General features: G+C 39.3%; 50 protein-coding genes (1 of these 50 running past the window's edge). 22 read left to right on the top strand and 28 right to left on the bottom strand.

The window, feature by feature from the left end; genetic code table 11:
* The 10 genes from AC1M83_RS10955 to tviB all read right to left on the bottom strand — a co-directional run.
* Positions 1-367: the 5' portion of a sugar transferase gene (locus AC1M83_RS10955; RefSeq protein ID WP_481590671.1), read on the bottom strand. Its footprint begins 236 nt before the window's first position; only the first 367 of its 603 coding nucleotides appear in the window; its start codon is at positions 365-367; its stop codon lies off the left edge, out of view.
* A gap of 16 nt (positions 368-383) precedes the next feature.
* Positions 384-926 (bottom strand): serine O-acetyltransferase, encoded by a 543-nt coding sequence (locus tag AC1M83_RS10950; protein WP_104498391.1) that lies wholly within the window; start codon positions 924-926, stop codon positions 384-386.
* The gene (locus AC1M83_RS10945; protein WP_481590670.1) at positions 920-2,086 is read right to left on the bottom strand and encodes a glycosyltransferase family 4 protein; all 1,167 of its coding nucleotides are present in this window, start codon (positions 2,084-2,086) and stop codon (positions 920-922) included. Before AC1M83_RS10945 ends, AC1M83_RS10950 begins: the two co-directional genes overlap by 7 nt.
* Positions 2,083-3,177, bottom strand: a complete 1,095-nt coding sequence (locus tag AC1M83_RS10940; RefSeq protein ID WP_481590669.1) for a glycosyltransferase — start codon at positions 3,175-3,177, stop codon at positions 2,083-2,085. The genes AC1M83_RS10945 and AC1M83_RS10940 overlap by 4 nt, the downstream gene beginning before the upstream one ends.
* Entirely contained in the window at positions 3,174-4,292 is a 1,119-nt protein-coding gene (locus AC1M83_RS10935) for a glycosyltransferase (protein WP_481590668.1), read from the bottom strand. The genes AC1M83_RS10940 and AC1M83_RS10935 overlap by 4 nt, the downstream gene beginning before the upstream one ends.
* 29 nt (positions 4,293-4,321) lie before the next feature.
* Positions 4,322-4,867 (bottom strand): acyltransferase, encoded by a 546-nt coding sequence (locus tag AC1M83_RS10930; RefSeq protein WP_481590667.1) that lies wholly within the window; start codon positions 4,865-4,867, stop codon positions 4,322-4,324.
* 102 nt (positions 4,868-4,969) lie between these two features.
* Positions 4,970-5,563, bottom strand: coding sequence for an acyltransferase (locus AC1M83_RS10925; protein WP_481590666.1), 594 nt, complete (start codon positions 5,561-5,563; stop codon positions 4,970-4,972).
* Positions 5,563-6,735: a lipopolysaccharide biosynthesis protein gene (locus AC1M83_RS10920; protein ID WP_481590665.1), complete on the bottom strand. Its 1,173-nt coding sequence runs from the start codon at positions 6,733-6,735 to the stop codon at positions 5,563-5,565. The genes AC1M83_RS10925 and AC1M83_RS10920 overlap by 1 nt, the downstream gene beginning before the upstream one ends.
* Positions 6,736-6,745: 10 nt before the next feature.
* Entirely contained in the window at positions 6,746-7,768 is a 1,023-nt protein-coding gene (locus AC1M83_RS10915) for an NAD-dependent epimerase/dehydratase family protein (protein ID WP_481590664.1), read from the bottom strand.
* A gap of 15 nt (positions 7,769-7,783) precedes the next feature.
* On the bottom strand, positions 7,784-9,061 hold the full coding sequence (gene tviB / locus AC1M83_RS10910) for a Vi polysaccharide biosynthesis UDP-N-acetylglucosamine C-6 dehydrogenase TviB (RefSeq protein ID WP_481590663.1): 1,278 nt from the start codon (positions 9,059-9,061) through the stop codon (positions 7,784-7,786).
* Between the two features lie 240 nt (positions 9,062-9,301).
* Between tviB and AC1M83_RS10905 the strand changes: the two genes are divergently transcribed.
* From AC1M83_RS10905 to bamJ (AC1M83_RS10885), 5 genes are all read left to right on the top strand, one after another.
* Entirely contained in the window at positions 9,302-10,405 is a 1,104-nt protein-coding gene (locus tag AC1M83_RS10905; protein WP_481590662.1) for a polysaccharide biosynthesis/export family protein, read from the top strand.
* The gene (locus AC1M83_RS10900; protein ID WP_481590661.1) at positions 10,405-10,833 is read left to right on the top strand and encodes a low molecular weight protein-tyrosine-phosphatase; all 429 of its coding nucleotides are present in this window, start codon (positions 10,405-10,407) and stop codon (positions 10,831-10,833) included. Before AC1M83_RS10905 ends, AC1M83_RS10900 begins: the two co-directional genes overlap by 1 nt.
* Positions 10,834-10,850: 17 nt before the next feature.
* Complete coding sequence (locus AC1M83_RS10895; RefSeq protein WP_481590660.1) at positions 10,851-13,043, top strand: polysaccharide biosynthesis tyrosine autokinase; 2,193 nt, start codon at positions 10,851-10,853, stop codon at positions 13,041-13,043.
* Positions 13,044-13,225: 182 nt separating this feature from the next.
* Positions 13,226-13,933 (top strand): BamJ family beta-barrel-assembly machinery protein, encoded by a 708-nt coding sequence (gene bamJ, locus AC1M83_RS10890; protein ID WP_035267750.1) that lies wholly within the window; start codon positions 13,226-13,228, stop codon positions 13,931-13,933.
* Positions 13,934-13,980: 47 nt separating this feature from the next.
* Complete coding sequence (bamJ, locus tag AC1M83_RS10885; RefSeq protein WP_481590659.1) at positions 13,981-14,670, top strand: BamJ family beta-barrel-assembly machinery protein; 690 nt, start codon at positions 13,981-13,983, stop codon at positions 14,668-14,670.
* 74 nt (positions 14,671-14,744) lie between these two features.
* Here the strand turns inward: bamJ (AC1M83_RS10885) and murJ are convergent, their stop codons facing one another.
* Complete coding sequence (gene murJ, locus AC1M83_RS10880) at positions 14,745-16,298, bottom strand: murein biosynthesis integral membrane protein MurJ (RefSeq protein WP_481590711.1); 1,554 nt, start codon at positions 16,296-16,298, stop codon at positions 14,745-14,747.
* A 68-nt stretch (positions 16,299-16,366) separates the two neighbouring features.
* A complete protein-coding gene (gene ampD, locus AC1M83_RS10875) occupies positions 16,367-16,936 on the bottom strand; it encodes a 1,6-anhydro-N-acetylmuramyl-L-alanine amidase AmpD (RefSeq protein WP_481590658.1) in 570 nt (189 codons plus the stop codon).
* Between the two features lie 145 nt (positions 16,937-17,081).
* On the opposite strand from ampD, the gene nadC reads away from it, so the two are divergent.
* Together nadC and AC1M83_RS10865 are read left to right on the top strand one after the other, a co-directional pair.
* On the top strand, positions 17,082-17,927 hold the full coding sequence (gene nadC, locus AC1M83_RS10870; RefSeq protein WP_481590657.1) for a carboxylating nicotinate-nucleotide diphosphorylase: 846 nt from the start codon (positions 17,082-17,084) through the stop codon (positions 17,925-17,927).
* Between the two features lie 434 nt (positions 17,928-18,361).
* Positions 18,362-20,692: a DUF6351 family protein gene (locus AC1M83_RS10865; protein ID WP_481590656.1), complete on the top strand. Its 2,331-nt coding sequence runs from the start codon at positions 18,362-18,364 to the stop codon at positions 20,690-20,692.
* Between the two features lie 61 nt (positions 20,693-20,753).
* On the opposite strand, the gene AC1M83_RS10860 is transcribed toward AC1M83_RS10865, so the two are convergent.
* Positions 20,754-22,985, bottom strand: coding sequence for a phosphocholine-specific phospholipase C (locus AC1M83_RS10860; RefSeq protein ID WP_481590655.1), 2,232 nt, complete (start codon positions 22,983-22,985; stop codon positions 20,754-20,756).
* A gap of 308 nt (positions 22,986-23,293) precedes the next feature.
* Entirely contained in the window at positions 23,294-24,010 is a 717-nt protein-coding gene (gene rph, locus AC1M83_RS10855; protein WP_035270511.1) for a ribonuclease PH, read from the bottom strand.
* A 271-nt stretch (positions 24,011-24,281) separates the two neighbouring features.
* Here rph and AC1M83_RS10850 point away from each other — a divergent pair, with 271 nt between their 5' ends.
* The 6 genes from AC1M83_RS10850 (at position 24,282) to AC1M83_RS10825 (ending at position 27,869) form a co-directional block, all read left to right on the top strand.
* Positions 24,282-24,731, top strand: a complete 450-nt coding sequence (locus AC1M83_RS10850) for a PAAR domain-containing protein (RefSeq protein WP_481590654.1) — start codon at positions 24,282-24,284, stop codon at positions 24,729-24,731.
* Positions 24,724-25,251, top strand: coding sequence for a PAAR domain-containing protein (locus AC1M83_RS10845; RefSeq protein WP_481590653.1), 528 nt, complete (start codon positions 24,724-24,726; stop codon positions 25,249-25,251). Before AC1M83_RS10850 ends, AC1M83_RS10845 begins: the two co-directional genes overlap by 8 nt.
* Positions 25,241-25,939 (top strand): zinc protease, encoded by a 699-nt coding sequence (locus tag AC1M83_RS10840; RefSeq protein ID WP_481590652.1) that lies wholly within the window; start codon positions 25,241-25,243, stop codon positions 25,937-25,939. The genes AC1M83_RS10845 and AC1M83_RS10840 overlap by 11 nt, the downstream gene beginning before the upstream one ends.
* Entirely contained in the window at positions 25,936-26,424 is a 489-nt protein-coding gene (locus AC1M83_RS10835; RefSeq protein ID WP_179999982.1) for an NF045616 family extracytoplasmic (lipo)protein, read from the top strand. Before AC1M83_RS10840 ends, AC1M83_RS10835 begins: the two co-directional genes overlap by 4 nt.
* Positions 26,425-26,759: 335 nt before the next feature.
* Positions 26,760-27,107, top strand: a complete 348-nt coding sequence (locus tag AC1M83_RS10830; protein WP_481589398.1) for a hypothetical protein — start codon at positions 26,760-26,762, stop codon at positions 27,105-27,107.
* A gap of 258 nt (positions 27,108-27,365) precedes the next feature.
* Positions 27,366-27,869, top strand: a complete 504-nt coding sequence (locus tag AC1M83_RS10825) for a hypothetical protein (protein ID WP_180000349.1) — start codon at positions 27,366-27,368, stop codon at positions 27,867-27,869.
* A gap of 170 nt (positions 27,870-28,039) precedes the next feature.
* Here the strand turns inward: AC1M83_RS10825 and AC1M83_RS10820 are convergent, their stop codons facing one another.
* Both AC1M83_RS10820 and AC1M83_RS10815 read right to left on the bottom strand, forming a co-directional pair.
* Entirely contained in the window at positions 28,040-29,182 is a 1,143-nt protein-coding gene (locus tag AC1M83_RS10820; protein WP_481587749.1) for a fatty acid desaturase family protein, read from the bottom strand.
* 33 nt (positions 29,183-29,215) lie between these two features.
* On the bottom strand, positions 29,216-30,238 hold the full coding sequence (locus AC1M83_RS10815) for a flavin reductase family protein (protein WP_481590651.1): 1,023 nt from the start codon (positions 30,236-30,238) through the stop codon (positions 29,216-29,218).
* Positions 30,239-30,414: 176 nt separating this feature from the next.
* Between AC1M83_RS10815 and AC1M83_RS10810 the strand changes: the two genes are divergently transcribed.
* The gene (locus AC1M83_RS10810) at positions 30,415-31,059 is read left to right on the top strand and encodes a TetR family transcriptional regulator (RefSeq protein ID WP_481590650.1); all 645 of its coding nucleotides are present in this window, start codon (positions 30,415-30,417) and stop codon (positions 31,057-31,059) included.
* A gap of 28 nt (positions 31,060-31,087) precedes the next feature.
* On the opposite strand, the gene AC1M83_RS10805 is transcribed toward AC1M83_RS10810, so the two are convergent.
* Positions 31,088-31,705: a thiol:disulfide interchange protein DsbA/DsbL gene (locus tag AC1M83_RS10805; protein ID WP_180000355.1), complete on the bottom strand. Its 618-nt coding sequence runs from the start codon at positions 31,703-31,705 to the stop codon at positions 31,088-31,090.
* A gap of 182 nt (positions 31,706-31,887) precedes the next feature.
* Here AC1M83_RS10805 and ubiG point away from each other — a divergent pair, with 182 nt between their 5' ends.
* From ubiG to AC1M83_RS10790, 3 genes are read left to right on the top strand one after another with little or no spacing between them, the layout of a single operon-like run.
* Positions 31,888-32,604, top strand: a complete 717-nt coding sequence (gene ubiG / locus AC1M83_RS10800) for a bifunctional 2-polyprenyl-6-hydroxyphenol methylase/3-demethylubiquinol 3-O-methyltransferase UbiG (RefSeq protein WP_481590649.1) — start codon at positions 31,888-31,890, stop codon at positions 32,602-32,604.
* Positions 32,601-33,287 carry an HAD family hydrolase gene (locus AC1M83_RS10795; protein ID WP_035268813.1) on the top strand — a complete coding sequence of 229 codons (687 nt, stop codon included), beginning with the start codon at positions 32,601-32,603 and terminating at the stop codon, positions 33,285-33,287. The genes ubiG and AC1M83_RS10795 overlap by 4 nt, the downstream gene beginning before the upstream one ends.
* 24 nt (positions 33,288-33,311) lie before the next feature.
* Positions 33,312-34,058 (top strand): YciK family oxidoreductase, encoded by a 747-nt coding sequence (locus AC1M83_RS10790; RefSeq protein ID WP_035268812.1) that lies wholly within the window; start codon positions 33,312-33,314, stop codon positions 34,056-34,058.
* Positions 34,059-34,305: 247 nt separating this feature from the next.
* On the opposite strand, the gene dnaJ is transcribed toward AC1M83_RS10790, so the two are convergent.
* The 4 genes from dnaJ to AC1M83_RS10770 all read right to left on the bottom strand — a co-directional run bounded on the left by dnaJ (position 34,306) and on the right by AC1M83_RS10770 (position 40,275).
* On the bottom strand, positions 34,306-35,421 hold the full coding sequence (gene dnaJ, locus AC1M83_RS10785; RefSeq protein ID WP_035268804.1) for a molecular chaperone DnaJ: 1,116 nt from the start codon (positions 35,419-35,421) through the stop codon (positions 34,306-34,308).
* A 94-nt stretch (positions 35,422-35,515) separates the two neighbouring features.
* Positions 35,516-35,893, bottom strand: a complete 378-nt coding sequence (locus AC1M83_RS10780; protein WP_035268802.1) for a hypothetical protein — start codon at positions 35,891-35,893, stop codon at positions 35,516-35,518.
* Between the two features lie 135 nt (positions 35,894-36,028).
* Positions 36,029-39,163 carry an efflux RND transporter permease subunit gene (locus tag AC1M83_RS10775; RefSeq protein ID WP_481590648.1) on the bottom strand — a complete coding sequence of 1,045 codons (3,135 nt, stop codon included), beginning with the start codon at positions 39,161-39,163 and terminating at the stop codon, positions 36,029-36,031.
* Positions 39,160-40,275 carry an efflux RND transporter periplasmic adaptor subunit gene (locus AC1M83_RS10770; RefSeq protein WP_481590647.1) on the bottom strand — a complete coding sequence of 372 codons (1,116 nt, stop codon included), beginning with the start codon at positions 40,273-40,275 and terminating at the stop codon, positions 39,160-39,162. Before AC1M83_RS10770 ends, AC1M83_RS10775 begins: the two co-directional genes overlap by 4 nt.
* Before the next feature lie 142 nt (positions 40,276-40,417).
* Between AC1M83_RS10770 and AC1M83_RS10765 the strand changes: the two genes are divergently transcribed.
* From AC1M83_RS10765 to AC1M83_RS10755, 3 genes are all read left to right on the top strand, one after another.
* Positions 40,418-41,035: a TetR/AcrR family transcriptional regulator gene (locus tag AC1M83_RS10765; protein ID WP_035268797.1), complete on the top strand. Its 618-nt coding sequence runs from the start codon at positions 40,418-40,420 to the stop codon at positions 41,033-41,035.
* 116 nt (positions 41,036-41,151) lie between these two features.
* On the top strand, positions 41,152-43,842 hold the full coding sequence (gene ppc, locus AC1M83_RS10760; RefSeq protein ID WP_481589405.1) for a phosphoenolpyruvate carboxylase: 2,691 nt from the start codon (positions 41,152-41,154) through the stop codon (positions 43,840-43,842).
* A gap of 303 nt (positions 43,843-44,145) precedes the next feature.
* Positions 44,146-45,441 (top strand): solute carrier family 23 protein, encoded by a 1,296-nt coding sequence (locus AC1M83_RS10755; protein WP_481590646.1) that lies wholly within the window; start codon positions 44,146-44,148, stop codon positions 45,439-45,441.
* 69 nt (positions 45,442-45,510) lie between these two features.
* Here AC1M83_RS10755 and AC1M83_RS10750 read toward each other — a convergent pair whose 3' ends face one another.
* The 4 genes from AC1M83_RS10750 to ilvD all read right to left on the bottom strand — a co-directional run bounded on the left by AC1M83_RS10750 (position 45,511) and on the right by ilvD (position 51,063).
* On the bottom strand, positions 45,511-47,202 hold the full coding sequence (locus tag AC1M83_RS10750; protein ID WP_481589406.1) for a putative bifunctional diguanylate cyclase/phosphodiesterase: 1,692 nt from the start codon (positions 47,200-47,202) through the stop codon (positions 45,511-45,513).
* A 170-nt stretch (positions 47,203-47,372) separates the two neighbouring features.
* Entirely contained in the window at positions 47,373-47,660 is a 288-nt protein-coding gene (locus AC1M83_RS10745) for a chorismate mutase (RefSeq protein WP_035270424.1), read from the bottom strand.
* Positions 47,653-48,975: a hypothetical protein gene (locus AC1M83_RS10740; protein ID WP_180028931.1), complete on the bottom strand. Its 1,323-nt coding sequence runs from the start codon at positions 48,973-48,975 to the stop codon at positions 47,653-47,655. Before AC1M83_RS10740 ends, AC1M83_RS10745 begins: the two co-directional genes overlap by 8 nt.
* A gap of 258 nt (positions 48,976-49,233) precedes the next feature.
* The gene (gene ilvD / locus AC1M83_RS10735) at positions 49,234-51,063 is read right to left on the bottom strand and encodes a dihydroxy-acid dehydratase (RefSeq protein WP_081403313.1); all 1,830 of its coding nucleotides are present in this window, start codon (positions 51,061-51,063) and stop codon (positions 49,234-49,236) included.
* Positions 51,064-51,444: 381 nt separating this feature from the next.
* On the opposite strand from ilvD, the gene fmt reads away from it, so the two are divergent.
* Both fmt and rsmB read left to right on the top strand, forming a co-directional pair.
* Positions 51,445-52,407, top strand: coding sequence for a methionyl-tRNA formyltransferase (gene fmt / locus AC1M83_RS10730; RefSeq protein ID WP_481590645.1), 963 nt, complete (start codon positions 51,445-51,447; stop codon positions 52,405-52,407).
* Positions 52,404-53,699: a 16S rRNA (cytosine(967)-C(5))-methyltransferase RsmB gene (gene rsmB, locus AC1M83_RS10725; RefSeq protein WP_481590644.1), complete on the top strand. Its 1,296-nt coding sequence runs from the start codon at positions 52,404-52,406 to the stop codon at positions 53,697-53,699. The genes fmt and rsmB overlap by 4 nt, the downstream gene beginning before the upstream one ends.
* A 93-nt stretch (positions 53,700-53,792) precedes the next feature.
* Here the strand turns inward: rsmB and AC1M83_RS10720 are convergent, their stop codons facing one another.
* The 3 genes from AC1M83_RS10720 to AC1M83_RS10710 all read right to left on the bottom strand — a co-directional run bounded on the left by AC1M83_RS10720 (position 53,793) and on the right by AC1M83_RS10710 (position 57,212).
* Entirely contained in the window at positions 53,793-53,903 is a 111-nt protein-coding gene (locus AC1M83_RS10720) for a methionine/alanine import family NSS transporter small subunit (RefSeq protein ID WP_081403317.1), read from the bottom strand.
* 1 nt (position 53,904) lies between these two features.
* Positions 53,905-55,389, bottom strand: a complete 1,485-nt coding sequence (locus AC1M83_RS10715; RefSeq protein WP_481590643.1) for a sodium-dependent transporter — start codon at positions 55,387-55,389, stop codon at positions 53,905-53,907.
* A 371-nt stretch (positions 55,390-55,760) separates the two neighbouring features.
* Positions 55,761-57,212, bottom strand: a complete 1,452-nt coding sequence (locus AC1M83_RS10710) for an aldehyde dehydrogenase family protein (RefSeq protein ID WP_481590642.1) — start codon at positions 57,210-57,212, stop codon at positions 55,761-55,763.
* Between the last annotated feature and the right edge of the window lie 459 nt (positions 57,213-57,671).

Below are 57,671 nucleotides of genomic sequence, written 5' to 3'. Positions count from 1 at the left end.
CTTGTTCTTCATTATATAAAGGTAAATATTCCATGAGTAAGGGACGTGGACCCACGATACTCATGTCGCCTTTAATCACGTTCCACAGTTCAGGCATTTCATCGAGACTGGTTGCACGCAGCATTTTACCAAATGGTGTGAGACGCTCACTGTCGGGTAATGGATTGCCCTCCGTATCCAGTGCATCTTTCATGGTGCGGAACTTAATCATCTCGAACGGTTTACCATGTAAACCCGGACGCACCTGACGAAATAACACTGGTGAACCTAAATTCTTTTTCACCTTACGTGCCACAATAAAATACACCGGTGACAGCAGAATTAAAGCCGTGGAAGCAATGGTGATATCAATAATACGTTTTAACATTGAATTCCTCTGCCCCTTAGTCAAGATCTGTCCAACGTCTATTTACAGATTGACCTGCATTATTCATGTGAATCACTTTGGCATAATTTCCTACAGCCGTAGCATTTTCAGGAATATCTTTCGTCACCACACTACCCGCGCCAATCGTTGAATTATCACCAATCGTAATTGATTCCACGATACAAACATGAGGTCCAATATAAACATTATTACCAATTTTGGCTGCTCGACGACCACCATTGGCACCAATCGTTGTGAATTGAGATAAATTGACGTTATGCCCAAGCTCTGCAGTGGGATTAATAACTAAAGGTCCACCATGTCCAATATATAAGCCATAGCCAATTTTAGTCGTGGTATGAATATCGATCCCATATTGCTTTCTTTTATAATAATAAATGGGATAAGCAAGTTTTGCTAAAAACGTTTTTGAACTGGCAATACGTAACCAAAATGAAAAATTAAAGCCGCGATTAAATAGGTAGTTTTTAATAAACAATTTAAAACTGACTTTTCCCGTATAACGATATAAATCGCTTTTGATGTATTTAATCAACATGCGCCAGACTCTAAATTGATATCGATGATTCCCATTGCAGCAAGCATATGTTTATTCACCTGATGCACATCATATTTATTGACAGCAATTTCACGGGAACGTTGTCCCATAAACTCAATGAGTTTTGGATCTTCAATAAAATATTGCATGCTCTGCACCAAATCATCGACTGACTTTACCCCGACCAAATAACCGTTTACACCGTTTGACACTGTTTCACGGCAACCCGGTGCATCGGTGGTAATGATCGCACGACCCATCGCCATAGCTTCTAATACGGTACGCGGCGTGCCTTCACGATACGATGGCAAGACATAGACTGAGCTTTCTGCAATTGCAGGACGGACATCACTGAGTTTACCCCAATATTTCAGGCGACCATCAGCCATCCATTCATCCAGTTCAGCTTGCGAGATCGCAGATGGATTATCGTCAATCCAACCAACCAAATGAAATTCCGCTTCAGGATACTTTTCTTTGATGATGCGTGCCGATTCAGCATATTCACGCACGCCTTTATCACCCAATAAACGAGCAATCAGTAAGAATGAGGCTTTGACCTGACCTTGCTGATTTTTTGGTAATGGCATGACATCAAAATCTTGTACATTGACGCCTGAACCATTCACTACCGCAGTCGGTTTATTGGCTTCAAGTAAGTGTATGTCTTGGAACAGTTTTAAATCATCAGGATTTTGAAAAAACACTTTGTCGCTATGTTTTAAGGCTTGGGCATATAAGCCATGTACCATTTTTTGGAACAGACTGCGCTTGCCTGATTCCACATTTTGAAAGGCATAGCCAAGACCTGTAATCAACGCAAAACGATGCTGTACTTTGGCAAGCCATGACGCAAGCGTGCCATAAATCACCGGTTTAATGGTATACGACAGCACATAATCAGGCTGAATATGACGAATCTGTTGATACAGGTTTTTCAACAGTTTTAAGTCCGCTAGTGGATTGGTACCCGTGCGTTGCATCGGAATTTCATGTAAGTGATAGCCAAGTGCTTGTAACTTTTTCTGTTCTTCGGGAAAGCTTGCAAAATCAGGTGCCATGATGTGAATTTCATAGCCTTGGGAAGCAATGGCTTCCAATAATTTGCCACGAAAATTCAGTACTGACGGCAAAAAACTACTGATCATTAAAAATTTCATGCCTGTTGGCTCCACACCTGCATATATTGACGGCTGACGGTTGCAATACTGAAATTCTGCTCGACCCGTTCACGCGTTGCTTGTTTTAAGCCTTGTTTTTCTGCCTCGGTTTTTTGTGCATACGCCAAAATCGCATCTGCCAAGGCTTGGGCATTTCTTGGTGGCACAATACTGCCTAAATCCTGCACAATGTATTTGGCATCACCCACATCTGTACTGATACACGGTAAACCCGATGCCATCGCTTCGACTAAGACATTCGGAAAACCTTCCGTAATTGAGGTCATCAGAAATGCATCAATGGATTGATAAAAAGCCGGCATATCTGAAATTTGATCAAGCAAATGGACTTTTTGATGATCTAACTGATATTGCTCAAATAAGGCTTTAACGTCTGGGTTTTCTAAACTGGCGCCTGAACCTGCAATTTTAAAAATAATGTTTTCATTTTTAAGTAAACCCATGGTTTCAAACAAATATGGATAGCCTTTGGCATGTCTATACGTGCCTGCAAAACCGATCATGATCGGTTGATGCAACTGCGCATTCGGCTGAAATTTATCAAGAAATACACCATTGGCAATTACATGTTGATTGGCATTTTTAAAGCCATAATCGCTATGTTGCTGTTTAGATGAATGCGCACAGTAAATAATGGCGTTAGGTTGTTTCGATAAAACTTTACTTAAAGCGAGTGCGATTTTGGTGCTGATCGATTCATCTTTTGGAGATGCCAATGAATGATGAATGCCCCACACCACATTTGGTTTTTGGGCTAAACCGATGACACTGAGACTGGTCAACGCATTGGCATGGTACATCCAACATTGCACTGTTTTTGGTTGTAATTTTTTCAGTAAACCACGCAGTTTTTGAATCGTGCCCAAGGTATTTAGGCCATTCCACTGCAGTGCATAATATGACTGACAACGATCAAGCGTGCTTTGATAGACCTCGGAGGTTTTCATCAAAGCAATAATGACATGCTGATACTGATCTTCAGTATATTGAATCAAACGTGCCAAGATCATCTCAGCACCACCGACGCCTGCAAAGTTGGTGATGACATGCACCATTAAGGGTTTAGTCATGCCTTTGACCCCAACAAATCTCGGTACTGATGCACCACGGTATCTTTATGGAATTGCAAACAATGTTGCTTAAAGTCTTCAGCATCAAACTCGACATAATCATGATACAGCGCTTGATGCATAGCATGACTTAAAGCTTTTTGATCATCACATGGTACCAGTAGACCAAACTGACCGTCTGCCAAAATTTCACGTGGACCACTTGGACAATCCGTACTGACCACTTTGACGTTGGAGGCCAATGCCTGAATCAACACACCCGGTAAACCTTCCCAATTCGAGCTTAAAACAAACAGTGAAGCATATTTAAAATAGGCATATGGATTTGGATCAAATCCTGGTAAATCTACCACGTCGGTTAAATTCAGTTCCTTAATTAAGGCTTCAAATTCAGCACGTAACTCGCCTTCACCTAAAATAATGAGACGAGTTTCAGGATGGATTTGATGTAACTCATGGAAAGCGCGAATCAGCAATCCAAAATTCTTGGCTTCGGTTAAACGACCAACCGCCAACACCACTTGATGACCTTGGCTAAAGAATCGATGTTGTACCGGTGCTTTGAGTTTTTGCAAATAACTACTATCAATCACAGGGTTATAAATGGTGCTGAGATTATCTTCAGCATAATGATAGTACTGCTTAAAATCGTCCAATACACCATTCGATACACAGATCACTTGATCCGCACTGCAATAGGTCCAATTCACCAAACGGTTAAATACAAACTTTTTCAGCCCTGTCAGCTTCATATTTTTTGAGGGTGTCGACACTTCACGTAAAATCAGTTTACTCTGACTTTTCGCCAAACGTTTTGCAATGGCACAGACGATATTGCTATGACTTTGCGTGGCAATCACCGCATCATAAGGTATGGCTTTTAAGAGTTGTTTTAAAGGTTGAATGGCACGAAACACACGCCCGCAATTGAGGTCAATCAGCTGAATTTTAGAGTCGACTTCAGGCAATAATTTGGCTTTTTCTCCACTTAAATCACAGACCACTACATCCACATCGCGCCCCTGCTGTACCAAGTTATTTGCCAGTTGGATCACGGTACGCTCTGCACCGCCACCGCCTAACGTTGGCAAGAAAAACATGACTTTACTCAGCATATAACAACCTAAAATGTGGGGAGAATGAGTTAAGAAGATTTTTGCTGTTGCAATTGCATGGCACGTTCAACACGCTCGCAGTAATCCGTGATGCCGACTAGATCACTATCACTGGCACAGGTGCTTTGAATTTTGGTTTGATAATCGGCAAAGTTTGAGACCACTTTGGCTGGCACACCAATCGCCACACTATTGTCAGGAATATCTTTGGTGACCACTGAACCTGCGCCAATCACTACATTCGAACCAATAGTTACGCCCGGCATAATAATGCTATTGACCCCAATAAATACATGCGAGCCAACTTGAATTGGCGCAAAGCGTTGATAGCGTTTACCTTGTTCATCTTTGACCAAACAAGTACTGCCATCATGAGTAATAAATTTCACGCCTGAAGTGACCGTGACATGATCCCCTATAGAGACTAAAAACGGTTCTGAGCCCCAACTTTTAATATAAATTCGGCAGTTTTCACCGATTTTCACACCCTTTTTACGTGCATATGCCACACTGCCTTTAGCCATAAAATAAGCCAAATCAAACAATTGTCGAAGAGCAGAAACAATAAATGCCATATACATGACCTATGTCAGGTTCTAAAAGGAGGAAAATCATTAGATATTTTACGCTGAAAATGCGCTTGAAGATATGCGTGTGAAAGTCACGTGAACCTTGTTTTAAAGCGCTTTGATTTTTTTGACAGGACTACCGACATAAACCCCAGCATCATCAAGCGGTTTAGACACCAAACTACAGGCACCAATCACACTATTGCTTGGAATATTCACGCCATCCAACACGGTCACGCGTGCACCCAGCCAAATGTTTTCACCAAGGCTCACACCGAGTTTGGTAATCGCATCTTTGACCAAAACATCAGGCTCACCAAACTTATGATTACTCGCAATAATAATGCTTTGTGTGCCAATTCGGGTGTTGTCACCAATGGTTACACCACCACAGCCATTGATATAGGACTTAGAATTAATGCTGACATCTTTGCCAATCATGACTTTGCCACCAAAGCATTTGATGTAGCAGTTTTCACCAATAAAACTATTGTCGGCAATCTCAAGCACTGCACCATTTTCAACAATGAGGCTGACATGATCGCCAATATAGACATTGTTGCCGATCTTGACCTGTCCACTAATATCCACGGTACAGCCTTTGCCGAAATAGCGAAACTTAGTGCCAAAAGCCACATTATAAAATTGCTGACGACATTGTGCAGTGAACCAATTCATCAGTTTTAACAGTTTAAAAAACATCAGTTTTTGTTTCTCCACACCACATATAAAATGGCAAAGTTATAGATGATCAGTGCCACAGGCACCGCCAACAGCATATAAATTCTATCGTCAAATAAAATATATAAACCTGCAAATAATGCAAACTTAATGATCAGTTCCACGATTTGCAGTTTAAACAACACTTGGCTGTTACGTTTGGCAATCAAAAAAGCCGAGCTAGGTGGATTACAGAAAATTGCCCAATAGCCCAAAGCTAAAATTTGGAAATAGCTTGAAATGCCAACCCACTCACTGCCAAAAATCCATAAATACAGTGATTCAGGCAAGATAAAGAAAGTGGCAAATAAAGGCAGAGAAACCAAGCTTAACAGCACACTTGCCTTCAAGACATTTTGATTTGAATCTGTGGTTTTAAACTTACGAATAAAGAATTGACGTAGGGTTTGTGAAATCAGATTGATCGGTACACGCAAAGTCCGCTCGACAATGGCATAGAAACCCATCGCCTGCACACCGACAAAATGCGACAACACATAGTAGGGTAAATTATGCGAGAAACTATTTAACAACGCATGTGGCGTATTAGCATATATAAAATCTTTGTAATGTTTAAATGCCTGCCAACTGACTTGATACAGTTGATACTTCAGCAAATAAACCAACACCGCCACAATCATGAGAATCGAGCTGATGTTATAACTGTTCACCAAACTGATCTGCATGACAAGCGGTAAAGACAGTTGCACCACCACCACAATCGCGCTGCGGAAAATATTTAAACCTGCACAAAAATATTCTTTATGCGCGGAAAATTGATAGTTATATAGGCTTTGAATCAAGGTATTGGCAAGCACACCTGTCGCCACCGCACACCCCATTTCAATATTTAAAATAAAGCTTATGACAATACCACTGACAAGCGCAGTGATAGTTGAGAATACAGCCCCTTCAAAAATCAGGCTTTTTTTATCCTGCTCCTCAGCAACCAATAAAGCTTGATCTAGACGTAAATTCGCCACCGTCGATAAAACACTGACAATGGCTAAAGCAATGCCGTATGCACCAAAATCCGCAACAGAATATAGGCGCGTTAAAACAGGAAGTGCGATAAATGTCATTATCGCACCTGCCAATAAACTTAAGGTGATCAGCCCAATCGACTGATACTTTGCGAATAGTTTCGCAATCATCTGCTCAAGATCATTTCAAGTTATTGACGTACCAACGCATCGCCAGTTGAATGCCTTCGGCAATTTTAAATTCAGGTGCATAGCCCAAATATTGCTGAATTTTGGCAATACTCGCTTGTGAATGACGGACATCACCAGCACGGAAATCACGGTACACCGGATCACGTTCAAAATGCACATCATTTTCCGCAAGTGCTAATTGAATGGCATTGTATAATTCATTCAATGTCGTACGGTCACCGACTGCTACATTGTAAACCTGATTCTTGGCTTCATCCGATGCCGTCGCCGCCAAAATATTGGCTTGCACGGTGTTGTCGATAAAACAAAAATCACGACTGGTTTCACCATCGCCATTAATAAAGACATCTTCACCATTGATCATTGAAGCTGTCCATTTTGGAATCACCGCCGCATAGGCCCCATTTGGATCTTGGCGTTGGCCAAACACATTAAAGTAACGCAGGCCAATGGCTTTAAAACCATAGCTACGGGCAAACACATCGGCATATAGTTCATTGACATATTTGGTCACCGCATAAGGTGACAATGGATTGCCAATATTTTCTTCGACTTTTGGCAATGCAGGATGATCGCCATAGGTTGAGCTACTTGCCGCATAAGTAAAGCTTGCAACAGCGGCATCACGTGCCGCAGTCAGCATATTGAGGAAACCACTGATATTGGTTTCATTGGTGGTGATCGGGTCTGCAATGGAGCGTGGTACTGAACCCAGAGCCGCTTGATGCAAAACATAATCCACACCGGCACAGGCTTTTTGACAATCGGCAAATTGACGGATGTCACCTTCAATAAAGCTGAATTTCGCCCACTGCTCTGTGGTCACAGATGCTTGCACTTCATCTAAATTATACTGATGACCTGTAGCAAAGTTATCTAAACCCACCACAGTTTGATCAAGCTTGAGTAAAGTTTCTAAAAGGTTTGAGCCGATAAAACCTGCAACGCCTGTCACCAGCCATGTTTTTGGCTGCACTTTCAGTTGCTCACATACCTGTTGATATTGATTCATGAAAAATATGTCCTCTTACAAACGCAAATCAGATTCGGCTTGAGATAACACATATTTCAAGTCATACAATACATGTTCAGATTTACCCAAAGCACGGATAGCATCTGCACCCATCGCTTTAAACTGATCATGTGCCACCGCTAAAATCACGGCATCATATTTGCCATTTTCTAAAGTCGAAATTGGCTGAATGCCATATTCATGCTTAGCTTCTTGAGCATCAATCCATGGGTCATAGACATCGGCATCAATATGATATTCTTTGAGTTCATTCACGATATCAATGATGCGGGTATTGCGAATATCGGGGCAGTTTTCTTTAAAGCTGAGACCCAAAATCAGGACTTTGGCATCTTCCACCTGAATGCGTTTTTTTAGCATGGCTTTCACAAGCTGAGTCACCACATACGCACCCATGCCATCATTGAGACGACGACCTGCCAAAATAATTTCAGGATGATAGCCAATCGCTTGGGCTTTATGGGTTAAATAGTACGGATCCACACCGATACAGTGACCACCCACTAGACCCGGACGGAAAGGTAAGAAATTCCATTTCGTGCCAGCCGCTTGCAGCACCGCTTCGGTATCAATGCCCATTTTATTAAAGATCACTGCAAGCTCATTGATCAGCGCGATGTTCACGTCACGTTGGGTGTTTTCAATCACTTTAGCTGCTTCAGCGACTTTGATACTCGCTGCTTTATGGGTACCAGCTTCAATAATCAAGTTATAAACTTCATCGACAAAGTCAGCGACTTCTGGCGTTGAACCTGAAGTGATTTTTAAAATATTGGTGACACGGTGCAATTTATCACCTGGGTTAATACGCTCAGGACTATAACCTGCAAAGAAGTCTTGGTTAAATTTAAGACCTGATGCTTTTTCTAGTTCAGGAATACAGATTTCTTCTGTCGCACCTGGGTATACCGTAGATTCATAGACCACCACATCGCCTTTTTTCAGAACTTGCCCAATACTTTGCGATGCTTTAACAAGTGGGATAAGATCTGGCTGTTTATATTCATCAATTGGTGTTGGCACTGTGACAATATATAAATTACAGTCTTTTAGATCTTCTAAATTCGCACTATAAATCAACTGCGTAGACTGCGCTAACTCTTCTGATGAAACCTCTAATGTATGGTCATGCCCCTTACGCAACTCATCAATGCGTTTTTGATGGATATCAAAGCCCACGACTGGCACTTTTTTACCAAACTCAACAGCGAGCGGTAAACCGACGTAACCCAATCCGATAATGGCAATTTTTAGATTATAGAGATCATACATCTCTGAAGCCTTATATATGCTCTAAAATGGATATTCTACATCATTAATAGTTTGATAAAAATTACTCTTATTAAACTCCTTTAAGTCAGAGAAGTTATACTTTCTGCATTTAAAACATAAAGATAGCTTGGTTAAGATATATTTATTGTTTTAATTGGTATAAAATGTCGCTTAACTTTATTTAGTTAAGTTAAGATTAATTTTTGAATAATCATAAATGTATACAATATAGGAATACGAGTGAGTCACTATCGTTATAGTTTGCTGTTGGCATTAAGTTTAAGCTTTACAGGATGTGCTGTTACCTCAGGTCTTCAAACCTATGACTTACCTGAAGAAGGTGTTTTTCAGACGGATTTGGGCACTCAAGTCAATGTCATCAAACTCACTCAAGAGTCCCTTTTTGCTGTTCAACCTGCACAAGTCAATGTTCACCAAGATTTGGGACATTTGTTTCTACAAAATCAAAAACAATATCTACTCAGTGCTGGTGACGTATTATCCATTTATCTATGGGCATATCCAGAAATTACACCGCCCACCAATACCATTAATAATGAAGAAGCCATTAAATCTAACGGCTATCAAATCGACTCTCGTGGGTATATTCAATTTCCGATTATTGGACGTTATAAAGCGGCTGGCAAAAGTTTAGATCAAGTGAATCAAGAACTTCGTCAGTTACTTGCCCGTTATTTAAAAACACCTGATGTCATCGCTCGAGTTTTGTCTTACCAAGGTCAACGTTATTCAGTACAGGGCAATGTCATGAAAGGTGGTCAATATACACTAAATGATCAACCCACCAGTATCTATACGGCGCTTGGCTTAGCTGGTGGCGTCAACACACAATTTGGTGCGAATACATCGATTAGCCTCGTTCGAAATGGTCAAACTTATAATTTAAATTCGATTGAACTTGAGAAAGCAGGGTTTTCGCTACACAATCTTTTGGTGCAAGCTAACGATACGATTTATGTCAACTCTCGCGAAAACCAAAAAATCTATGTCATGGGTGAGTCAGGTAAAAACCAGTCCCTGCCGATGCGTGATCAAGGCATGACTTTGAGTGATGTGATTGGGGAGAGCTTAGGCCTGAATCCATTGTCAGCAAGCAGCAGTAAAATTTACGTCGTTAGAAGTCAAAGTGACTCACCGATGACTGAAATCTTCCATATGGATCTGTCTAGCATTGCTAATTTTGGTCTCGCCAATCAGTTTAAAATGCAAAGTAATGATATTGTCTATGTTGATGCAACGGGTCTAACGCGCTGGCAACGTGTAGTTAACCAGGTGATTCCTTTCTCCAATGCTTTATATAATTTAGATCGTTTGGGGAATTAATGAATTTTAAAAATATCTTAGTGGTCTGTATTGGAAATATCTGTCGAAGCCCCATGGCAGAGTATTTCCTAAAAGATGCATACCCTGATCGAAAAATTCACTCTGCTGGTATTTCTGGTCTAGTTGGTCATCCAGCAGATGATAAAGCATTACAATGTATGCAAAACTTCGGTATAAATATGCAAGATCATGTGGCGCGTAAACTGAATGCTGAATTGGTCAAAAATGCGGATTTGATTCTTGTCATGAGCCAGAACCAACAGAAGCATATCGAACAAACATGGCCATACGCAAAAGGAAAAACCTTTCGCTTGGGGCACTGGCGTGAAAAAAATATTGCGGATCCCTATCAACACGATCAAGCATTCTTTAATGACACCTGTCAGTTGATTCAGAATTGTATCGCTGATTGGAAAAAACACCTTTAATATTTTGAATAAAGATTATGAGTCAAACCGCGAATACCGAAGATACAATTGATTTAAAAGAATTATTTTTTTCATTAATCGCACAATGGAAATTGATTGCCTTATGTGTGATTTTGAGTCTGGTCTGTGCCCTACTCTACTTACGTACAACACCAGATACTTATTCTGTAGATGCTTTGGTTCAAGTTGAAGAAAGCAAAGGTGCCTCTGCAGCACTTTTGGGTGATCTATCAAGTATGATTGAGCAGAAACAACCTGCTCAAGCAGAAATTGAAATCCTGAAATCTCGATTAGTCCTCGGCTCAGTGATCAATCAATTGAATCTTGATTTGAAAATTGAAGGAACTCAAAACTCATTTTTCGATCGGTTGTTTGCACCACATGACTATTCGACCAACTATTCACGTCAATCTGTAATTTTTAACGATGACGAACAATCTTTTGCGATTCCCCATTTCCATGTTCCTCAGAAATTTCGTGACCGTGCATTGGCACTTAATTTTACTGAGAAACAATTTACCCTGACGGATATAAAAACCGAAGAAGTGGTGCTAAAAGGTTCAGTAAACCAACTCAATCAAAGCTCTACCCGTGATGGCGTATGGAAAGTTGAGATTCGCACACAAGATCAACTGAATGACGGCTATCTCATCACCAAACAATCTTTACCAGCTGCGATGAAATCACTTTTGGCCAACTATTCAGTGGCTGAAAAAGGGAAAATGACTGGAGTTCTAGGGCTAAACTATCAAGGTCAAGACAAAGAACATATTACAAAAGTCCTGAACACGATTTTAAATGCGTATAGTCAGCAAAATGTAGAACGACGTTCTGCTGAAACAGCTCAAACATTGAAATTCTTGGATGAACAACTCCCAGAACTAAAACAACAACTGGATGTCGCCGAACGTGAATTTAACAAATTCCGTCAAGGCTTTAATACGGTTGATGTCACCAAAGAATCTGAATTGTATTTAACACAAAGCGTTGCTTTAGAAACACAAAAAGCTGAACTTGAGCAAAAAGTGGCTGAAGCGGGTGCGAAATACACCAATGAACATCCAATCATGCAACAAATGAACGCTCAACTTGGTGCGATCAATAAAAAAATCAATGAATTGGATGGCACCTTAAAACAACTCCCAGACTTGCAACGTCGCTATCTACAGTTATTCCGTGAAGTTGAAGTCAAACAACAGTTGTATACAGCTTTGCTGAATTCGTACCAACAACTTCGTATTGCGAAAGCGGGGGAAATTGGCAATGTTCGTATTGTTGATACGGCCGTAGAACCAATTGAACCAATTAAACCCAAGAAACTGATTGTTTTAGTGTTATCGATATTTGTTGGCGGTTTCCTCGGGACACTTCTGGCGCTGTTACGTAATATGATGCGTTCAGGCATCAAAGATTCTAGTCAAATTGAAAATGAATTAGATCTACCGGTTTATGCAACAGTACCGCGTTCGCCAGTACAAGAAAGCCGAATTAAGATGCTGAAAAAGCATAAGAAAATCCCAATTCTTGCCATTAAGAACAGCGATGATATTGCGATTGAAAGTTTACGCAGTATGCGCACGGCGATTCATTTTGCGCTGAGTTCAGCTCGAAATAATGTGATTATGATTTCTGGTCCTGCACCTGAAGTGGGTAAATCATTTATTTCAACCAATTTAGCAACAATATTAGCGCAAGCCGACAAACGTGTTTTGATTATTGATGCTGACTTACGTCGTGGTTATCTACACAAATATTTCAATATTGAAACACAGCCAGGTTTGACTGATTACATGACTGATCAGCACTCTCTACAAAATATTATTCGAGACACTGAAGTCTCTGGTTTAAGTGTGATCACTCGTGGTAAGAGTCCGAGCAATCCATCTGAGATGTTGAGTTCTGAAAAATTCAAACAGTTGCTTGAACAGCTTTCAACACAGTTTGATCATGTGATCATTGACACGCCACCTATACTTGCGGTGACTGACGGTATTATCATTTCGCAATATGCAGGTGTAAATCTGGTCATTGCTCGCTATGCGAAGACACAAATGAAAGAACTCGAAATCACAGTCAATCGTTTCGAACAAGCCGGTGTGAAAGTAAATGGCTTTATTTTAAATGACATTCAACGTAGTGCTGGCGGTTATGGTTACGGATATGGCTATAACTATGCGTATGCATATAAAGCATCAAAGGACAATGATTAATTATTGTTGAATAAAAGCCTGATCTATTCAGGCTTTTTTTATGCCGATCAAACACTTTATATTTGTGAAATTTTGTTGATTTCATTGAAATTCTATATCGCTGAAAGTGAATTGACGCTATGCTGTTTTGGTTCCGCGATTTTAGAATGTCGCACAGATAATTGAAAAAAATTGGAAATCTCATGAGTAAAGCTTTACCCATCGCTGTTGCTGTCGTTTTAGGCGGTGCTGCGCTCGTCCCTGTTTATTATGCAAGTCAACATCCAACATCTGCGACAGTTTCTAGCATGACTGCTGATGCAAAACCGATTGATAAAATCAGTTATGCACTGGGTTATGAAGTTGCCAGCCAAACTCCTCCTGAAGTTGCCATTGATCCGTTTATTGTCGGTGTCCGTGAAGCGCATGCTAAAAAAGAACGTGCCTATACCGATGAAGAACTACAAACTGCTTATGTGGCTTTACAAAAAGAATTAGAAGAAAAGAAAGTCGAAGACTCTAAAGCTGCCAATGCACAAAGCAATAGCTTCCTTGCTGAAAATGCAAAAAAACCGAATGTTAAAACAACTGCTTCTGGTTTGCAGTATCTCGTCAGCAAAGAAGGTACAGGCAAACAACCTGCTGCAAACTCCGTGGTTAAAGTGCATTACACCGGTAAATTACTTGATGGCAAAGTCTTTGATAGCTCGGTTGAACGTGGTGAACCGATTGAATTTCCGTTGAATCAGGTCATCCCTGGATGGACCGAAGGCCTACAATTGATGAAGGAAGGCGGTAAAGCAACCTTATATATTCCATCGAATCTGGCTTATGGTGAACAGGGTGTTCCTGGTACGATTCCACCAAACAGCACACTCATTTTTGATGTTGAATTAATCGAAGTCAAATAAGTTAATCAAAAGGAGAGCCTTCAGCTCTCCTTTTTTGGATTTGAATGATGAAAAAAATCTCTATATTAAGCAGTCTGATGATCCTCAGCTCTGGCTCATTTGCGGCAAACATTAGCAATAAAAGTACTGAAAAAGATCAGCTCGGATATAGCTATGGCTATGTGATGGGACGCACTAATGCGGATACATTAAAAGATATTAATTTGGATGCCTTTATTGAAGGATTGAAACAAGGCTCAACCGGTCAAAAATCGAGTTTAACCGATCAAGAAATGGCGCAGGCTTTAACCAAATACAAAAAGCAAAGCGAATCGAAACAGCTGATTGAATTTCAAAAATTAGCTGCAGAAAATTTAAAATCTGGGCAGCAATTTTTACAAGAGAATGCCAAGAAAGCAGGCATTGTCACACGACCAACAGGGCTGCAATATCAAGTGATTCAGCAAGGTCAAGGCAAAACACCTAAAGCGACGTCAAAAGTGAAAGTTCATTATGAAGGGCGTTTGATCGATGGGACGGTATTCGATAGTTCGATCGCGCGTAATCAAGCGGTTGAATTCCAAGTGAGTCAAGTCATTCCGGGTTGGACTGAAGGCTTACAACTCATGAAGGAAGGTGCCAAATACCGCTTCTTTATTCCTGCTGATTTGGCCTATGGTGAGATCGGTTCAGGCGATGCGATAGAGCCGAACAGCACCTTAATCTTTGATGTCGAACTTTTAAAAGTTTTGCCTTAATGTTCACATAACTTATAAAAAACATCGCGGAAGCGATGTTTTTTTATGTTTTTATTGAGAGTCTGTTTGAAGCATTAGCCGTGTTTTAACTGTCTTGGTCTAAAGCCAGTCGCAAATAAACCCATTACATAGGCAACCACACCTAATACACAAAGAGCAAGCACTTCAAATACACGAATCCACGGCGCTACATCTGGGTTATACCAGCTTAGGCCATACCATAGGGCTGCGATCATCACGGCGTTGCCCACCATAAATTGGAAAAATAACTTTTTCCAGTGCGGACCAAATCGGAATATTTCACGCTTGTGTAAATAGAAATATAGCATCCCTGCATTGACTAAAGCAGAACCTGTAGATGACAACGCCAATGCCATATGGAGTTCTTCCCAGCCCATCCATTTGAAGATACCAATAAAAACCACATTGAGAATGGCATTGGCTGCAACGGCCATTAGGCCAACACGTACTGGGGTTTTGGTATCTTGAATCGCATAAAATCCAGGAGCAAAGACTTTAATCAACATAAATGCCAAAACACCACCACTCATACATTGTAATGCCAAAGCGGTCATTTCTGTCGCTCGTGCATCAAAAGCACCGTGTTGGAACAGCGCTTGAATAATCGGTGTAGACAACATAAATAAAGCGATACTGGCTGGGATACCAGCAAATACGATGACACGTGCAGCCCAATCTAACATGGTCTTAAATTTAGTTTGATCCTGTTCAGCTTTACGCGCAGAGAGTGCAGGCAGAATCACCGTTCCAATGGCTACACCAATTAAGCCCAAAGGCAATTCGGTCATCCGTTCTGCAGTATAAAGCCATGACACAGAACCATTTTGCATAAAAGACGCCCAAATGGTATTGAGCAGCAAATTAATTTGTGTGACTGAAACCCCAAACAGTGCAGGCAACATTAGTTTTAAAATACGCTCGACACCTTCGTGCTTAAAATCAACTTTGGGTGGGATCAGGAGTTTTTTGCGCCACAGTTCCGGAATTTGTAGGGCTAATTGCAAAATGCCAGCAAACACCACTGCCCAACCCAATGCCATAATGGGTGTTTCCATATGTGGAGATAACCACAAAGCCCCTGCAATCATAGCAATATTCAACAATACTGGCGCGAATGCCGGTGTGGTGAACGAGCCATAACTGTTTAAGATACTGCTAGCAAATGCCGTCAGCGACATAAACATCAGGTAGGGAATGGTGAGACGGAATAAGTCGACTGATAAATCAAATTTGGCTGCATCGGCATGAAATCCTGGCGCATAAACATACAATATCGCAGGTGCAACAATCATACACAGCAAAGTTAATGCAGTCATCACGGTCAGCAAACATCCAAATACCCGACTAATTAGGATCTGAACTTCAGCATGGAGTTTGGTGGTTTTATATTCTGTGAGAACAGGAATAAATGCTTGGGAAAATGCACCTTCGGCAAAAAGACGCCTAAAAAAGTTGGGAATACGAAACGCTACGACAAAAGTATCGAAGTCTTTACCTGCCCCGAACACATTTAACAGCACCATGTCTCGAATAAGCCCCATGACACGAGACAACATGGTCATTGCACTCACAATAAAGGTGGATCGCCAAAGCGCCATCATATTCACCACTTAAAAAGATTGACGATATTGTAATAAAACTTCGCTTTTAAATTGTTATTTCATTCGACAAAACATCACATTTTTCGTTGTTTTAATTGATCTCTAAAATAAGCCCATTGAAAATGCGGTCCTGGATCGGTCTTTCGTCCAGGTGCAATATCTGAATGCCCTGCGATATGACTTTTAATTTTAGGATAAGCGTGTTGAAGTGTTGCCACGACCTCAACTAAAGCTTGGTATTGTTGTTCCGTAAAATCTTGATCATCACTACCCTCGAGTTCAATGCCAATCGAATAATCATTGCATTCTGGATTTGCCATATACGTAGAGCGTCCCGCATGCCAAGCACGGTCTTTAAAGTTAACAAACTGTAAAATTTCGCCTGACCTTGAAATCAATAAATGTGCTGAGACCTGCATCCCTTCAATGGTTTTAAAATAAGGATGTTCATTCCAATCTAGTTTATTTTGGAAAAACTGCTCAATATAGCCTCCTCCAAACTGTGAGGGCGGTAAGCTAATATTGTGGATGACCACCAGTTGAATGTCAGTATGGTCTGGTCTTTGATTAAAATTTGGTGAAGCAATAAATCTTGCACCTTGTAATACACCATCTACCACTTGAAGCTTGGGTACATTCGACATGTGTGATCTCAATCCGTGTTTGCAACTTATGACAATTCATCCACGCTCATCTTTGAAAAAGACTTGGACGAAAAAAACAGCACCATTACTTGAGGTGCAATGGTAATATATTGCTCATTTTTCTGGTGCCTACAATAGGGATTTTATGAGCATACCGCAATCTTTGCTTGAACAATCAATTCAAATCAATATCCAACAAGCATTGCAAGAGGATATTGGTGAGCGTGATATCACCGCATTGCTGACACCTGAAGATGAACAAGCAACAGCAACCATTATCAGTCGCGAAACGATGATTCTTGCAGGGCAACCGTGGGTCAATGCTTTAATTAAAGCCTATGATCCAAGCGTTGATGTGATTTGGTTAAAGCAAGATGGCGATCAAGTTCAAGCCAATGAGGTATTTTTAAAACTTGCAGGCTCAGCACGCAGTCTGTTAACCGTTGAACGCCCAGCACTTAATTTTGTACAAACCCTTTCTGCTGTTGCTACAAAAACGGCTGAATATGTGAAACATTTAGAAGGTTTAAATACCAAACTACTGGATACACGTAAAACATTACCTGGCTTACGTATTGCGCAAAAATATGCGGTGGGTGTAGGTGGTGGTCAAAACCATCGTTTAGGTTTATTCGATGCTTTTTTAATTAAAGAAAACCATATTATGGCTGCAGGTGGTATTCAGCAAGCAATCGAAAAAGCGCATGCCATTGCACCAGGTAAACCTGTGGAAGTCGAAGTTGAAACTTGGGATGAGTTAAACCAAGCTTTAGATGCTGGTGCCGATATCGTCATGTTGGACAATTTCAGCCAACAACAAATGATTGATGCAGTCAAGCATGTGGCTGGTCGTTGTAAATTAGAAGCTTCAGGTAATATTACCATCGAGAACTTACGTGAAGTTGCTACTTCAGGCGTCGACTTTATTTCCATGGGTGTACTGACTAAAGATGTCAAAGCCATCGATTTATCTATGCGCTTTAACGCTTAATTGATTCAATCCTATCTCTCAATAAAAAAGGGGCTTTGCTCCTTTTTTTATTTGCTTAAAACTGTGATGCTGCATTAACTTTATCGCAAGAATACAAAAAAATTTGAATTTATATGGTACTAGTTGATACCTTCCACGCTTTAAGATTATTTTTTAATAAAAATCATACTAAACCCATAGAATGCAAAGTAAATCATTAAATTTCAACCATTTATTCGCCTTAATTTTTCAATTATTCAATTTTCTGTCATGGAATGCTGCCTAATTTTCATTCATAGTGAAGCCAATAAATACAATTAAAGCCATGAGTTCGCATTGTCTAAATAATAGGAGGGTGTTAACGCATAGACCATGCTGAATGTCAGTGAATAAATAAAAAGAAATGCAGTCATCGGATCGATTGCATCCACCATGTTGTACATTAGGGAAATCACATGAAAACGCAAATGATCTATACGCTTTTAAGCGTCGCGATTAGTAGCAGCTTACTCGTCGGTTGTAAAAGCTCCAGCGAATCTGGGGGGAATTCAGGCGGTGGTAATGGATCACAGCCAACTCCGACCAATCCAACTGATCCTGACAATCCAACGAATAAAATTGAAAAAGAATTCGTGACTGTTTTATCAACTCGCCCCGATCTTGTGACAGATAATGATGTATTGATCGAATTAGACCCATCGATTAATTTTAATGACGCAAATATAAGCATTCATTTAAATGGACAGGACATCAAATCTCGCTTTTCCAATGCTCAAAATAGAGTGCTATTGGATGGATTACAGTTAGGGGAAAATCTACTTAAAATTGAAACACCAAATGAAATTCAAAATTTATATTTAAAAAATTTCAGTACCACAGGTCCTCTTTTATCTGGACCTCAAATTAATCCATGGACCTGTACCAACGGCTCGACTGATTTATTTTGCCGTAAACCTGTTCAATATAATTACTACTATCGGAATTTGGTCGGAACTTTACAAACCTATAATCCTGAGAAACCACCTTCGGCGGGTCTAATTTCCAAAATTAAGACCGATACAGGCGTAGAAGTACCATTTATCATTCGAGAAGAAGTCGGCTATCAAAATCGTGATGAATATCGGTTTGCTGTATTGTTTAATCCTAATCAGCCTTGGACTGCGTTGAATCCACAACCCCAATTTAATAATAAGCTGTTAGTAACCCATGGGCAAAGTTGCGGAAATGATTATCAGTCTGCAACCGCGCCTACCGTGGTTGCGACATCAAGTTCTATTTTGCCAGATATTACCATCAAGGCTTTGGGCAAAGGTTATGGCGTCATGTCTACGGCGCTATCCAACAGTGGACATAACTGTAATTTGGCGGTTCAAGCTGAATCAATCATTATGGCCAAAGAACGTTTTATCGAACAATACGGCACTTTAGACTACACGATTGGACAAGGCTGTTCAGGTGGCGCGCTCGCATCTCAATGGGTAGCTAATGCTTATCCAGGTGTATACCAAGGTTTGTTAGTAACGTGCTCCTTCCCTGATGCATGGAGTACAGCGTCTCAGTTTGCTGATTATCATATTATGATCAATTATTTTAAAACAGCAGAAGGCCGCTCTTTCCTCCCTCATCAAATTAACCATATTCAAGGTCATATTTCTGAGATTAATGGTTATGTCAGTGAACTTGCGCAATTCGATGTTGCTCGACCAAATACAATTTGTAGCGGAATATCAGAAACACAACTGTACAATGCCACCTCAAATCCGAATGGGACACGCTGTTCAATTCAAGAGGCTGCTGTAAATTTGTTGGGTCTCAGAAATCCAACTGAAGTTGATCCAAATACACAACAGCTTAGACAAATTTGGAGTCCTGTCGAAAACCAGCGAAATATTGGGTTTGCTAACCTACCAATTGATAATGTCGGTGTGCAATACGGGCTTCAAACCTTATTTGATGGTGTGATCAATGCTGAAAAATTTGTTTTATTAAATGAACGCCTCGGTGGAGTTGATATTGATATTAATCCAATTCCCGAACGGTTATATGCCACGGAGCAAGGTTTAAAAAATGCTTATCGAACTGGTTTAATCAATGTTGCCAATAATTTAGATCAAGTGGCGATTATTGATTGTCGTGGTCCAGATCCAGCGATCTTCCATGATGCTTACCGAGCATTCGCGATTAGAGCACGTTTAGACAAAGCACATGGACATCATAACAATCAGCTTCTGTATGGAGGTGATACCATTATGATTGGCGATCTTAAATGTTTAGAAATCAGTTTCGATGATATGAACCAATGGTTGGATCGCGTAAAAAATGATACAAGCAATTTACCTCTGCCACAGAAACTCACTCGCAATAAAGTAAATCTTAACGACTCATGTATCACATTAGGAACGATTCGAAGATCTGGGTTCTGCAATAACCTTCGTGTACCAGTCTATAAAACACCGCGAATGGTAGCAGGTGATCAAATTAGTACCTACGCCAATAAATGTAAACTACAACCACTCACACGTCGTCTTTACCCCAATATTAACTTTACAGATGAGCAATGGACTCGATTACAAAAAGTTTTTCCAGATGGTGTTTGTGATTACACCCAAGATCCTGTTGGGTTTGGTAAAACCTATCCGTGGTTAACATATCAAAATCAAAATGGAGAGATTAATGATGTCATTTATGGTGGTAAACAACTGGATGAAGATCCAAATCGCCCTGAGGAGCTTATAATGCCTCAACTTCCGAAGGGTTGGATCTCTAATTCATTTCAACTGTCTTAATACCTGAATTTTTCAATTCTGAAAAAAGCCGTGAACATTCACGGCTTTTTTTACTTCGTGTTTAAGATTTAGGTTGCAATAATCCCATCATAGGATCAGTACATGCATGCTGCCCTGTTTCAATACGTCCAGCAAAACGACGTTCATAAGCCTGCTCTCCCTGCTGTTGGGCGATTACCACATTAAAATCATACCATCCCCAAGACTCCGTTAAATCGAGATGAAGTTCAGCCTCATTCGCTTGAGTTTTGACAGTCCACATTTTTTGATTGTAGTACGCATTGTCCTTGACCATCATCTCAACGGCTTCAGCACCATCATGCCGTATTTTTAAAATTATTTTAGGTTGACAGGCTTCATAGCAAATTCGAATTTCTGGCAAATGATCTCTTTCAATTTGATGGTGAAGATTTCCTTTAAATGCTCGATGATAACCATTTGGTCCAAGTACCCAAAGATCATATTGATCATCTACTAGCTCCCAAACATCCTCAAGCTGTTTGCCTGCCTCCACCATAAAACGTCGAGGAATGGCATTTAAATCTAGTTTGTCGTAGACATGGAAAACCGCACCTTGTTCTCCACCATTTGCGAAAATCAATTGTATGTTTCGGGTTGCAACCTGTACGCGCGCGCTGGTATGTAATAAATAAGGTAATGCTCGAGAATGACGTATTCCAGATTCTTGCACAGGAAATTGTTGATTTGCTGGGACTGGAACCTTGCTAAGTTGCTCTTGCGAATGACGCGTATTGTCAGCTTCTTGTTTTGTTCTTTGCCCATTAAGTGTTGGCAGAATATTAAAGTTAGGTGTCTTAAAGTCAAACGCCGACGTAAGGTCACCACAGACTGCTCTACGATAAGGGCTAATATTAGGCTCTTGCACGCCAAAACATTGCTCAAGAAATTGAATAATTGAAGTATGATCAAATACCTGAGAGTTGACCCATCCCCCACGACTCCACGGTGAAATGATATACATTGGAACACGTACTCCTGGGCCATACACACCATGCCAGAAGTTTTCATTCTTACCATTTTTAAATTTTAATTCAGGCTGTGCTATCGAACCTGATACACGTGGGTGATTGAAATATTCATATGATATCTCTTGTTCTGATAACGTGGTTTTACCATGAACTTTAACGATATCACCTGCTTCATTGATTTCTCTTGATGGTGCAGATGGCGATGGTACATGATCAAAGAAACCATCATTTTCATCAAAATTGACCAGTAAAACCGTCTGACTCCATAACTCTGGATCTGCCGTTAAAGTGTTTAACAGTTCTTGAATGTACCACGCGCCTTGAACAGGACTTGATGGTCCCGGATGTTCACTATACGCTGCCGGTGCGACCACCCAGCTCACCTGTGGCAATTTACCGTCTAAGATATCTTGTTTAAATTGTCCTAATAAACCGCCGTCCTTAGGCATCGTATTGGCAATACCCTTATAGAGAGGTTGTCGTTGATCAATACGCTCATCATATTCAGGCGACAAAATATTGGCATGGCTAACCGGCTTACCAGATAATTCATTGGCTTTGCGATATTGCTTAAATCCAGCCAAAGGATTATCCGTAAAATTATCGGGCATATTTTGATAAACCTTCCAACGGATCCCAACTTGCTGTAAGCGTTCAGGATACGTGGTCCAGCCGTAACCGATCATTGATGAGCCAATACTATCAAACTCGTTGACTACACTCGCGACACCTGCAGCAGTTGGCCCGTTGGTCCCTGTCCAAATAAATTTACGATTGGGATTAGTTCCCGCGTGCATAGCGCAATGGTAGGCATCACATAATGTAAATGCTTCTGCTAGTGCAAACTGGAACTCGAGCTCTTGTTTCTTAAAATAGCCCATGGATTGGGGTTGTTTATGTTCCACCCAATTGCCCATACGCCCACAATCCCAAGCGGCTTGACCATCCTTCCATGAATGAGGTGTGCCCGAAACACGTTGAGCATTGCCCAATGAACTGTCTAGGTGATAAGGCAAAATTTTATTTTTGTTGGCATCATACTGTTCCCACACCGCTCTTTTACCACTCAATGGAATGGTGAATCGATCACCAAAACCACGTACTCCTTTGAATGTTCCAAAATAGTTATCAAAAGAACGATTTTCTTGAGTCAAAATCACCACATGTTTCACATCTTGAATAGTGCCAGTTTCCACTTTTGCATCAATTGCTAAAGCTTTTTGAATACTCAGCGGAAAACTTGCTAATGCAGATGCACCCAATAATGTCTTGGTCGAATTTAAAATAAAGTCACGACGGTTCATACATTTATCCTATTTTTATTCTTGTTATGGTTATGGAGCACAGTGGATTTCACAGCTTGGATCTGAAGGTTGCGGTTTGGATGTTTGGTTATCATCATCTCCCCCACAAGCTGTTAACAAAATACTTGGTGTAAGGATGAGTATAAAAAAATAAGCTCGCATGTAGTTATCCTTCTCGTTTTATGCGAACTCAGTGATACGCTTTTTTCGTGACGCTGCAATGAAGCTTCAATTGCAAATCTATGAAATAAAAAAAGCACCTCTATCAAGGTGCTTTTTTACAATCAACGCATGCAATCAAATGCGAATTACCAACCTAGTGCTTGTTGTTGCTTTTGAATTAACTCTTGAATGCCTTTCTCAGCCATTTCAAGCATTGCGTTACATTGCGTACGCGTGAACGGTTTATCTTCCGCAGTACCTTGAATTTCAATAAACTCACCCGCCTGAGTCATCACCACATTCAAGTCTGTTTGGCAGTTTGAATCTTCTTCATAACATAAGTCGAGTAGTACTTCGTCTTGATAAATACCAACAGAAATTGCAGCCACCAAACCTTTGAGTGGATCTTGTTTGATTTTCTTTTTCTCAAGTAATGAATTCATAGCATCAATCAAGGCTACCGCAGCACCTGTAATAGACGCTGTACGTGTACCACCATCGGCTTGAATAACATCACAGTCGATTGTAATCGTGTTTTCACCCAATTTCTTCAAATCCACCATAGCACGTAAGCTACGACCGATTAAGCGTTGAATTTCTTGAGTACGTCCACTTTGTTTACCACGAGCTGCCTCACGGTCACTGCGTGTATGGGTTGAACGTGGCAACATGCCATATTCAGCAGTCACCCAACCTTGGCCTTTTCCTTTCAAGAAGCGCGGTACTGAATTATCAACACTGGCAGTACAAAGAACTTTGGTATGACCAAATTCAACTAAAACTGAACCTTCTGCATAACGTGTATAGTTTCGAGTAATTTTAACGTCACGTAACTGGTCTAATGCACGCTGGTCAATACGCATAATACGTCCTAATTTTTACTTAAAAAAAGATTGGGCACATTATAGCAGATTGATGGCATCTGACTTTGTTATAAGTCCGTGTTTTAAAATTGCAGTTTCATTTAAAAATATGCATTGGTTTGAACTGAGTTGACATAAAAAATGATCAGACTTCGTATAACGCCCATATGTATAATGATCACTATTCTTGATAATGTGTGATTACATTTTGAACTTTTTCTTCATTCTGTATTTTGTTATTCTTTATTGAATTAGAATAATTGGATCTAGCATGACTAGCCCTATTTTTTTGCATGAACTGCCAGAAGAGCAGCTAAAAAAGCTTTCCCAAGATGATATTCAAAAGATTCACCAAGCAGAGCAACTCTACTGGAATAATAAGCCGTATACCAAAGTTTATGCTGCATTTAATGGTTCTAAAACGAAAAAAGGTGGTTTAGTAAGAGCCTCTACTGATACCTATAAGGTCAAAGGTATTTCTTTAGCTTTAGTAGGTGATGAAGCGATATACACTGATGGTTCAACAGCAAAAATTATCTCTGGTGCTGGTAGTGCCATCACTATTCATAATCGATCCGCAGCACTTATTGGCTCACTATTAGAAAATGGTGATGAAATTATCGATAGTCCAATAACAGCTCATGTCTTACGTTTGTATCATGATGCCGCTTTACCCAAAGATTTCATGATTTCGATGATTGGAGGATCAAAGAGTGTCTAAAGGTTTTGGCATACATGGTTCTACAACAAGTCATGCTGGAACAGTGTTATCCACTCAATCGCGAAGTTCTCAAATGGGAAACCTATTTCTTCGTGCGGGAGATGGTTTTGCTTGTCCAAAATGTAAAACCTGGTCCACTTTGATTAAAAGCAATGACCATGTGATTTTTGATGGTAAAGCAGTCGCTTATGTCGGTGATAAGTTCACGTGTGGTGCTACTTTAATGCCTAAACAAGTTCATGTTGTTGGGGAGAATGGTGGAGCTATATCTGGATCAAATATAGCTAATAATTTATCAACATTTACTCATAAAACATCTAACTATGCTCATAAGTTTCAAATTATCGATGATCTAGATAATAGTCCTTTGAGCAACGTACTTTATGAAATTATTACACCAACTAAAAAAATTGAAGGTATAACAGATGAACATGGATATACAGAAATTATTGAAGATACAGAACCCTCAAAAATAACTATAAATATCTTATGTGATGAGGATCATAAGCATGAACACTAAAAATGTTATTCATAGCCATAATACACATCTAAGTGCAAAAAAAACTCAAGTTAGGACTAGTCAAGTTGCGATAAAACATAGACGCCTTTTAACTACAGGCGAAATTGAGATGTGTAAAAAAATCTTTAAAGATTCGATAGATTATACGAAAGTTATTATTAAAAGAAGTTCAACATGGAGCGTTCCAGGATTAACAGGCAATACTTTTTCCCCTATGGGCGCTATTAACTTAACTAGCAGTTTATTTGATAAATTTCCTGATTTCAGCAATTGTAAAAATGATTATTCGGCAGAACATCACTTTATTCATGAAATGACTCATATTTGGCAATATCAATTAGGAGGAGGAGTTAGACATATTGGACAAGCTGCAATACTTTTTAGACAAGGAGGGTATATATGCAGTAACGTCAGCCCTGATTATGGAGATGATTATACCGCATACTTTACTGATTTAGCTGGTAAACATACAGACCGAAAATTTAATGAATTTAACCTAGAGCAACAAGGTCGCATTATTGAATTTTGGCATGATGCTGTTTATATGCAAAATAAAGTACCTAAGAGAAGACATCATATTCAAAGTATTAAATTATTAGGTTACGTAGAAAGAATTTTACGAGAATTCCTATTAAATCCTTATGATAAAAAGCATTTACCACAATCGCAATTGGTAGATAAAGCATGAACAAATTAAGCTTTTTTATTTTACTTTTTTCAACGAATGTTTTAGCTCATCAATTACATGAACCACTGTATTTGACAAAAAAACAAAACTCTTTATGTATTTATACTAACAATCCTAATTCCAAGTTACGCGATGATCACATAGCGCTCATAACTCTAGGTATCCCTGGTTATAATGCAAGATCTGTTTCAGAGGTCGTTATTGAAAAACTTAAAACTCCTCCTATTTACGAAGAGAATTGCCTACTATTTTCATTAAAAGATATTAAAGAATCAGGGCCCTATTCTCTAATTCTTGATATGGATAAAACATACGCTACTGATTTTTGCATCAATCTTCATGATCAAAAAAATATATCAATTCACAAGTTGGGTAGCCAATTACAATGTCAAAAATCTGAATATGCCAACCCTTTTAGCCTTTCCGTAGAATTAAAAAAAATTATTAAAAAAATTAAAAATTTTTTTAATTTTTCAAGTTTCTGATAGGCTTGTTTTTTAAATTATATTTAGCTTAGTTGAAAGTATAGTTTCAATCAATGTGATTGAAACGACTCGTGATATGTTTTTAATAAATAAAAATGCTGGACCGCTAACAATTAACAGAAAAATGTTTATCAACGTCTTTAATCAAGATTTCCATCCAAAGATGGTTGATATTATGAAAGAACAGAGAGTATATCCTGGTGATCCTAAAAATGTTATGTATGAAAAATTTAAAAAATTATAGTCTTATATTTTTTGTAAGTTTAATTTCTGGATGTACAAATTCAGCTAATTAGCAGGATGATATCAAAAATGCAAATATAGGCGCTAGAAGCATGATATATCTAGATTATTTAGTATATAAAAATGCTATAAATTCTGATTTAACGCCTATTACGCAAGCGTTATTACAATCAACTATCCAAAAGGTAGCAGTCATAAAAGGTTTTGAAAAGACATCGGGTGATAAATATGAAATTGAAGAGCAAATGAGTATTGCTGAGGTCAATCAGATGTGTTGGATGCGAAACTTTCTACTAGAATATAAGAAAAATCTTCCTAAAGAAATTGATTACAGTGATATTTACTCGTGGATTGAGACAAAACAGTTAAAGTGGAAAGAAAAACTAAATAAGATATATGGTAATGAAAAAATTCAGGATGACTGTCGTGATATAAAATAAATTTTATTATATCTTTAATCAGAAAGGATCTCTAATCATTCAGCTTACGCCAACTGGCTATGGTATGTTTTCAAAAGCAGAATATGTCGGTAAAGTCGGATAAATTCTAAAAAATGGTGGTCCTTTTATGATTAGTGAAAGATTGTATACGATGATTTTTGGAAAACGATGGAATAAACAAGCTCTTAGTTTTGCTGTTTCAGAAGGCTACAGAACTCCTAGAAAAGAAGAATTTGAAAAATTTGATGGAACGTATTAATGAAAAAGATCTTCTCTCTATTAATTTGCTCTCTGCTTCTTTCTTCTTGCTCTAATGCTAAAAAAAATACAATTGATGAAGACGAGTTAGATAAACAAATAGTACAAACAAAAATTATGGCTATTTCAAGTAGTTTAGAAAGTGCAAGCTTTGTTTATAGAGCTGCATATAAAAATTCAGAAAACCCTTCGGAAGTTAACGATCATTTATATTTATATGCTTTGAGTGAAATTGAATCACTTTTTAATACTTATGATATGGGGGGGTTAGACTATAAGAAAGACATTACAAGTTACAGGTTAATATCGGGGGATGCTATTGATTCAATGTGTATTATTAATAAATTTTTGAAAAAATATCAGAATCATTTGGAAAGAAAAGAATTAGCAAAACGATATGATACAACTTTGAATAAAACTTTTGTGTTGCAAAGTGAATATTTAAATCTTTTAAAAAATGATCCAGATTTAATTAATGGATCTCAATGTTTAAAGTTAAATTAATATATTTTACCTTATGCGTAAATATACTTTTATTTTATATAAATGATATATTTACAGCATAATTAAAAGCCCAATTCTCAACAATTGGGCTTTTTTTGACTCTTCACGCTCCACGCATAAATTTTGATTAATGCTTCACGTATTTCATGAATTTAACTAGATGATAGTACTCAAGCAAATATTCCTCTTAATTTTCTTATAGATTGAGAAATTTTAGCTGTCTTATCATTTGGTAAAGAACATTTAGCTAAACGAACCCAAACGCTCCAGAATTGTTTCATAAAGTTAGCTTCATTATAGTGAATGCCATATTCCTCACATAATGCTTTAATTTTTGGCGCAGCTTCTGCATAGCGATTTGCAGGCATATCAGGGAATAAATGATGCTCGATTTGATGACTCAAATTACCACTCAAAATATGCAGCCATGATGTTCCCGTAAAGTTACTTGAACCTCGAATTTGACGTAAATACCATTCTGCTCGCGTTTCATTTTCGGTATTATCCATCTCAAATGTTTCTGCATCTTCAGTAAAATGACCATTAAAAATCACTGCAGATGACCATAAACTTCTAATCACATTTGCAACTGCATTGCCTACGAAGACAGGAAGCGCATTTGGACCAGCGATAATCGGGAAAAAGACATAATCTTTTACCACCTGACGTCGTACTTTTTTTCTTAATTTTTCAGCATCTTTCCACACTTGTTTCCAAGATTTGGTTTTATAAACAAGCGCGTCTTCCAAGTGTAGGTTTTGAACACCGACATACCATTCAAAAAACACCATCAATTGAATTGCTAATGGAATATTAAACAAAAATCTTGGTTCCCACGGTTGAGATGCTGAAACACGAAGTAGACCATAACCTACATCATGATCCATACCCACAATATTGGTATAGGTGTGATGTACATAGTTATGGGTATATTTCCAGTCATCGCCTGTTGAGATGGTGTCCCAGTCATATGTCGCACCGTTTAAACTTGGATCATTCAACCAGTCAAATTGACCATGCATCACATTATGTCCAAGCTCCATATTTTCAACAATTTTGGACACGCCCAGTAATCCTGTACCCACCAACCAAACAGGTGGAATCCAACCACCAAACATCAGCAATGCACGTGAGCCAATCTCGCTATAGCGAACAAAGTTACGAATCTTATAAATATATTTGGCATCTTGTTCACCCAAATCATTCATAATACTGAGTCTAATCTGCTCAACGCGTTGTCCAAATGCTTCAATTTGCTCAGCGGTCAGATGTTTAGATTTTGATTGCCATGTTGTATTAAGTGACATATTCATTATTTTTCTCCAGTCTTATACGATACCGTTAAATTACAAATTAATCACAACAGGGCTTACTGCCTGACTAATACATAATTTAATGTGTCGATTTGGCTCATGTTCAATTTCACCTGTGAGCATATTTTTAGTAGCGCCACTCACTTTTTTACAGACACATGCATTACAAATACCCATTCGGCATCCATGAGCGGGTCTTAATCCAGCCTCTTCAGCACTCACCAATAAACTTTTTTGAGCTTCAAACGATTTCTGACTGCGGATAAACGTGACAGATTGTTTTTCAATTTCTTCATCTACACGGATTTGAAAAAACTCTTGTTTGAGCTGATTGCTGATCCCCTCTTCATGACAAATTTGATTTACAGCTTGCATCATCGAAGTTGCACCGCATGCATAAATCTGTGCTTGCCTAAAACTTGGTACTAACTGCTCTAACAACGCCAATGTCAGATATTGTTTATGTTGGCGTGTATTAAAATAGTGATAATTAAAATGATCATGTTTTGAAGCGAGCTGTTGTAGTTTCACGTGGAACGCGTCATCTCGACAGAAATAAATCAAATAGATAGGTACAGATAATGTGTTTAAAGCCTCCGTAAGCAATGCATAAATGGCGGTAATGCCACTCCCCGACGCCAATAACACAATTGGCTGTTGAGTCAGCTCAAGCGTAAATTCACCTTGCGCTTGAGAAATTTCCACAACAGAACCTATCGCCAATTGGCTTAAACAATTCGACACTACTCCTTGAGCTCGGACAGCAATCACCAGATTACCTGTCGCAGAAATTTCCACAATCGAATAACTACGTTGTAGACGCACGCCTGCAATTACGACTGTCACTAAAACACTTTGCCCTGCCTCAATCTGTTGAAAATCGAAATTGTGATTTGGACATAAATGAATCTCATAGAAATCGTGACTAAGTGCCTGACGACTCACGAGTGATGCTTTGACTTTTTTCCAAGCCAAAGTGGGATGTATTTTTTCAGCGATAAAATCGACGAAATCTTCTCGAATCCATTCAGGACGATATGACAGATAACTACTCATCTCAAACGTTCCTCTTTTGTATTTCAATTTAATTGAGTGAACAAGTGTTCTAATAGTGAACATGTGTACACTATATTGATTTTGAAATTGAGTCAACACATGTTCACTGACATTCGTCGTTTAATTTTTATATTTTTTTGATAGACTCATCTCGACTTCACTTCTCAGGTTTTAAGATGTCTATACGCGATGAACGTAAACAACAAAGTCGTCAGGCTTTACTAGATGCCGCTTTGCGTTTAAGCACATCTGGCCGTTCATTTAGCAGTATTAGTCTGCGTGAAGTTGCACGTGAGGTTGGTTTGGTCCCAACAGCCTTTTATCGACATTTTCAAGATATGGATGAATTAGGCCAAGAGTTAGTGGATCAAGTCGCGTTATATTTGAAAACCGTACTTCATCAGCTCGGTCAAGGTTTAGCCCACCCTGATGCGAAAGCCGTAACCAGCATGGAACTTTTTTTTGAAGCCATCGATTTAAATACCCAACCTTGGATTTTTATGATCGCAGAGCGCTGGGGGGGGGCTGAAGTGGTAAGACGTGCGATTGCTCGTGAAATTGAGTTTCTAAATTCTGATTTGGCCAATGACCTACAAAAATTCGAAATCGTACAAAATTTTCATCAAGCTGATGATCTAAAAATGTTGTCGAATATTTTAATTAATTTATGTTTCACATGGGCAATGTCTTGGATTAGCTTGGGCCGTCAATATTCAGGTATGGAGCTTGAATTACAAAAACTGGTACTCAAAAAACAGTCCATTACCCAAATACGATTAATCTTTAAAGGGATTTTGAATTGGAATACTACTGAGGCATAAAAAAAACCCGCTCAATGCGGGTTTTCTATTATTTAGCTTTGCGCTCTTTATCCAATAGATAATCAACCACTTGTAACACACGGCCATTATCACCTTGTACGACATACTTCCCATTTACTACAACAGCTGGCACACCCGTCAATTGATATTGTTGTGCTAATTTATTTGCTTGAGAGACTTTGGCAGTAATTGCGAAAGAATTATATAAACTATTGAATTTCGCTTCTGGGATACCATACTTCGTAAAGAATTGCGCTTGTGATTTTTGGTCAAAAATCTGCTGACCTTTGTCATGGATCGCGTGGAATAAAGGCAAATGGGTACGTTTACGAACACCAAGTGCTTCAGAAACGTAGTAGCCACGTGCATTCTGTTCCCATACTTTGTTCATTGCAGCAGGTGTACGGACAAAATTCACATCTTTTGGAATTTTACGTAACCAAGATTGCATATGAGGTTCTAAAGTAAAGCAATGACCACAGCCATACCAAAAGAACTCACGTACTTCCAATTTACCAGCGACATCAACCTTTCCTGGGTTTTGCACGACCGTATAATCTTTGCCTTCAACAAAGTTCGCCATTGCACCTGTTGAAAGTGCCATCAGCACCGCAGCGGCAACGCCACTAAAAACCACCTTTTTCATTAAGTTTTTATCCTCTAAATCATTCTGATTAGCATATGGTTTCACTATAAAACAAATATGAGAAAATCGTTTTGATTCTGTGAACTTTTTTACAAGATTTATCGCTTTTTTTGGAATTAGCGATACACTAAGATCTGATATAAATTCTACCCATTAAAACGAACTTTGCTAAGGTGGCTGTAATGAATCAACTGAATGTTGACCCACAAGAAATTGCTAAATTTGAAGCACTTGCTGCAGTATGGTGGGATCAACACTCTGAGTTTCGCCCTCTCCATCAAATCAATCCATTACGATTGAATTGGATTGATGAACATGCAGGTGGTCTTAGTGGCAAAAAAGTCCTAGATGTGGGCTGTGGCGGCGGTATTTTGGCCGAAAGTATGGCACGCCGTGGTGCCGATGTCCTCGGTATCGATATGGGCGCAGCACCATTAAATGTCGCACGTCTGCATGCAGAACAAGAAAATGTCACCAATATCGAATATCGTCAAATTCCAGTTGAGCAATTGGCTGAAGAACAAGCTGGTCAATACGATGTCGTAACTTGTATGGAAATGTTGGAACATGTACCAGATCCAGCGTCAATCATTCAAGCATGCCAAAAACTGGTGAAACCAAACGGTCATGTATTCTTCTCCACAATTAACCGTAATCCAAAATCATATTTATTTGCGATTATCGGTGCAGAGTATGTGTTACGTCTTTTGAAAAAAGGAACTCATGACTATCATAAATTTATTAAACCTTCTGAATTAGCGCATGATATTCGTAACGCAGGTTTAAAACTTAAAGATATGACAGGCTTACATTACAACCCATTAACTAAACATTATTGGTTAGCCCCAAATGTCGATGTGAACTATATGGTTTACACCCATAATGAGGTGAATGAATGAAGGCCGTACTTTTCGACCTAGATGGGACTTTAATTGACACTGCTGCGGATTTTATTCGTATTATTCAAGCAATGTGTCGTGAAGAAGGTCGAGAGATCGTAGATGCAGCCCTGATCCGAACTCAGGTCTCCGAGGGGGCTCGGGCGATGGTGAAATTGGTTTATCCTGAATTACAGGTTGATGATCCTATTTTCCTTGCACATCGTCAGCGCTTTCTAGATATCTATGGTGCTGATATTGCTGTGGATACAGACCTTTTTGCAGGAATGTATCCTTTAATTGAGGACTTGGAACAACGGGATATTCCATGGGGAATTGTGACAAACAAGCCTCGTTGGCTGAGTGAGGCACTACTTCAAGCCTTAAACTTAACTGAACGTTGTGCCGTTCTCGTATGCCCAGAAGATGTTAAGCACACTAAACCTGACCCAGAACCAATGTATCTCGCTGCTCAACAAATTAATGTTCCAGCTGAACAATGCATTTATGTTGGTGATCATCCACGTGATATTGATGCAGGTCGAAGCGCAAATATGTACACGATTTTGGCTGCTTACGGATATTTACCATTAGAACACAAAGATGACTTAGATTCTTGGCAGGCAGATTGTATAGTGAATGATGTACAAGAATTACATCAACACTTAATCGAATTGATCGAATCTCACCAAAAAACAGCTTAATTAGAACAATGAAGGAGGTCGCACATGAAATATTCAGAATATCAACCTCGCCCAGATTTATTGAAAGATAAAGTAATTTTAATTACGGGTGCAGGTGACGGCATTGGACGCGCAGCAGCGTTGAGCTATGCTTTACATGGTGCGACCGTCGTTCTTCATGGTAGAACGCTGAACAAGTTAGAAGTGATCTATGACGAAATTGAAAGTTTAGGTGCTCCTCAACCTGCAATTTTGCCACTGCAACTTTCTACTGCAACAGCATATGATTACGAACGTCTTGTGGAAACGCTTGACCAACAATTTGGTCGTTTAGATGGGATTTTGCACAATGCTGGGATTTTAGGTGAGCGCGTTGAATTGGCCCACTACCCTGCTGAAGTGTGGGATGATGTAATGGCTGTAAATTTAAGAGCACCTTTTGTTCTTACCCAACATTTACTTCCATTATTAGAAAAATCTCAAAATGCCTCTGTTGTTTTTGCAAGCTCAGGTGTCGGTCGTGAAGCACGTGCGAAATGGGGCGCATACTCAGTTTCAAAAATTGCCATTGAAGCGGTCAGTCAAATTTTTGCAAAAGAAAATGTCTATCCAAACATTCGCTACAACTGTATTAATCCTGGTGCAACACGAACAGCTATGCGTGCTAAAGCATATCCTGATGAAGATCCGAAAGTATTGGCAACGCCTGAACAAATCATGCCAGCTTATTTATATTTAATGGGCGAAGACAGTATAGGGATGAATGGTCAGAGTATTGATGCTCAGGATTAGTTTTTTCAAAATTACATGATGAGGATCGTCAGATCCTCTTTTTTTAATTATAGTTCCAATAAAACCTATTAAAAATTCAACTTCCGGCCTTAAAGGCTTAACCAGATGAATTACAACAATTCTTGAATACACCCATAAACTAAGAAATTGTCTAATGGTAGTATCACTTATCTAGCTTTAAATATCTGAAACTTATATCACTCAATAAAAAACCCGACAATAATGTCGGGTTTTTATTTCATTCTGATCAGTCAAATAAACGATCGAAGAATGATTTCTTTTTAGGTGAAGATTTACTGTCCGCACCATCTAAAGATTCTTGTAACTCTTTTAAAAGTTCACGTTGACGTGCAGTTAAGTTGACTGGTGTTTCAATCACGATACGGCAAAGTAAATCACCTTGCATACTTGTGCGTACTGGTTTTACACCCTTGCCACGTAGACGGAACATTTTACCTGTTTGTGTTCCCTCCGGTACTTTCAAGTTCACACGACCATCAAGGGTTGGAATCTCAATTTCTTTACCCAATGCAGCATCAGCGATACTAATCGGCACATCCATATACAAGTCCGCGCCATCACGTTGGAAGATTTCATGTTCACGAACATTAACTTCTACGTATAGATCACCTGATTGACCATCACGAATCGCTTCACCTTTTCCAGTTAAACGAACGCGATCGCCATTATCCACGCCTGCAGGAATGGTAACTTCAAGTGTCTGTTGACGATCTTTAACACCTGAACCATGACAAGTGCCACAAGGATTTTTAATAATCTTACCTTGTCCGCGACAAGTGCTACACGTTTGCTGAACTGAGAAGAAACCTTGTTGCATACGGACCTGGCCAGCCCCGTGACAAGTTTTACAGGTTTCAACATCATTCGGGTTTTTAGAACCTTTACCATCACACACTTCACATGGTGCTGGCGCAGTAAAAGTGATTGTTTTCTTTACGCCACGTACAGCTTCTTCTAAGCTGAGCTCAAGCACATAACGTAAGTCTGAACCACGTCTTTGACGCTGTTGGCGACCGCCGCCACCAAACGCGCCACCGAAAATGTCACCAAACTGACTAAAAATGTCTTCAGCGCTAAAACCGCCACCGAAACCACCGCCGCCGCCACCGAAGCCGCCTTCAAACGCATTATGTCCCATGCGGTCATACATGCTGCGTTTTTCACTATCAGATAAAACTTCATACGCTTCAGCAGCTTCTTTGAATTTTTCTTCTGCTTCAGCATTATCAGGGTTACGGTCTGGATGATATTTCATCGCCAACTTACGGTAGGCTTTTTTAATTTCATCATCACTAGCTGTTTTAGAAACCCCTAAAACCTCATAATAATCACGTTTAGCCATGTCTGGCGATGCTCCACAAAAAAATTTGATATGACTTCTCTGCGGAATATGTTGGGGTCATATTCCGAGATTACAAGTAAATTAAATCATTATTTTAAAAAGCGGCTTTTTTCTGGAGATATTTAACTAAGCCTTTAAGCCATGCATTTAGGAGAAATAGCCATGCAATTGTGGTAAAAATGACACCAATCACCGTACACCCTTTCACCCATAACACACTATCCCAATAGATAAAGCAGGCAGGAATAAACCAAAGAGCAGCAAATGCGGCCATCATCATAAATAGCACAACATTTCGTGCAATCCATAATGCTTGAGCATGGATCCAGACTTCAGCGTCTTGCGCTTGAGCCACTTTTTGCGCTAAAAAATAGGCGATTGCAGCACTGATACCAGTGAACAATGCAAGAAACATGAATACATAAGACATCGTAATTAATCGACGATGTCTTGTTAAATTGTCTCGCCCCATGGATGCTTTTTTATACCTCAACCGAGTGCACATTCAGTTTTTTTATGTACTCAGCCCACTGTGTTATTTTGTGTTAAAAACTAGGGACTACTATATTGAATTTTTCAATGCTTCGCACCTAGTATTCACATAAAACTACGCGGTTTTTGACTCTTTTTTTACTTTAAACCATGCCGCATAGAGTGCTGGCAAGAAGAACAGCGTTAATAATGTTGCGATAATGAGTCCACCCATAATTGCTACCGCCATTGGACCAAAGAAGATACTGCGTGAAAGCGGAATCATCGCCAACACAGCAGCCAATGCAGTCAAAATAATTGGACGGGCACGGCGTACTGTCGCTTCTAAAATCGCTTCCCATTGAGAATGACCCGCTTTGATATCTTGCTCGATCTGATCAATCAAGATAAGCGAATTACGCATAATCATTCCAGATAAAGCAATGGTACCTAGCATCGCCACAAACCCGAAAGGCTTATTGAATATTAACAGGAACAATACCACGCCAATTAAACCCAAAGGCGCGGTCAAGAAAACAATAAACGAACGTGAAATACTCTTGAGCTGAATCATGAGCAAGGTAAAGACCACAGCCAAAAATAACGGCATGCCAGCATTTACTGAAGTTTGCCCACGTGCAGATTCCTCCACAGTGCCTCCCACTTCTACCAGATAACCACTTGGAAGTTCGGCACGAATTTTCTCAATAGATTCAGTTAATTCACCAACCACAGTAGCTGGTTGGAGTTTAGTCCGAATATCTGCGCGTACAGTAATCGTCGGCAAACGGTTACGATGCCAAATCAAACCATCTTCAAACTTATATTGGATATTCGCAATCTGTGCCAATGGAACTGTTGTACCTTGACTCGTCGGTACAGCGAGACTTTGTAACGATGCCACATCAACACGTTCCGCTTGATCGCCACGTAAACGAATATCAATCAACTCCCGTTTTTCACGATACTGATTAATTGCAGCACCCGTAATTGAACTATTTAAGAAATTCGCCAAATCTAAGCTAGATACGCCTAACTGACGCGCTCGATCTTGATCAATTTCAAGTGAAATAATTTTACTCGGCTCACCCCAATCTAAATGAACATTGGTGGTATTTGGATTTTCACTGATTGCTTGTGACACTAATTGTGCTCGTTGGCGAACAGTATTTAAATCTTCACCAGAAACACGGTATTGAATTGGATAACCGACTGGTGGCCCATTTTCCAATAGCGATACACGTGTCCGTACTTCAGGCAATAACTTACTAATTTCTTCACTCAGATTCTTTCTAATCTCATCTCGCTCATCTAATGAGGAAGCCAAAACCACAAATTGTGCAAAACTCGCCTGAGGCAATTGTTGATCAAGTGGTAAATAGAAACGTGGAGAACCTGTACCAACATAAGCGACGTAATTATCGATCCCTTTTTGAGTCGACAAGAATTTTTCTACTTTTTTAACCGCATTTTCTGTCGCTGTTAGAGAAGCACCTTCCTCTAGTTTTAGATCCACTAATATTTCAGCACGGTTTGATGGTGGGAAAAATTGTTGTGGAACAAATTTAAACATCAAAATTGACAAGACAAATATCGCAACCGTCGCAGCAATGACGGTTTTACGATAAGTAATACATAACTCAACCCAAGATCTAAATTTTTGATACATCTTAGTTTGATATGGATCGTGATGCTCACCATGGTGTTGAACGACGGGTTGTGGCTCTGGTTGTTGACGTAATCTTGCCCATAAGCGTTGATACCACGGAGCTTTCTGATTCATTTGATTAAAATCAGGCAGTAATTTGTCACCTAAATAGGGAACAAACAGTACCGCTGCAAACCATGACACCACTAAAGCAATGGTTACAACTTGGAAGATTGAGCGAGTATATTCACCTGTGCTCGACGCAGCAGTGGCAATCGGCAAGAATCCAGCTGCAGTGATCAGCGTCCCCGTTAACATTGGAAATGCGGTCGACTTCCAAGCAAAACCTGCGGCTTTTAATCTGCTATATCCTTGTTCCATTTTAATGGCCATCATTTCAACTGCAATGATGGCGTCATCAACCAAAAGTCCAAGTGCTAAAATTAACGCGCCTAAAGAAATCTTGTGCAGTCCAACATCAAAGAAATTCATGCCTGCGAACGTCATTGCCAAGACCAAGGGAATAGAGAAAGCGACCACTAATCCTGTACGGAAACCTAAAGAGAAGAAGCTGACCAATAAGACAATAATCACGGCCTCTGCGAGCACTTTGATAAATTCGTGAATACTGCGTTGCACCGCTACAGGCTGATCTGAAACTTTTTTAAGTTCCATCCCTAAAGGTAAAGTTTGTTGTAGATCATTAAAGGTCTTTTCTAGATTTTTCCCTAGCGCAATGATGTCACCACCCTTACGCATAGACACCGCAATACCAATACCATTTTTGCCCATAAAGCGCATACGTGGTTGAGCTGGCTCACTAAAGCCACGGTAAACTTCAGCCACATCGCCCAATTGAATGGTCTTATCACCAACCAGTAATGGCATGTTCTTGAGATCTTCGACTGATTTCAATTGTCCGCTGACACGCACTTGAATACGATCTGAGCTTGTTTCAAAGAAACCTGCGCTCGCCATGGTATTTTGTTTTTGTAGTGCTTCTTGAATTGCAGAAACTGGAATACCCAATTGAGCGGTTTTCGTATTTGAAATTTCTATCCAAATTTTTTGATCTTGCAAGCCAACTAAATCAACCTTACCAACATCTTGTACACGTTGTAGTTGCAGCTGTAAGCGATCGGCATATTCCTTCATCACGGCATAATCAAAATCATCACCCGTTAAGACATAAATATTCCCAAAGGTGTCACCAAATTCATCGTTAAAGAATGGACCTTGAACACCGCTAGGAAGTTGGTGTTTGATATCTCCAATTTTTTTTCTAACCTGATACCAAACATTCGGTAATTCATGAGAACGCAGCGAGTCTTTGGCAACAAAGGTCACCATTGATTCACCAGGACGAGAATAGGCTGCAATACGATCATAGAGCCCCGTACTCATTAATTCTTTTTCAATGCGATCAGTTACTTGTAATGAAACTTCTTCCGCTGTCGCACCTGGCCAATAGGTTTGAACGACCATTACTTTGAAACTAAATGGAGGGTCTTCACTTTGTGATAGTTTTGAGTAGGAATAAACACCCAATATTCCCATCAAAATCATGAAATAAAGGATCAGTCCCTTATTTTTTAACGCCCATTCTGACAAGTTAAAGTTCATATTTTCGCTCCAACTTGTCCTGCTTTCACATTCACTGCACGGTTTTGACGGTCAATCGGATTAATTTTTTGTTTATCTCGCAGTAAGTGTACACCGCCAACCACGACCCAATCAGAAGCTTTTAAACCTTGAGTCACAGGTACCGTATCACGACCATAAGCACCTATTTGAACATTCACCTTACGGATACTGTGATCTGGATTCACAACCCAAACATAAGGCTGATCTTCTGTTGCAGATACACTGGTCAAAGGAACATTAATCACATTTGAACTGGTATTTGAAAAAAATACTCGCGCACTTTGTCCAAGTTGAATTGCTGAACGCCCTTCAGTCAAAGCAACTTTGACACTAAATGTTCTAGATTGGTCGGCAGCAGGTGAAATTTCACGCACATATGCGGCGAAACGCTCCTCTGGTTTTGACCATAGCGTAACCCAAGCTTTTTGACCTGTTTTAATTTCTGATACTGCTTGTTCTGGCACACCAATCACCACTTCACGATCACCATCTATCGCCAGTTGATATGCTGCCTGCCCTGCTGCGATCACTTGACCAACTTCAATACTACGCTCAGTGATGACGCCATTTTTATTGGCAATGAGTTGGTTATATCCCGTCTGATTACTACTCACTGCATAATTTGATTGTGCTTGTTTTAAATTGGACATTGCCGATTTATATTGATTTTCTACGGCATCATATTGCGAACGACTCACCGCATTAATAGGTAATAACTGCTTAAAGCGTTTGTATTCTTCTTCGGCAATTTTGGCTGCAGATTGCGCGCTTTCTAACTGAGCTTTTGAAGCATTTAACTGCAGTTGAGCATCTTTCACATCTAATTTTGCTAAGACTTGCCCGACTTTGACTCGATCCCCAACATCAACATAGCGTTCAGTAATTTGTCCTCCAACACGGAAAGCCAATGCCGTTTGCTGTCTCGCCTGAACTTCTCCTGCATAACTTTTCAGTTCATCTTGGGAAGTATTCGGCTGGGCAACCATCACAAATGGAATTTGTTCCTCTGTGGGTTTATCCTTACTACACGCGGTGAGTATCACGCTACAAATGAGCATTAGACTGTATGTGGCAAATTTTTGAGGACTCATGTGCACTGCTCTTATGTCAATTTTTAGGCAAATCAAATTAGGGATATTAATTTGATTATTTTTTAATTAATATACCGCATGGTACAGTAATTAAAAATCATTTTTCAAGGTATGACCTAAACTGTTTTTTTTGGATTTTTTTGTGCAAATGAATATTGGACGTCCTAAGGATTTAGTTAAAAAGAAACAAATATTAGAGGCAGCTAAACGTTTGTTTCTAAAACAGGGCTTTCATGGTTCAAGCATGAATCAAATTGCCAAAGAAGCTGGCGTGACTAAACTGACGGTGTATAACCATTTTCAAGATAAAGAATCGTTATTTACCTACGCAATTGCAGAAACGTGCGAAGAATCAATCAATGCTCGGCGAATCCAATTACACCCTGAATCCAATTTTTTAGAAGACTTCTATCAGGTATGTAGTTTAGCGCTGCAAATTGTCAATCTTCCTGAAGCCATTAAGCTTGAGCATTTATTATTAGAATTGGCAGCAGAGCAAAATCCTTTGGCTGAACCTTTTTATAATGCATCTCATAAGCGGTTATTTGTGGTTTGGACTGATTTTTTTGCTCAAGCGATTGAGCACGGATTTATCCAGAAAGATGATGCTGAAAAGCAAACACATTTGCTCCTTTCTTTACTCTTAGGGCATCGACATCATGAAGTATTGTTAGGTGTTCGTCAGGTTCCCAGTGAAGCAGAATGTGATGAAATTATTCATCAAGCCATCGAATTATTTATGCTGAAATACAAAAAATAGCTCTCTCCATTCTTAAATGGCGTATTTTTCACCTAATTTTCTTTAAATTATTTTGCAATCGCTTGGCATGTCATGAATAAGCGGTATAGTCAAAAGAACAAGAAAAGGAGAAAAAAATGATTCAACAAATTGATGCTCCATTACGTGAAGACGTACGCTTACTCGGTAATCTTTTAGGAGAGACTTTAAAAGAACAAGCTGGACAAGATTTGTTTAATCAAGTTGAACAAATTCGTGCACTCGCGAAAGGTGCACGTGATGGTGATAGTGAAGCTGAAAAACAATTAGAAAGTTTATTTTTAAGTTTAAAAGATGATGAGATTCTTCCACTGACACGCGCTTTTTCACATTTTCTGAACTTTGCCAATATTGCAGAACAATATCATGTGGTACGTAGCCGTCGCCAAAATGAGTTTGATAAAAACGGCGCTGCAGCGAATGTCCTTATTCCCCTTTTTGAAAAATTTCAACAACAGCTGATTTCAGCGGAAACCCTTTATCAACAAATTTGTGAGCTAAATATTGAGCTTGTACTCACCGCACATCCTACGGAAGTTAGTCGTCGCACCTTGATCCAAAAATATGATGGGATCAACGAGTGTTTATCTAAGTTTGATCAGCAAAAGCTGACCCCCAAACAGCGCGCTCAAGTTCTTTCTGAATTAAAACAATTGGTTTGTTCAGCATGGCAAACCGATGAAATTCGCCAACATCGTCCAACCCCAATTGATGAAGCAAAATGGGGTTTTACTACCATTGAGCAAACTTTATGGAACGCTATTCCTAAGTTTGTCCGTGAATTGAATCAATTGGTTCAAGAGCATTGTTCTCAAGCTTTACCTTTAGATATTGCACCTGTGCGGTTTGCATCTTGGATGGGTGGTGACCGAGATGGAAACCCAAATGTCACACACAAAGTGACTCAAGAAGTTTTATGGTTATCTCGATGGAAAGCCGCGGATCTCTACCTCCGAGATATTGAAGATTTACGTTGGGAGCTTTCTGTTCAGGCGTGCAGTGATGAACTAAAGACTGCCTTAGGTCAGCCTCATCCAGAGCCTTATCGTGAATATTTAAGAACAACACGTGAACGCTTAAAAATTACAAGAGAATGGCTCACTGCAAAATTACAAGGTCAACATTCTGATGTGGATCGTAGCCAGATTATTCATCACAAAGATGAGTTGTTGCAGCCATTATTGTTATGTTATCGCTCATTAGTCGATTCAAACCTTTCCGGTATTGCTCAAGGAAAGTTACTAGATTTTATTTATCGCGTGAATTGTTTCGGTATTGAGTTATTAAAACTAGATATTCGCCAAGAGTCAGGTCGTCATCGTCAAGCAATTTCAGCGATTACTGAGTATCTTGGACTTGGCAATTTTGAGACATGGACTGAACAAGCCCGTCAAAACTTCTTATTACAAGAACTGCAAAGCAAACGCCCTTTACTTCCTAAGCATCTTAATGAATCTGCTCAAAGTCTTATTGAGCATCCTGATGTTCAAGAAGTATTCGCTACCATGCGAACTTTGGCAGAACAACCTGCTGAAAGTCTAGGTGCTTATATTATTTCAATGGCGGAATATCCAAGTGACGTTTTGGCGGTTCTATTACTCCAAAAAGAAGCAGGTATTAAGCAACCTCTGCGTGTAGTTCCATTATTTGAAACGTTAAAAGATTTAGATGGCGCAGCTTCGACCATGAATACTTTATTCAGTATGCATTGGTACAAACAACATATTCAAAACAAGCACGAGGTCATGATTGGTTACTCTGACTCAGCAAAAGATGCAGGTTTCATGTCTGCGAATTGGGCTCAGTACCGTGCACAAGAAGAGTTAACAGCTATTGCCAAACAACATGGTATACAACTCACTTTGTTCCATGGTCGTGGTGGCTCAATTAGTCGTGGTGGTGCTCCAACCCAACAAGCACTATTTTCACAACCACCTGGCTCAATCTCAGGTGCAATCCGTGTGACCGAACAAGGCGAAATGATCCGATTCAAATTTGGATTAGAAGAAATCGCACTGCAAAATTTAGAGATTTATACCGCAGCTACCCTAGAAGCGACTTTACTCCCACCACCAGAACCCAAGGCAGCATGGCGCGAGTTGATGCACAAGATGACGGAACTCTCTGTGAATGTTTACCGTCAAACAGTCCGCGAAAACCCTCATTTTGTCCAATACTTAAGAACCGTGACGCCAGAGCTTGAATTACAGATGCTACCTTTGGGTTCAAGACCAGCGAAACGAAAAATCAGCGGTGGTATTGAATCCTTACGTGCAATTCCATGGGTATTTGCATGGACTCAAATTCGATTAATGCTTCCAGCATGGTTAGGTACTGGTGCAGCCATCAATCAAGTCATTTCAGAAGGTCACAAAGCTGAGCTAGATGAAATGTTAGAACAATGGCCTTATTTCCAAACTTTAATTGATATGTTGGAGATGGTGCTATCTAAATCAGATAGCAATGTCGCATTGTATTATGAATCTCATCTCACCCAAGATGAAAATCTTAAAGTATTGGGTGCGGAACTACGCCAACGCTTACATGACGCAGTACAAACTTTATTGGCAATGAAAGGTGAATCTAAATTACTCAGTTCTAATGAAGTTCTTGATCAAGCCATGAAGATCCGTAAACCCTATCTCCTTCCATTACACCTGTTACAAGCAGAACTCATGAAAAGACGTCGCGAATATTTAGCTGAACGAACTGTCGAACAAACTGAGGTTGACCATGCATTAATGGTAAGTATTGCAGGTATTGCTGCTGGATTACGTAATACGGGTTGATTTCACGACTGTCTATGCTCAAGTACCTTTATGGGCTTGAGCAATTTAGAGACTTTATTCTAATTTTCAGTAATGACAACAAAGCTCCTATAAATTTTTTACTCAATATGTATATAGATTTTTTTGATATAGCTGAATTGCAATAGGCTGATTTTACTTTATTTTTAAAACATATTTTTTTTACCAATGGGTAAAAATTTGATAAAAGTCAGACCATTAGTTTTAATAATTTTGCAAGAAACAGATGATTTCTCATAAAACAGGCGTATGATGTGCACAATTTAATTATTGAGTGCTCACTTTATGACCAGTTGGTTTCCTAAATGGCGTCCCTTCACGGATGATATTGATACGCGTCCTGTTGGCACGACCGAATATTTACCTCCTGCGCAAAGTGTAGTTCTTGGCATTCAACATGCTTTTGCCATGTTTGGTGCGACAGTTTTAGCACCATTATTAATGGGTTTTGATCCTAATCTTGCCATATTAATGTCAGGTATTTGTACCCTGTTATTTTTCCTCATCACTGGCGGTCGAGTGCCCAGTTATTTAGGCTCAAGCTTTGCTTTTATTGGTGTAGTCATCGCGGCAACGGGCTATACCGGTGCTGGAGCAAATGCGAATATTGCATTAGCTGCTGGGGGAATTATTGCCTGTGGTGTACTTTATGCCTTAATTGGTTTTCTGGTGATGGCAACAGGTACTCGATGGATTGAAAAGCTCATGCCTCCTGTCGTAACAGGTTCTGTGGTCATGATCATCGGTCTGCATCTTGCACCGGTAACAGTAAAAAGTGTCGCGGGTAATCCATTTAATATGTGGATGGCATTGATTACTGTCATGTGTATGGCTTCAATTGCAGTATTCACCAAAGGGATGCTACAACGCCTACTTTTACTTGTGGGTTTGGTGCTGTCTTATATCGTATACTTTGTTATTACGAATATCATGGGTTACGGTACTCCAATTAACTTCACGCCGATTACACAAGCTGCATGGTTTGGTCTGCCTAACTTTCATGCTCCTGAGTTCAGTACGAACGCGATGCTCATCATTGCTCCTGTAGCTTTAATTTTAGTGGCTGAAAACTTAGGTCACATCAAAGCAGTCTCTGCCATGACTGGTGAAAATCTAGACCCACATATTGGTAAAGCATTTGTAGCCGATGGTGTTGCAACATCATTAGCCGGTGGTGTAGGTGCTCCAGGCATGACCACTTATGGGGAAAATATTGGCGTGATGGCTGTGACACGTGTCTATTCCACGATTATTTTTGCCATCGCAGGTGTATTCGCAATTTTCCTTGGCTTATCACCAAAATTTGGTGCAATTATTCAAACCATTCCAACTGCGATTCTTGCAGGTGCATCAATTGTGGTGTTTGGTTTAATTACCATCGCTGGTGCTAAAATTTGGATCGAACATCGTGTCGATTTCTCTAAAAATAAAAACCTCATGATTGCTGCGATCACGCTGATCTTAGGTACTGGTGACTTTGCGCTTCAATTTGGTAGCTTCAATTTAGGTGGTATTGGAACGGCTACCTTTGCTGCATTATTCCTGAATTGGTTCTTTAGCTTAGGTGGAAAGTCTAACTAAAAATCTATCGCATATAAAAAAAGAGAGCTTAATGCTCTCTTTTTTAATTTTTTATTCTAATTAAGTATTTTAAGATTTTTTTTCAATGGGTTTAGGTCGACCAAAATAATAGCCTTGAAACGTATTACAACCATTTTCTTTTAGAACTTGGAACTGCTCTTCAGTTTCTACACCCTCTGCCACCACATTCAGATCAAGAATTTGTGCTAAATCAATAATCGTTTTCACAATAGCAATATCACGTGGATTACCGACAATATTTTCTACAAATGAACGATCAATTTTGAGTTGATCCAGTGGAAGCATTTTGAGGTAATTCAATGAAGAATATCCTGTTCCAAAATCATCCATAGAGAATCTTAATCCACGCTCGATGAGCTTTTTCATTTTCTCAATTGAGTTATGCATATCGGTATAGAACATGCTTTCAGTGAGTTCTAAACGTAATAATGTTGGATCAATTCCTGCTTCATCAATAATCCGAAGCACATTTTTATCAAAGTCAGTCTTACGGAATTGTTCGACACTAATATTGACTGAAATCGTCCAGTTTGAAGATTCTGGGTATTGGCTCCAATCTTTTAACTGTTGGCATGCTAATACTAATACACGATTACCAACATCATGTATGAGATCAGTTTTCTCCACTTCTTCAATAAATCGACCTGGTAAAATTAAACCGTGTTCAGGATGACTCCAACGTAGCAAAGCCTCATACCCGATCACTTCCTCTTCGCGATTTACTAAAATCTGATAATAAAGTTGGAACTCATCTCGTAATAAAGCTAATCTTAAATCATTTAATAAAGCAGCTTTAGCAATAACACTTTGTTCCATTTCAGGATCAAAAACACATATGCAGTTTTTACCATTTTCTTTAGCTTGATACAGCGCCATGTCGGCGTACTTAAGCAACTCATTTTTTGGCAATTTTGAATTACGGAAAATAAAAATTCCGATACTAGAGCTAGTATGAATTTTATTATCCTTTAATACGAAAGGCTCATTTAATGCAGCACGAACTTTATCAGCGATTTGCATCACTGCTTGATTAGCAATCGTTTCATCTGGATCTAAATCTGAAAGAATAATTAAAAACTCGTCTCCACCAAGACGGACAATTGCATTCTGCTGTGCCACACACTCCATAAGACGCACCGAGACCATTTTGAGTAGGTCATCTCCACGATCGTGTCCTAACGTGTCATTAATATTTTTGAAGTTATCCAAATCCAACATCATGAGTGCACTATGTGTACCATTTTGTTTACATGATTCAATCACCGCCAACATGCGTTCTTGCATAAAACGGCGGTTAGGCAATCCCGTTAATTCATCATGTAATGCCATATAACGTGCATGGTCTTCGGAATTTTTTAGCTGTGTGATATCAGTTCGAATGGAGATATAGTTTTGTAAAACGCCATTATTATCTTTAAGCGGCACAATCGTGGTTTCAACCCAATATAAAGAACCATTTTTAGCTCGGTTACAAATTTCGCCTTTCCAAATTTCTCCACTCGAAATGGCTTTCCACATATATTTAAAAAAACTTCTCGGGTGATAGCCTGAATTAATAATTTTATGTGTTGATCCGACCAGTTCTTCATAAGAATACTGTGAGATATTACAAAACTTCTCATTGACATGAGTAATGACGCCACGTGCATCTGTTATGGCTACAATTGAATGTGCATCAATGGCTACTTTATAGTTTTCAAGATCCTTGACTATTTTTTCTAATTGTAACTGGGTATCCATAGCGCCTTCGACCGTCAGTCTAAAAAGTGATGTATCCAAATGTTAACTTAATATTATTTTTTGTAACACTAAGCTTTGTTGAACCAGTTCACAAATCGGCTATATATTTTGTAAATTTCAATGAATAAAAGAGGAAACTAAGTTCCTCATTCTTATTAGAATTCCGACTATTATGGTCGTATTTCTTTTAACTCTCTTTGAATAAAGTGTTGAATCATCTCTCGATATATTTTTTCCATCAGTAATGGATCCACACCATTCTTTGTAGCCAATTCACGTATTTTTTCAATCACTATTTCAACACGTTCAGGTGACTGTACATCTTGGATAGTTCTTTTAAATCGCACTGCCTGATCTACGTAATATTGGCGTAAACCAATTAATTCTGTTATGGCTTGATCAATTGAATCTATTTGTGCTCGAGCTTGCTGAAGGGTTTCGCATTTTTCTTTATTGATTTTCAATTGATTCGGTATCCCTGTGTTCAGATTCATTTTCACTTTTGTACTTTTGTTCTAACACATTACTGAAAATACTTTCAATCATCCATACACGATATAAGCTATTAAACACATAACTCTTTCCATCGATACGAAGCTCAAGCACTGGTAAATCAGGTTGTGATTTCATCTCACAGAGTAATTGATTTTCTTCTAACTTTTGACTGATCGACTCTTCAGTGAGCGTCGTGATATTCAAGCTCTGTTTTAAGGCTTGAATATGAGGTCGATACGATAGATCTTTACCTTTACTCCAAACAGCCTGCAAGATTTCATACATTGCATCAAGACGTTGATCCTCAGGCACACTGTAAAACAATCGTGCTATTTCATATGTCGCCTGCTGAGTCGGTCGGCAAAACGGCGTAAATTTTACTTCTGTTCGTTTAGATAAACGCGTTGCCAAACTCCAATCAAATAAATCTCGTCCCTGATATTGCAATGGATAAACGGTAAGTTGGATATCGTAATAATCGGCAAGTTCCTCTTTAATATAAGCTAATAATAACCAAGAGATCGGATCTTCTAATGCAATATAGAGGTCTAACTCAGGATTCATCGCCTGAATCTCAGATAATTCTTCAGCATCATTCATTAGGTGTTCCCGCCACTCAATATGATTGATGAGAAAAATAGGATTACCGGTCAAGAGTCTTTGTTGTTTTAAACGGCGGGTCAATCTTAATAAATCATCTACCGCATGATACCGACGATTACCGAGCTCAAAAAAACTTGCTAAAACTGGCGTGTGATCAAAAGTTCGCTCAGCGATTTGTTGTTCTTTTCGATGTCGACTAGCCATGACATACAAAGTACGTAATTTTCCATACTGCTGTTGCCACAACATATGGAAGACATCTTCCAATAAATAGAGAAAATTTTCACCTGTTAATGGGGTATTTCGTAAAATCGTTTCTGCCTGTTGAATCGCTTCAGCACTTGGTATTTCAGGCTTTTCATTATCGAATCCGAAACGATGCTGGTACGCTAAAATTTGGGCATCACGTAGACTGTAATCTTGCCACTCTTCAGGACTCATATCATTTGGAGCTTCAGCAGCAGTATCTGAGATAACAATTTTTAAAGGCTTAATTTCATCTTTTAAAATGTCATTTAATTGTGCCAATTGCTGGACTGCAAGATAACTATACACATCATCTAAACGAAGATAGATCGTTAAACCCTGCTCAGTTGACAAGACCTCTTGACGATTTGGTTTCTGATAAAACCAACTCGATCGTAGCGGATCAAACCAACGGCGTAACAATGACATGAGATGTGCCTCAGATGATTTTACTGGTAAATTATGTGCTCAAAGTATCGAATTCATCGCTTTTTTTAAAACTAAAAAAGTTTGAACGCGAGCAAAACTTATATCAAGACAAAGAGAATTGATCAATATTTATGACCTTTCTATCAAATATTGTCATTAATGTAATTGACGCTTTCAGATGAAATTCAAACTTTTAGTGATTAAAAAAGCATCCCAAAGGATGCTTTTTAATCATGATTGATCTAGTTTATAAGCAGATTAGATATCACGTACCGCACCTTTTGCAGCACTTGTTGCATGCATTGCATACGCTTTCAGTGCTTTAGATACTTTACGTGGACGCTCTTTCGCAGGCTTCCAACCTTTAGCTTCTTGTACTTCACGGCGCGCAGCCAATACATCATCAGCAACTGCTAAGTGAATCGTACGGTTTGGAATATCAATTTCGATACGGTCGCCATCTTCAACTAAAGCAATTGCACCGCCTTCAGCCGCTTCTGGAGACACGTGACCAATTGAAAGACCTGATGAACCACCCGAGAAACGGCCATCAGTCACAAGCGCACAGTCTTTACCTAAGCCTTTTGATTTTAAGTAGCTTGTTGGATACAGCATTTCTTGCATACCCGGACCACCTTGTGGACCTTCGTAACGAATCAGAACCACGTCACCTGCTACGATTTTGCCGCCTAAGATTGCTTCTACTGCATCATCTTGGCTTTCAAATACGCGTGCTGTACCGTTGAATTTCAGAATCGAGTCATCTACACCAGCCGTTTTTACGATACAACCATCAAGTGCGATGTTACCGTAAAGGACTGCTAAACCGCCGTCTTTAGAGAAAGCATGTTCTGCATTACGAATCACGCCATTTTCACGGTCGCCATCAAGACGTGTGTAGTAACGGTCTTGTGAGAATGCTGTTTGTGTTGGTACACCGCCCGGTGCTGATTTATAGAAGTTATATACCTCTTCATTTTCAGTACGAATAATGTCCCACTTATCTAAAGCGTCTTTTAATGTTTTTTCGTGTACGGTTGGTACAGAAGTATCTAACAAACCTGCACGGTCTAGTTCGCCAAGGATCGACATGATACCGCCTGCACGGTGGACATCTTCCATGTGAACATTTTTAACCGCAGGTGCAACTTTACACAGTACAGGCACTTTACGTGATAAACGATCGATATCGTCCATTGTAAAATCAACTTCTGCTTCATGCGCAGCCGCTAATAAGTGAAGTACTGTATTGGTAGAACCACCCATCGCGATATCTAAAGTCATGGCATTTTCATAAGCAGCTTTAGGGGCAATGTTGCGTGGTAATACGCTGTAATCATTTTGTTCGTAATGGCGTTTTGTGATTTCAACAATCAACTGACCCGCACGCTCAAATAGTTTTTTACGGTTGGCATGCGTTGCAAGTGTTGAACCATTACCCGGTAATGATAAACCTAATGCTTCTGTCAAACAGTTCATTGAGTTTGCAGTAAACATCCCTGAACATGAACCACAAGTTGGACATGCAGAACGTTCGTATGCTTTTACTTCTTCATCTGTATAGTTGTCATCTGCAGCAACAATCATGGCATCCACAAGGTCAATCGCTTGTTCACCACCACGAATTTGGACTTTACCAGCTTCCATTGGACCGCCTGAAACAAACACAACAGGAATGTTCAAGCGCATTGCCGCCATCAACATTCCCGGTGTGATTTTGTCGCAGTTCGAGATACAAACCATTGCATCTGCACAGTGTGCATTGACCATGTATTCGACTGAGTCAGCAATCAAATCACGCGATGGTAATGAATACAACATTCCGTCGTGACCCATTGCAATACCGTCGTCTACTGCGATTGTATTAAATTCTTTAGCTACACCACCCGCTTGTTCAATCTGACGTGCAACAAGCTGACCTAAGTCTTTAAGATGCACATGACCCGGTACGAATTGTGTGAATGAGTTGACTACTGCAATAATTGGTTTGCCAAAATCTTCGTCTTTCATTCCAGTTGCACGCCATAAGCCACGTGCACCCGCCATATTTCTTCCGTGTGTTGATGTTTTCGAACGATAGTCAGGCATTTTTATTTCCAACTTAAGCTGAGCTCGATGAATATGTATTCAATCTGGCTAAATGATACTGAAATATAAGGCTAAATCAGTTGAACCTTACTTCTATTATGACAGCTTTCTGATTAACAGTTAACCATTGCTTGCAATTGTTCGTATAGGTCTGATTTGCCCTCAACGATCTAAATCGATGTAAGAGATGTGATCTACTATAAACCCTTATCTGAAATCGTAATACAAAACTTTCATGAATCTTTTTTTAAAAATACATAAATTTTATTAATCACACCTTAAGCACAAAATGCACATGAAAACGTTTCAAATTACGACCTTATTTGGGCGAAAATCGCTTTTGGCATATAATGTTCTTTATATTGTTTTGGAAGTGTCTGAGTGAAAATCATCTTTGCGGGAACCCCTGAATTTGCAGCGAGTGCATTAGCAGCTTTGCTAAAGACTTCTCATGAAATTGTTGCTGTGTATACGCAGCCAGACCGTAAAGCAGGACGTGGACAAAAATTGACAGCATCAGCGGTAAAGCAATTGGCGCTTGAGCACAATATTCCTGTTTACCAACCTTTACATTTTAAATCGTCGACTGAGGAAGGTTTGGCTGCTCAAGCTGAACTCAAGTCTTTCAATGCTGATGTGATGGTGGTCGCAGCCTACGGTTTAATCTTGCCTCAAGTCGTTTTAGATACACCTAAATACGGCTGCTTGAATATTCATGGTTCCTTATTGCCTCGCTGGCGAGGTGCAGCCCCTATTCAACGTGCTATCGCGACAGGTGATACTGAAACAGGTATTACGATCATGAAAATGGCAGCTGGGTTAGACACTGGTGACATGATGTATAAAACCATCTGTCCTATTACGGCTGAAGATACATCCGCAACCTTGCATGACAAACTCGCTCAACAAGGGGCTGAAGCCACTCTCGCTGTTTTAGAAAGTGAAGATACTTTAAAGCATTATTTAAATACACGTGAAGCTCAAGATGAATCACTTACAGTGTATGCACATAAACTTTCTAAGGCTGAAGCTCAAATTAACTGGGCAAATGATGCTGTGACGATTAATCGTAATATCCGTGCTTTCAATCCTTGGCCCGTAGCTTTCACTCCTATTGATGAAACCAACAATTTACGCATTTGGAATTCGAAACTTTCTACACTCACTCCATCAACTCAACAAATCGGTGAAATCATCGCTGTCGATCAGGATGGTGTTCACGTTGTGTGTGGTGATCATCAAGTGATTTGCCTCACTCAACTTCAGTGGCCAGGCGGTAAAGCGCTCAATGCTGCACAAATTCTACAAAGTCAAAAATTGCAGCCAGGACAGATCTTCGCATGAGCCAACAATCTTCTCATTTAAATTTACGCGGGCATGTGATTAAAACATTACTGGCCGTTCAGAATGGACAATCCCTCACCTCTGTTCTTTCCCAACATCTTTCATTGGTTGGTGAACGTGATCGGGCCTTATTTCATGAATTGACTTTAGGCACTTTACGCCAATGGCATGCGCTTAAAGCAATTACTCTCCCTCTTCTGACTAAACCGCTCAACAATGAAACCGTTGAAAGCTGCCTATATTTAGGCTTATATCAACTACTTTGCACGCGTATTCCAGCACATGCGGCTATCTCAGAAACGGTAACAGCCACCAAACAACTTGGTTTTGAGGCTTTAAGTGGCGTCGTGAATGCGATTCTACGTCGTGTTTCACGTGAAACTGAAGAATTCGGCGAAGCATTAGACCAAACCCATGGTTTACCTAGTTGGCTATTTAAGCGTTTGAAAAAAGATTGGCCAGAGTATCTTGAAATGCTTTCAGCTGAGCTTAAACTGGCTGCGCCTTTGACACTACGTGTAAATGAACGACAGGTAAGCCGTGAGGAATATTTAGATATTCTTGATGAAGAAGGGATTGATGCTCATCCATGTGAATGGTCCGATGTCGGCATTATCTTAGATCAATCCGTGCATATTCCTCATCTCCCTGGCTTTGAAGAAGGTGGTTTTTCTGTTCAGGATGAACATGCTCAACTTTGCGCGACCTTATTGCCAAATCTTGATGATAAAATCGTAATTGATGCATGTGCGGCTCCAGGTGGAAAAACAGCACATATTTTGGAGTGTTATCGCCCTAAAAAGCTGTATGCGATCGATCACGACACAAAGCGTTTAAGCCGCGTAAGTGAAAACTTAGAGCGTCTTGCACTTAATCAGTATGCTCCAGTAGAAATACTCACTGCTGATGCTACGGTATGGTCTGCACCTGAACAAGCTGACTGTATTATTCTCGATGCACCGTGTTCTGCTATTGGAGTTGTACGACGTCATCCAGATATTCGTTTACTTCGCCAATCTACCGATATCCAACAAACGGTTGCTCTTCAAAAACAGATTCTGAATCACATGTGGCTACAACTCAAAGTTGGCGGATCAATGCTTTATATTACCTGCTCGATTTTGAAAGCTGAAAATGAACACCAAATGATTGATTTCTTCAACACGCATGCAGATGCTCAAGAAATCAAATTAAATGTAAATTGGGGAATTGAACAAATCCACGGCCGTCAGTTATTGCCACAACAAGGTCATGGTGATGGATTCTATTATTGTTTAATTCAAAAGATTTAATGCTATTTTTTAAGATAGTTTATTTCTAATTTACCGACATATAAAAAAGCCATGACTCGTGTCATGGCTTTTTTAATATTGATCTGAAGTAGTTTAATCTTCAAGCTCATCTGGGTTTTTTGCCAAATGAATCATGGCTAAAATAAGACCACCCCATAACAGCACTGTTGAGATAATAAGCATCATTAAAGCAGAAGTATTCATCTTATTTCTCCTCAGGTCCATTGTCTTTTAGACGACTAAAAACAACCGCACAGAATACAAAGATTGCAACTACACCGCCACCAATTGGCAATAGAATCTCAATTGGATAACCGCCATAACCTTCAGTAAATATTGACTTCAAGGTCATCAATAGCGCAGCTAACAATGAGATTGGCGTAACTACAGTCAACATGAAGTTCCAACCAGCACCTAGCTTAATACTAGCATATTGATTTACATGCTCTTGAAGTTGCTTTAACAACGGTCGACGGAACCATGACACCAATACGATTGATAATAAGCCACCCGCGACAATACCAATATTATTGGCAAAGTAATCGATAATATCGACAAACGTAATCGCGCTGTGAGTTGAGAACAATAAAGTTGAAACAATTGCTGAACCACCTGCAATAATTGTCACAGCCTTCTTACGAGACCATCCTAACTTGTCTTGGAAACCTGCGATTGGAACTTGAAGAATACTGACCATGGATGTAATCCCTGCAACTGTTAAAGATGCAAAGAACAAGAAGCCAAATAAGTCTCCGCCAGCCCCCATGCTTGAAATGATTTTAGGGAAAGCGATAAAAGCTAAACCAATACCACCAGATACAACATCGTCAACTGAAGCACCCGCACTGTAGGCCATGAAACCTAATGCTGCAAATACCCCAATACCAGCTAAAATTTCAAAAGATGAATTTGCAAGAGCAACGACTAGTCCAGAACCAGTTAAATTCGTTTTTTTCTTCAAATATGAAGCGTAGGTCAACATAATCCCGAAACCAACGGATAACGAGAAAAAGATATGGCCAAATGCAGCTAACCACACTTTATAGTTGCCCATCGCTTCCCAGTTTGGTGTAAAGAATGCATTTAAACCTTGGACAGCACCTGGTAAACGAACAGCTTGAATCACGAGAATCGTGAATAAAACCACCAACAAGGGCATAAAGATCTTATTCGACAATTCCACGCCTTTCTTCACCCCACCATACAGGATGAACATAACGATCGCCCAAACGACAACCAAACCTATAAATAAGGTCGGAACAAATCCAAATGCTAAGCCTTCGCCATTCTGAAGATAGGTGGTGAAAAAGAATTTTTCTGTATCACTTCCCCACTGTTGACCAAATGAGTAGAACATATAACTACCCGCCCATGACAATACACTGGCATAGTAAATACCAATAATTAATGTCACAGCGACTTGCCACCAACCCAATGATTCACCATTCATCAACTTCTTGTAAGCTGTAGGTGGGGCCTTACGGTATTTATGTCCAACTGCATAATCTAAAAATAAAAGTGGAAGACCGGCAGCAAAAATTGCAACCAGATAAGGGATTAAAAATGCCCCGCCACCATTTTCATATGCGACATAGGGAAAACGCCAAATATTGCCTAAACCTACTGCAGAACCAATAGCTGCAATAATAAAACCTGATCTGGCGCTCCAATTTTCACGTGAAGCTGTCATATAGTACCTAATCCGTAAATGGGTACACGCTTACTGCTATTGTTGATGTTATCTCGCAAGTAATTGCATACCATTAAAATTTTGTTGTTTGAATCAGAAACGGCCTTTTGAGCATTTTTTTCGAATTACAAACCACCCCTTATTTAATATTCTTGGTTAAAGAAAGATGAAATAAAGGATGTTTAATGAATCAACAATAGCGCTTTTAATCAGATTTTTCTGTAATTAATTCAGGAAAAAACTGTGTTTCATCATTTTTTTATTCTTATTGATTAATTTTTAACTCAATATGTTTATTTTTAAATCACAGCGTTAATCTAAACTAAATAATTTAAAAGGAGCGTTATGCTCCTTTTAACATAAATAATAATTTATCCTTGTTTAATCACAAGCAATCGCTCTTCTTGCATATCTCGAATTGCTGATTGAATCCCTTCTCGACCTAGACCTGAATCTTTAACACCACCATAAGGCATGTTATCCACACGGAATGATGGAATATCATTAATGATGACACCACCTACATGTAAATGATTCCACGCATACATCATTTTATTCAGACTTTGTGTATAAACGCCAGCTTGTAGACCAAATCGACTTCGATTAATTGTAGCAATGCCTTTTTCAAAATCTTTATACTTCTCTAGAATAGCTACTGGCCCAAAAGCTTCATCTTTATAAATTTCTAAAGACGTATCAACATTTTCTAGCAATATTGGATCAAATAAAGCCCCTTTTACCTGACCTTCGACTAAAACTTTTGCGCCTTTCTTTACCGCTTTATCGACCCATTTTTTAAGCCTTTTAGCTTCTCCCTCCTTGATCATAGGGCCACATAAGGTCAAGTCTGAATTTGGATCGCTCGCTTTGATTTTTTTAATTTTGGAAATTAATTTCTTCTTTAAATCAGTATAAATATTTTCATGGACTAAAATTCTTTGGACACTAATACAAACTTGACCTGCATGGTTATAAGCTCCCCCAATAAGACGATCAATTAACACATCAGATATTTCAGTATCAGGTTCAATTAAAACAGCAGCATTTCCACCAAGCTCTAAGGTGACTTTTTTTCGACCAGCACGTGCTTTCATATCCCAACCGACTTCATCCGATCCAGTAAAACTGAGTAATTTGAATCGGTCATCGGTTACCAAAATATCCGCCTGTTCGCGAGGACAAGGTAAAACTGAAAATGCACCTTGAGGTAAATCAGTTTCAGCCAACACTTCTGCAATTTTTAGAGCAGAAACTGGTGTAAGTGACGCAGGTTTCAGTACGAAAGGACACCCTGCTGCAATTGCAGGTGCAATTTTATGAGCAGTTAAATTAAGTGGAAAATTAAAAGGACTAATTAATGATATAGCACCAATCGGAACATGTTTAATCATACCTGTATAACCCTGTGCAGCAGCTGTTACAGCCAATGGCATTAAACGCCCATCGTCGATTTGTGTAACAGCATCAGCAGCGATTTGAAAGGTATTTATAAGACGCTCAACTTCAGCCTGAGCTGCTTTTAATGGCTTTCCACCCTCTGCAATCAAAATTGCAGTTAATTCCTCTCTCATTTCGCCAAAGCGTTTGACACAATGTAATAAAATCTTTTGCTTTTGAAATGGTTCTAATTTTGCCATTGCCTGTTCTGCATCAATTGCAGATTGGATTGCTTTTTCTAAAGTATTTGCATCTGCTAAGGCTACTCGGGCAAATGTTTTTTGGCTAAATTTATCTTTTACCTCAAGCCATTGACCTGTTTGGGATGCTTTAGAGGCAACATAAAGAGAATAATCACACTCAATTTTTTTTTCTGAATTGGTCATCGCGTATCCTTAAATATATTCGGATTTAAAACTTTTAAATTCACTATATCATGACCTCTCAAGCAACTTCTGTTCATGAGTAATTAAGTAATATATTTTTCACTCTTACTTTTTATTATATACATGCCTCTATTGCATCTCGCATGCATTTTAGTCACTCATTACTTAAAGCATTAAAATACAACCACGACCTATTGTTTAGGCGATCATTTTTCTATGTACACAGGGATACCGATAGAAACTAATCATGCTTTATGAATTTGAGCATCAGATGGATAAAAGCGGTTGTTATAAATGTTCAAGACATAAAATTTATCGTTTATATGATTATTTTTTCAATTTTAAGATTAAAAATGTATTTAACGGATATTTTCCCGTACCCATGCCTTTCCCTTAATTTTATTTGTTTATTTTTTTCTTTTCACATAAAAAAACACCCCCTTGTATTGAAGGGGGTGT

This window comes from Acinetobacter sp. 25-47-130 (assembly GCF_056779705.1).
Note: the sequence above shows the minus strand (reverse complement) of the source record. Positions and strands in the feature narration are given on the sequence as shown.

Coding starts and splice junctions, on each gene's coding strand:
- AC1M83_RS10865 (WP_481590656.1), top strand. CDS start 18,362: ATGAAAACGCAAATGATCTATACGCTTTTAAGCGTCGCGATTAGTAGC.
- ubiG (WP_481590649.1), top strand. CDS start 31,888: ATGAATCAACTGAATGTTGACCCACAAGAAATTGCTAAATTTGAAGCA.
- AC1M83_RS10710 (WP_481590642.1), bottom strand. CDS start 57,212: ATGACCAATTCAGAAAAAAAAATTGAGTGTGATTATTCTCTTTATGTT.
- bamJ (WP_035267750.1), top strand. CDS start 13,226: ATGAGTAAAGCTTTACCCATCGCTGTTGCTGTCGTTTTAGGCGGTGCT.
- AC1M83_RS10860 (WP_481590655.1), bottom strand. CDS start 22,985: ATGAACCGTCGTGACTTTATTTTAAATTCGACCAAGACATTATTGGGT.
- AC1M83_RS10935 (WP_481590668.1), bottom strand. CDS start 4,292: ATGCTGAGTAAAGTCATGTTTTTCTTGCCAACGTTAGGCGGTGGCGGT.
- AC1M83_RS10805 (WP_180000355.1), bottom strand. CDS start 31,705: ATGAAAAAGGTGGTTTTTAGTGGCGTTGCCGCTGCGGTGCTGATGGCA.
- AC1M83_RS10820 (WP_481587749.1), bottom strand. CDS start 29,182: ATGAATATGTCACTTAATACAACATGGCAATCAAAATCTAAACATCTG.
- AC1M83_RS10915 (WP_481590664.1), bottom strand. CDS start 7,768: ATGAATCAATATCAACAGGTATGTGAGCAACTGAAAGTGCAGCCAAAA.
- AC1M83_RS10925 (WP_481590666.1), bottom strand. CDS start 5,563: ATGTTTTTTAAACTGTTAAAACTGATGAATTGGTTCACTGCACAATGT.
- AC1M83_RS10720 (WP_081403317.1), bottom strand. CDS start 53,903: ATGAATACTTCTGCTTTAATGATGCTTATTATCTCAACAGTGCTGTTA.
- AC1M83_RS10840 (WP_481590652.1), top strand. CDS start 25,241: ATGAACACTAAAAATGTTATTCATAGCCATAATACACATCTAAGTGCA.
- AC1M83_RS10835 (WP_179999982.1), top strand. CDS start 25,936: ATGAACAAATTAAGCTTTTTTATTTTACTTTTTTCAACGAATGTTTTA.
- ilvD (WP_081403313.1), bottom strand. CDS start 51,063: ATGCCTGACTATCGTTCGAAAACATCAACACACGGAAGAAATATGGCG.
- AC1M83_RS10810 (WP_481590650.1), top strand. CDS start 30,415: ATGTCTATACGCGATGAACGTAAACAACAAAGTCGTCAGGCTTTACTA.
- AC1M83_RS10790 (WP_035268812.1), top strand. CDS start 33,312: ATGAAATATTCAGAATATCAACCTCGCCCAGATTTATTGAAAGATAAA.
- AC1M83_RS10850 (WP_481590654.1), top strand. CDS start 24,282: ATGACTAGCCCTATTTTTTTGCATGAACTGCCAGAAGAGCAGCTAAAA.
- AC1M83_RS10780 (WP_035268802.1), bottom strand. CDS start 35,893: ATGGGGCGAGACAATTTAACAAGACATCGTCGATTAATTACGATGTCT.
- AC1M83_RS10900 (WP_481590661.1), top strand. CDS start 10,405: ATGAATTTTAAAAATATCTTAGTGGTCTGTATTGGAAATATCTGTCGA.
- dnaJ (WP_035268804.1), bottom strand. CDS start 35,421: ATGGCTAAACGTGATTATTATGAGGTTTTAGGGGTTTCTAAAACAGCT.
- rph (WP_035270511.1), bottom strand. CDS start 24,010: ATGCGTATTGACCAGCGTGCATTAGACCAGTTACGTGACGTTAAAATT.
- AC1M83_RS10945 (WP_481590670.1), bottom strand. CDS start 2,086: ATGAAATTTTTAATGATCAGTAGTTTTTTGCCGTCAGTACTGAATTTT.
- AC1M83_RS10815 (WP_481590651.1), bottom strand. CDS start 30,238: ATGAGTAGTTATCTGTCATATCGTCCTGAATGGATTCGAGAAGATTTC.
- rsmB (WP_481590644.1), top strand. CDS start 52,404: ATGAGCCAACAATCTTCTCATTTAAATTTACGCGGGCATGTGATTAAA.
- AC1M83_RS10830 (WP_481589398.1), top strand. CDS start 26,760: ATGATATATCTAGATTATTTAGTATATAAAAATGCTATAAATTCTGAT.
- AC1M83_RS10930 (WP_481590667.1), bottom strand. CDS start 4,867: ATGGCATTTATTGTTTCTGCTCTTCGACAATTGTTTGATTTGGCTTAT.
- AC1M83_RS10750 (WP_481589406.1), bottom strand. CDS start 47,202: ATGGATACCCAGTTACAATTAGAAAAAATAGTCAAGGATCTTGAAAAC.
- AC1M83_RS10715 (WP_481590643.1), bottom strand. CDS start 55,389: ATGACAGCTTCACGTGAAAATTGGAGCGCCAGATCAGGTTTTATTATT.
- AC1M83_RS10950 (WP_104498391.1), bottom strand. CDS start 926: ATGTTGATTAAATACATCAAAAGCGATTTATATCGTTATACGGGAAAA.
- AC1M83_RS10795 (WP_035268813.1), top strand. CDS start 32,601: ATGAAGGCCGTACTTTTCGACCTAGATGGGACTTTAATTGACACTGCT.
- nadC (WP_481590657.1), top strand. CDS start 17,082: ATGAGCATACCGCAATCTTTGCTTGAACAATCAATTCAAATCAATATC.
- AC1M83_RS10920 (WP_481590665.1), bottom strand. CDS start 6,735: ATGATTGCGAAACTATTCGCAAAGTATCAGTCGATTGGGCTGATCACC.
- AC1M83_RS10755 (WP_481590646.1), top strand. CDS start 44,146: ATGACCAGTTGGTTTCCTAAATGGCGTCCCTTCACGGATGATATTGAT.
- AC1M83_RS10895 (WP_481590660.1), top strand. CDS start 10,851: ATGAGTCAAACCGCGAATACCGAAGATACAATTGATTTAAAAGAATTA.
- ppc (WP_481589405.1), top strand. CDS start 41,152: ATGATTCAACAAATTGATGCTCCATTACGTGAAGACGTACGCTTACTC.
- bamJ (WP_481590659.1), top strand. CDS start 13,981: ATGAAAAAAATCTCTATATTAAGCAGTCTGATGATCCTCAGCTCTGGC.
- tviB (WP_481590663.1), bottom strand. CDS start 9,061: ATGTATGATCTCTATAATCTAAAAATTGCCATTATCGGATTGGGTTAC.
- ampD (WP_481590658.1), bottom strand. CDS start 16,936: ATGTCGAATGTACCCAAGCTTCAAGTGGTAGATGGTGTATTACAAGGT.
- AC1M83_RS10940 (WP_481590669.1), bottom strand. CDS start 3,177: ATGACTAAACCCTTAATGGTGCATGTCATCACCAACTTTGCAGGCGTC.
- AC1M83_RS10775 (WP_481590648.1), bottom strand. CDS start 39,163: ATGAACTTTAACTTGTCAGAATGGGCGTTAAAAAATAAGGGACTGATC.
- AC1M83_RS10740 (WP_180028931.1), bottom strand. CDS start 48,975: ATGTCATTGTTACGCCGTTGGTTTGATCCGCTACGATCGAGTTGGTTT.
- AC1M83_RS10770 (WP_481590647.1), bottom strand. CDS start 40,275: ATGAGTCCTCAAAAATTTGCCACATACAGTCTAATGCTCATTTGTAGC.
- AC1M83_RS10825 (WP_180000349.1), top strand. CDS start 27,366: ATGAAAAAGATCTTCTCTCTATTAATTTGCTCTCTGCTTCTTTCTTCT.